The following is a 57,671-nucleotide window of genomic DNA, read 5'->3' as shown; positions in this document are numbered from 1 at the left end:
AGTCGTGTAGAGCAATGTTCAATGTGTTCAATGTTGTCAATTCCACCGACTAATGTGACGATTTTTTCAGCGGTGGTGGCATAGGCTGTCGCGTTATTATCTGCTGCTGTGTGGCTCATACGACGATTCCCCTGATCCAGAAATGAAAAAAGACCTGAAGCTTTTCCCATGGTGTTGAGTGGGAGAGCTTCAGGTCTTGCCTAGAAAACTAGTTACACGCCTGTGCTGCTGTTGTAAGTCCTCGCATGCGGGAAAGTCAAACAGATCGTGCAGCCTTGATGGGTAAGTGTGATGGCAATAGCAGAATGAAAGGTTTAGCCTGACGGGGACGATGAATCTCAGGCATGTTGCATAAAATATGGTGCTTCTTAACCGATTATAGAAAACAGAACGAGGTAAACTCACAGAGTGCAAATCGGTGGGTGAGAGACGAAAGGTGCGTATGATTTCTGTAACACGGGGAGGCTATCGTAGATATAATCAGTTTGCGCCGATAGCGGTTTTAAATACGTCACGAATTATATTAATTGATTGTTTTTATTTAAAAATATGCACCGTTAGGATTTATTGTTATGACTGATAATTTGCTTTCTCACCTTTCGGACGCATTACGTTCAGAGGCTTCCTTCGAGGGGCTGGTTCGCCAGTTATTGGTTATGTTGGAACTGGTCACCGACCTGGAGTCGACCTACCTGACGCAAGTAGATACCGAAGCCGGATTTCAAAGTATCCTGTTTGCTCACAACACCAAAACACTCAATATCCCTGAAGGTGTGTCGGTTCCGTGGCATGACACGCTGTGCAAACGTGCGCTTGACGAAGGACAGAGCTATACGCCTAATGTGGCCGAATGCTGGAGTGATTCGCAGGCGGCGAAGGAGCTGGGTATTATGACCTACGCTAGCACGCCAGTGCGCATGGATGATGGACAATTATACGGCACTCTCTGTGCAGCAAGTTCCGACCATAAGCCGCTGACAACCAAGGGTGAGCAGATCCTCAGTTTATTCGCGCAACTGATAGCTCAACAGGTGCAAAAAGAGTGGCTGGTGCAGCAATTGACGGCCGCAAATGCTGCGTTACATGAGTATTCTTACACCGATTCACTGACTGGGTTGCTTAATCGCCGAGGCGTATTTTACTCGCTGGAAGCGCTGTTTTCTCAGGCCGAGAATGACAATCAGCAGGTGCTGATTGTGTTCATTGACCTCGATGGTTTTAAAAAGATTAACGACCAGTTTGGCCACAAAGCGGGTGATATCTTCTTACAAGAGGTTGCTCAACGTTTGCTAATGTGAGGGAATCCGGGGGATGTCGTCGGGCGTCTTGGTGGCGATGAATTTGTTTTTGCCCGGATGGTAAACGTTGCGTCGGGAGAAGACTATCGCGTGGTTTCTTCCTTCAGTGACAGCATTACACCGGTATTGCAGGGGAATTACCCGCTCGGTTCGGTCAGTATCGAATACTTAGGCGCAAGCATGGGGATCGTTATGGCAGATCCTTCCGTTGATGAGCCTGACGGCGTAATCCGTCGAGCCGATGCCGCAATGTACGCCAATAAAGTCGCGCGGAAAAAAGATCAAACCAGCGCTTTTGACGTCATCGCAGCACAGTCATAAATGCCTATGCAGAGGTAGTCATCTGCTCATCAGGCATCTTTGGTTGCATCCAGAGTGAGCTTACCATCTTCTAAGTGAAGCTTGGTGGGGGAAAGGAGCTCAAATAGGCGGTTGAACGGATCGTCGTCTTTGCCTGATTCCCCAGTCATAAAGTTGAAGTCCATTTCTATCAGGTACTTCAGACGTGGTACATAGCCTTCCGGTGCCTGTGCTTGTTCGATTAATGGCAGGCTTTCATGATGAGATAACACCATTTTGAAAAATTCGGTTTGTTTAAACTCACCGCGATTCCACTCCAGCTTACTTTGGGCTATTGCCATCGTGCGCCAGACTTCTTCTTGATCGTAAGCTTCGCTCCAGGCTGCTCTTCGCTCATTCACGGTAAAAGTTCCGCTGTCGTCATAGGTAATCAGTGCCAATTGTTCACGAGACAGGCCCTTAAAGGGGTTGCTTCCTTGACGGTTATTATACGCCGTAGCTTGTTTCGCTCTGGCTAATCGCTCAGGGTCATCGCTATCAGGTATTTCCGCATCGTGCGCTTTTTTGTTATTAGCGTAATTCTCGCCGAGGATCTCATTATTCGCGCTTTTGGCTTTGGCTGCCAATGTACTGCGGTCACTAGTGGCATCTCTGGCTTCGGCTCTGACGGCGGCATCGCTAAGCTGTTTTGCCAGTGTGGTGATGCCGTTATATTTTTTATTTGAATAACCATCAGACCCTGTAGATGCTTGCTGTGTGCCTTCGGATACGTTTTCCTGCTTTTTTATCAAACGACTGTTATTAGTGGACTGCGTATCTGCCACCGTACTTTTTGCAAGGCCATTGAAGTTAATCATTCGTTCTTCTCACTCGTTGTGATGAAGGGATAAGTAACGACTAATGCAGCTTATCCCTATTCATAAAAAACGTCTGAGCGTTGCTCAGCTATTTTTTAGTACGGGTGTTATCTCATGGTGATTTCTACGTCTGAGTCGTGAGTATTAACGTTGGCATAAGTCACCCTCAGATCGCAGCGTGCACCGTTGCCAGGTGTGGTGCTCTTAGTCCATTGGGGGATTTTATTTCCCAACACATACTTCACAGTATATGTCATATCAAACTGGCAAACCTTGGTTCCAACCTTGTAGCGAACGTGCATCGAACCAACGTCACTGATTGGATTGGAGATCGTATATTGATTTGAATTCCCAGATTTGACGAATTCGCTTGGTGTAGGTGAAGCATTCGCCTGTGAGAAAACTTCTGCTGTTGTCGTTGGCGAAAAAACAGCGTCTGGAGCACTGGATGCACTAAGGTTCTTAAAGGTCACATTGAATTTCGGGCCCGCATTAGCAGCCGCTGATGCAAAAAGGGCGGCCATGAACAGTGAAGACAACAGAATATTGCTTGATTTCATTTGAAAAAACTCCATGTATTTTCATCTGCGACTACAGTCTTTTTATTCTTTCTCTCTTACTACGTGGAATACGACGCTGTGTGCTGTAGCCATAAACGCAGGCAGACCACGCGGTTTCATAACAAATCGGCATTATATAAAAAATGTTTAAGTATTTATGGTTATTTTAATAACGCCTTATAGGGTTTTAAAGTCTATTTTCTTTCCATTCTTAGTTTTTCAATGCTAATGATTAAGTTAATTGATAATTAGCGTAATAATTATTAATCTAAATGCCGCTATTCGTCGGGATGGTATAATTGTGTTATACGAATCGCTATAGACAGGTTTCTCTTACTGAATTAGGTAATCAGCTAATGCTAACGTGACTGCACTTTTCAGGTTAGTGAGCGACACAGACAAAAAGAGTCGTCATATTGATGGTTATGGTCGATAAGCCTACACTGCGGCGTGAATGACTGTGTTGAGTAATTGGAGAGTAGGGGGCAGGGGGCGCTTGTTCAGTCAAAAGACATCCAGCGCCTGTTTTTAATAAATAGGTATGGCTGTACTAACGATATATCTTAAATTATTCGAGTTGCGTGAAAGTCTGCGTATATACAGCCTGAATAATTATCGTGCTATGCCGCTTTACCAGCCGCAGACGTTAGTGTCTTCATCCGCATCGTAACCACGCACGATATTAACCAATTCTTTCACTGCGTCAGCGGAAACGGTTTTATCTTTCAACGCCGCAATTGCAGGGAAATCTTTGTCAACAGCTACGCCATTATTATTATTGGTTACCGTCAGCAAAAAACCTTTGTTATTGTCGTCGGTTAAAGACAGATTTTTGACTAATTCTTCAACCGCACTAGCAGCGAAATCGGGTACATAAAAAGCCATCGGTTTAAGATAAACTTTCTCTGCTTTTTCATTATTATCGCGGTTCAGCAGTGTTAATGAATATCCTTTATTTTCAGTTGTCATTCTTTTTACCTCAACCTTCTATCAGAATTTTTGGATCGACATAAAAATCTACGTTGAATAACGTATCATCAGATAACGCTTCAATTCTGTGCCACTTTTCTGGAGGGAATACGCCAAATTGTCCGGCTTCAATGGTCAGCGTTTCGACTGGCTCAGAACTCGTTTCATCGGTATAACCATAATAACGAATTGTCCCTTGCATCACGCACAAACGCGGGTAAACACCTTGCCGTGTTCCGGCATCTAAATGGCGCTGCCAGATAGACGCGGGTGCAGTCTCCTTTGTCCAAAACGGTGTTGTTCGGGTATGAACATAATTCGCTGGGATGACAATTCGTTCCATGTTTAAACCTCATCTTTTACCCAACCGCATTATGGATCGGGAAGTGAAAAACCATATGATGCATATCATATACCTCTTTCTGTGCTTGTGAATTATTTTTTGCTAGTTAAATTCTTACAATACCAAGCCACTCGTAAAAAGGTTGTATTGCCGATACTCAATTAGGGTTATTGTTAAGTGGAAATCAAAAGAGTAAAAATGAAAAAATATAACGCTAATCTCTTATGAGGTATGAACTCAAATGAAAAAGAATGTAAAACTCAGTTCATTTTATTACGGATTTCCGGTTTTTCTTGTTACGACAACGGATAATAGCAGCGGGAATATCAATATTTCCTCTGTATCATCGTCAATTTCTCTCGGTGATAAAATCATTATCGGCGTCACCAAAGGAAGTAAGACCTGTAGTAATTTATTATCCGGTTCTGATGTGGTTATTAATATTCCTGATTACAAACTTTGGGAGAAGGTTGAAGAACTGGGTAAATTGACCGGAAGCGATACGCTATCTGAAGGTCAGATAAAATGGGGCGTTCAGATATGCCACGATAAATTCTCCAAAGTCGGTCTTCATTCTGAAGCCTCGACCGATATTACACCGACTCGGGTGATTGAATGCCCTATTCAGGTAGAATGTAAGACTGTCAGCACCACAGACAAAGGGCGTTTTATTCTTGTCGAACTGGATATTGTTAATGTCTGGGTGGAGAGCGAGCTATTAGGATCAAATGATGTTATCGACTCGTCAAAATGGAAGCCTCTGATCTACAACTTCCGCGAATACGACACGACGGGTGACGCACTAGGGTTTAATTTTAAATACGGTCATTAATCTTATCGAGAGAGCGCTGCTGACATCATTTATCCCTGAGATAAGCATCGGATGGAACGCGACATTGTTCTGATAATTTGTCGATGTGCGCTGTACAAAAATCAATATAGGCTCTGGCCGTTGAAGAGATGTGCTGCTGCTTTTTGTATACCAGATGCAAAGACGAATAGGGCAACGGATGCTCCGGCAGCAGCTCAGTTAGCTCTCCTCTTTTGATATATTCAGCAGCAAAAAACACCGGTAGTTCAGTGATGAAATCCCCGACAAGGGCGCCAGCCCGTAAATGAAGATAATCATTTACTGTAAATATGGCTGGGACGTCATAAGCGTGATTGCCCAGCATCCAGACAGGGTGTGCGTCAATAACGGCTCCCCAGGCTGCACAGGGGAACTGCATCAGATCAGACGGTTCACGCAGAGGCAGTGACACCTTCAGTAACTCTGGGCTGGCAACAAGGATATGGCGAAAATCCATTAAATGTCGTGCAACAACGAAATCATCAGCGATGGTACCCACTCGTAATGCCACATCGACCCTGTCGGATATCAGATCCACTCTTCTCTCGGTGGAATACACGTTTATCGCAATGCGTGGGTATGTCTGCTGAAACTGCCTGATGATTTCCCACCAGGGCCCCATAGACTGGGGAAGCGTCAGTCGCAGTCGTCCGGTAATATGAGGATTACCTGACACCACAGACTGTTCCGCGTCGTTAAGGATATCCATCGCAGAGCTTGCGTGGTTAAGTAATCTTTTCCCGGCTTCCGTTACCTTTCAGCCTTTCGCTGTTCGTTCAAGCAGCAGCACCTTGAGCTCTTTTTCCAACCCCTGAATCCTGCGACTCAGCGTCGGCAGCGGGATGTTGTTCTCCCAGGCGGCGGCAGTCAGGCTGCCGCAACGGGCGGCCATCAAGAACATGTTAAGCGCATTCAGATCCACTATTTATTCCTCTCAAATATGGAATGCCTACTTTCATTTTCTGCTCTACATACTAAAGAACTAGCTCAGTAAAATGTATTTGTTTTCAGATAACAGGCCGTTAAAAGCCAGAAGAGGCAAAAATTATGCGTAAAACAGCATTGCAACACTTTGGGCGAGATTTCGATTTTCCTAATGCCATCCAGGGATTGCTAGCTAAGCTCTCAGATGTGGAAGGTTTGGAGATCGGTTCGTTCCAGACGAATGATGGTGTGTCACTGTCCTATTGGAAAGCAGGTAAGGGTACTCCGCTCGTTTTTATCCCAGAATGGTCGTCCAACGGCGCTGAATACATCAATCTCATTCATCTTCTGAAAGAGGATTATGAGGTGTATGTGGTTTCCAAAAAAATTGCACGGCCTACGCTGGTGGTGTCTGGCGAATACAGTAACTGGGTGGAAAGTCAGCGCTGGATAGCGGAAACCGTGCCTGATGGTCAGATGATTGTTTATAGTAAAAATGAAAACGGCGATCATTTCCTGCATCTAAAAGAACCGCTGAAATTCTCCGAGCAGCTTAAAACCTTCCTGCAGAAATAAATTCAGTCACACTGCGAATGGTCAGTTATTTTTCCTCGCCTCTGTCTGGAGGCTTCTCGCCGGTAAATTTGAGAAGAATTAATTATTTACCGGGAAATAGTGCCTCTTGACTGAGAATACGTGAGCGGCAAACTTTTAGGATCTCATCGGCGAGGGCCGAATCATCAGGGCAGGCACGAGACAGTACCAGAGCACCAACAAGGTGAGCAAGGGCGCTAATTCTTTCGGCGCGCACGTCGTCTCCCGACCCATTCTCGCTTTCTAATGTAGCCAGTTGATTCTCAATTCCAGCTGCGAAACTTTCCTTAATTGATGCTGACTGGCGTGCTGAATCAACACCAAGCGCTGACATCACGCAGCCATTTCCCATCGAATCACGATGCTTGCGAGAGAGATATTGCTCTATAAAACCAGCCATATCGATACCCACGGTATTTTCTATCGAATGCGAAAAACCGCAGCTCATCGCCTCCGACATCAAATCTGCCTTGGAGCTAAAGTGTTTGTAAAATCCGCCGTGTGTTAAACCTGCGGCTGACATGAGTTCAGCTATACCCACGCCGTCATACCCCCGCTCACGAAATAACACCGAGGCTGTCTCAACGATACGCATTCGATTTTCGCGAGCCTGCTCTTTCGAAACTTTCATCGTTTTATGGCCTTTTCTTAAAAATGTATGCCACAAGTATACATTGATGATGATCGTAATCAAACCGTTTGACTTTTTAGATTACGATCATCATCATTATGTCTAGCGTTTCACAAATCACTATCAAGGGAACAAGCATGACGAACCGACAATTATTCCAACCCTATAGTCTTGGGCCATTAACGCTCACCAACCGCATTGTGATGGCACCGTTAACACGCAATCGTGCCGGAAAAGGTCTGGTACCCAGCGAACTGACAGCAACGTATTACGCACAGCGTGCCACAGCCGGTCTGTTGATTACTGAAGCTACGCAGATCTCTACACAAGCGCAGGGCTATCAAGATACCCCGGGGATCTATACGCCAGCGCAAATTGCAGGATGGCGTAAAGTGACTGATGCGGTTCATGCAAAAGGCGGGCATATCTTCGTACAGCTATGGCACGTAGGGCGTATATCGCATGTCGACTTACAACCTAATGGCGCAGCGCCAGTTGCCCCTTCAGCCATTCGAGCCAAGACGAAAACGTTTGTGAACAATGGGTTCTCTGACGTCTCTGAGCCACGTGCGCTTGAGTTGCAGGAAATTCCGGGGATTATCGATGATTTCAGAAAAGCCGCTGCTAATGCCATTGCTGCTGGGTTTGATGGTGTTGAGATTCATGGTGCGAATGGTTACCTGCTGGAACAGTTCCTCAAAGATGGGGCTAATCAGCGTACTGATGAGTACGGCGGCTCTGTCGAGAATCGTGCGCGCCTGCTGTTAGAAGTCACGGCGGCCGTTAAAGAGGAGATTGGTGCAGATCGCACAGGTGTGCGCATTTCACCGGTTTCCCCTGCTAATGCGATTTCTTGCAGTGATCCGCAGCAACAATATAACTATGTCGCTGATCAACTCAATGCGTTAGGCATCGTGTATCTCCATGTCGTTGAAGGCGCTACGGGCGGCCCGCGTGATGCAGCACCGTTTGATTACGATTCTCTGCGTCGACGCTTTAAAAATACCTACATTGGCAATAACGGCTATGACCTGACGTTGGCTTCAACTCACCTCTCTGAAGGCAAAGCCGACCTGTTCGCGTTTGGTCGTTCGTTCATCTCCAATCCTGATCTGGTCGAAAGGCTGAAGACGGGCGCACCTCTGGCCTCACTCAATCCTGAAACACTTTATGGCGGTGGCGCCCAAGGGTACACAGATTACCCGTCGCTTGCCGAGGCCAGCAAGTAAATCTGTGAGTGTCACGGTTCTACATACATCGCACATTGCGAATTCTGTTTACACATTAATAAAGAAGATCAACTTATGACTAAAGCTTCAGTTCTCATTACAGGTGCATCCACGGGTATTGGTGCAGTTTACGCCGAACGTTTCGCCCGTCGGGGCCACGACCTTGTTCTGGTTGCTCGTGACAAAGCAAAGTTAGATACATTGGCCGATCGCTTGCGACAGGAAAATGGCATTTCTGTCGATGTCTTGCCTGCTGATCTCACGCAAACTAACGATTTAGCTTTGGTCGAAACCCGTCTGCGTGAAGACACGCAGATTGGTATTCTTATCAATAACGCGGGTATCGCGCAGTCCGGCAGTTTTACAGAGCAGACGCCTGAATCGATAGAAAGCCTTATCGCACTCAACGTCACCGCTCTGACGAGACTGGCCAGTGCCGTTGCGCCACGGTTTGTACAAGCAGGTGAAGGCTCGATCGTTAATATCAGTTCCGTCGTAGGCCTGGCCCCGGAATTTGCCATGACGGTTTACGGCGCAACCAAAGCCTTTGTTCTTTTCCTGTCTCAGGGAATGAATGTCGAGCTATCATCTAAGGGCGTTTATATCCAGGCGGTGCTCCCTGCTGGCACTTACACGGAAATTTGGGACCGTGCGGGTATCGATATCACTAACTCGCCAAAATTCATGGAAGTGGGTGAGTTAGTGGATGCCGCACTGGTTGGCTTTGATCGCCGTGAACTCGTCACTACCCCGCCGTTACATAATGCTGCACGCTGGGACACCCTCGATACTTCACGTCAGGTTCTGCTTTCAGACATCAAACAAGATGAAGCCGCAGAGCGATATAAAGCCCTTTAATCAATGAGTCGCACTCTGCAGGACGCGAATAACAGTCTTTGGCTGTTCTGCAGAGGAGTATGCCCCAAACCACTTATGAAGGTCTTATCTCAGCATGGCAAATAAACGTGTAGTGCTTGTTACGGGGCCTCATCGGGAATTGGCGAGGCATCGGCTAACAAATCAAGCGGCTCCGAGTTCACATCCTAAGTTGCGCTACACTGTGGGGACATTGGCAGGTTAGTTGAATTTTTTGCTTAGATTTGCGCCCGTAAAATTCCTCGACCAAGTTGTGCGTAATAGCCTTCAGCTTGATACGACAGGATAAATAAAAAATGAATAATAAGACGATGAAAGCCTTCACGTTTAAACGTTATGGTAAGCATTCTGAATTGGGATTCGATGACGTAGATTATCCTTCTCTCAACGCTGATGAAATCTTGGTTAACGTTTACGCTGTGGGGCTAAACCCTATCGACAATATGATCCCTACCGGAATATTTAAGTCAATTCTGCATTTTACGTTCCCTGCAACATTGGGCAGTGACCTGTCTGGTGTCGTCATCGCCGTAGGGAGTCGTGTGACTCGTTTCGCGCCAGGCGATGAAATTTTTGCCAGCATTTTCGATAGTGGAATGGGCTCTCTCGCCGAATTTGCCGTGGTACCTGAGAACGCGGCGGCCATGAAACCAGCAAACCTGGATTTTGTGCAGGCGGCTTCACTCCCGATGGTGAGCCTCACATCCTGGCAGGCACTGATCGAGCGTGCCAAACTCCGGCCTGGTCAGAAGGTTTTTATCCCCGCAGGTTCGGGGGGAATTGGCACTTTTGCGATCCAATTGGCGAAACACCTTGGTGCAACGGTGGGAACGACCACGAGTACAGGCAACGTCGAATGGGTAAGTCATCTTGGTCCAGATGACGTGGTTGATTATAAAAAGCAAGACTTCGAAAACGTGTTGAGTGGCTACGATATTGTACTTGGCACTCTCAGAGGTGATGCGATTGAAAAATCTATCAACACGCTTAAGCCAGGAGGAATAATTGTTTCTCTCATCGGGCCGTTAGATGTTGCATTCGCACGGGCTCGGCGGCTAAACGTCTTTCTAACTTTTGTTTTCTGGTTGATGAGCCGGAAGATTATGCGCCTTTCGAAAAAACGGGGCACTGCCTACACATTTCACTTCGTTCGACCTGATGGTGCTCAACTGACCCAAATTGGCAAACTCCTTGAAACGGAACAAATCAAGCCAGTGGTCGACAAGGTGTTTTCGTTTGCTGAAACAAAAGATGCACTTTCCTATCTTGCCCAAGGGCATACAAAGGGAAAAGTTGTCATCAAGATGCAGGGGTAACTTCTTTCCGTAACAACGAAGTAATCATGCTATGAATCTGAGACTCTTAAGGCGTTATTAGAAGGTTTTAAGTTGCGGATTTTCAAGTCGTTAAGAGACAGTTGGGGGTCACTCCGTCATCGAACCAACTTGACCCCAAATCTGACCACCTCATTCTCCTGATGCGGAGTGAAAACGGAATGTAGGCAGGGAACGCTTTGCACATGAATTTATTAAACAAAGTGCTAAAAAGCAAAAATCCCGCTTAAGTTGCCTTAAGCGGGATTTTCTAATTTGGCTCCTCTGACTGGACTCGAACCAGTGACATACGGATTAACAGTCCGCCGTTCTACCGACTGAACTACAGAGGAATCGTGTGAACGGGGCGCATAATAACGGCGTGTGCCGCGCATGTCAAAGGCGTAAACCACAAAATCGCACTGTTCGGTGAGAGAATGTTCAATCTGCCGATATTTTTGTCAAATACCGGCATTTTATCGTGTCCTGCTGCCGCTAAAGTGTATTCACCGATGTTTTCTGTTTATCAGAAAAGGCATATAACGGCCCTTTTCCTGACAGGGTAAAGAGGGATATCGCCGTAAAAGAAAGGGCAATACCGCCTAAAATCAGGTAAGTGCCATGAAAGCCGATGCTGTCATACATATTGCCAGCAAAGATAGACATGAAAATGATCGATACCTGTTTAAAGAAGCAGAAGCACACCAAATAAATCGTCGCGGAGAAGCGGACTTCAAAAACGGTGGTAATGTATTTGAAGCAGCCGACAATCAGGAAAGGAACTTCGAACATGTGTAGCGTTTTCAGCACAATGACTTCCAGCACAGAGTCGGCAAAAGCAGAGCCAATAATCCGCACGGACATAATTGTACCGGCAATGAGCAGGGCATTTTTACCACCGATACGGTTCACAATAAGCGGCGCAAAAAACATGATGGTGGCATTAAGCAATTCACCCAGTGTTGTAACGTAGCCAAATACTCTGGTGCCTTCTTGCCGGGTCTCGAAGAATGAGGTGAAGAAGTTGGCAAACTGCTGATCGAACACATCATAGGTGCAGGAAACGCCGACGACATAGAGGGTCAGGAACCAGATTTTGCGTTCTTTTAGCAGTTCGGCCGCCATTTTCAGGTTGAACGGTTTCTGGTTGGAGCCTACTTGATCGGCAACGATAGCGCTGGATGAGATTTCTGGTTTTGCCAGCAGCAACAGAATGGCGAGGATGACGGCACAGCCGGAGCCAAGCCAGAAAACAAACTGGTTATTGATGGTAAACATGATGCCGACAATAGAGGCGCAGAGCGCCCAACCGAGGCAGCCGAACAGACGTGCACGGCCAAATTCAAACTGACTGCGACGGCTGACTTTTTCGATATAGGCTTCAATGGCTGGTGCGCCGCCGTTGTTGATAAACCCGAGATAAATCCCGCCGACGATAGAACCTAAAACGATGTTGTATTTTAACAATGGGCCAAAAACATAGATAAAGAACGGAGCAAAAAACACGAGCATTATGGTGATAATCCATAGCAGGTGTTTTCTCAGACCTAATTTATCGGACAGCAAGCCAAATATAGGTTGGAATAGTAAGGCGAAAAAAGAAATACAGGCGAAAATGATGCCTGTGTCGCTTTTGCTTATTTGATTAATGTCATGAAGCCAAATAGGGAAGAAGGGAAAGTAAGCCCCCATGATAAAGAAATAGAAAAAGAAAAATAGGCCAAATATCCAGAAATTTTTATTGTGTAGGTAGTACATGTTGTCTTCTCCGATATGCATAATATCCGCAACGTTTATTTTGATGGCGGATATATACTTGCTGGATACAACTGAGATGGAAAACCGCGGTACACCCGCGCTCTTTCGTTGTTTTTTAATACTGTTTTTTCATATCAATAGGGTTAGTGGTGTTGAATAGTGACTCGATAGTGATAATGCGTTGCCGTGAGTAAATCATCACAATGAACGCTGGGGCTCCAGGAGTCATCACCACCAATTCCCATATGGAAGCCATCCAGATTGAGCCAAACGCCTTTTTCCTTTTCTAATAAATGATGGTGGGTACACGTCATCAACTGTGTTAGCCCGTAGCGGCTTAGCCCGAAGTGGAAATTTCCGGTGATAGCCCATTTACCATATGTCAGTGAACGCGTGTTGCAGCGCAACCCGTTCTCCGATGGGAAAATGTAGGGAGTGTGAAGGTCATCCAACGGCAGATTCCAATGCCCATGCTGTGCCGCAAGCTGTCGGTCGGGATAATTTTCGTGTGGTCCAAGCCCGACCCAACTGACCTGAGGCTCGACGTCAGCTAATTGGCAGCTCAAGCCGACTCTGGCCAGCGACGGAAGTACCGTACTGACATCAACGTCGACATCGACGGTCATCACGCCACCAGTATCAATCTGCCAGTGTTTTTTACTCCGTAGCAGAATCTGCCCCGCATGGCGGAATACATGATCGGTGACAATGTGGACGGCATCGGTGAGCTGGTCTGCCTGAATCGCGACACACTGCGTCTGCAATTGATAAAGCCCTGCCGATTTCCAGCGTTCGGCCCAGGCGCGTGGATCGATGCGGTCAACCTCACTGATACCGATGTCGTTATCCAGTGGAGCCCGAACGAATTGATCCTGCAAGGGAGTCAACAGTGCTGGAGTACCAGTTGTCCACCACTGCTCTAGCCAACCGCTCTGGCGGTTAAATCGCCAATGTTGTTCGCCCTGAACAACGTCAAAATAGGTATCTGATGTTTGCAGGACTGGTGGTTTTTTCTGCCCAGAGCATGATGCCTCGGGCATATGAAGCGGTGTAGGGAGTTGCCACTGATCCCAGGCACTGCGGTGGTTTGCTTCCGACCAGGCGGTTTCTCTGGGTTGCACGACTTCAACATTGAGCCAAAGCTCCCCTGTGCGATCGATGGTGGGAAGTGACTCCAGTAGCGTTAGTGTTTGAGTAGCTTGCGGGGCGAGCCTCAGCGGCAGTAAACCTTCTGCTAGGATCTTATCGTCTAGTGTAATGTGCCAATTCAACTGCTCGTTGTCCGTATGACGGAACAGGTATTCACTGGTAACGCGTAATTCACAGGGGGATTCAGCCTGCCAGACGAATTGAATATGCTGCTGTGCGCGTTGCGCTTCATACAGGCTGGGATGTGGAGTGCGATCGGGGAAAAGTAGGCCGTCCAGACAGAACTGGCGATCGTTCGGCATGTCGCCAAAATCTCCGCCGTACGCCCAGTAGGCATTGCCTTGTTCATCATGGTGGATCAATGCCTGATCGACCCAATCCCAGATGAATCCACCCTGTAACCGAGGATATTGCCGGAATGCTTTCCAGTAGCGGGCGAATCCCCCCAAACTGTTGCCCATCGCGTGCGAGTACTCACAGAGGATGAGTGGCCGATGTTCGCCCGGCATGCTGATCCATTTTGTGATCGACCATTTGGGTACGCTGGGGAAGGGCTGATCTTCATCAACACGGGCGTACATTGGGCACATAATGTCGGTCGCACGACTATTCGCACCGCCGCCTTCGTAATGCACGGGGCGGGTGGGGTCGTTGCGTTTGATCCACTGGTAAAGTGCATCATGGTTTGCGCCGTAACCGGATTCGTTCCCCAATGACCAGATAATGATGCAAGGGTGATTTCGATCGCGCTGCACCATCCTTGATACGCGTTCGCTGTAGGCTGGCAGCCACATGGGATCGTCTGACAGCCGATTCATCGGCTGCATACCGTGCGTCTCAATGTTCGCTTCATCCACCACATACAGGCCATAGCGATCGCACAGCCGATACCACAGCGGATGGTTGGGGTAATGGGAGCAGCGCACCGCGTTAAAATTATGCTGCTTCATCAGCATAATATCGCGCCGCATCGTGTCTTCATCCATCACCTGACCGTTTTGCGGGTGATGCTCATGGCGGTTAACGCCGCGGATTAGCAGCGGTTTGCCATTTAGCAGCAGCAGGCCGTTGCTAATTTCAACTTTTCTGAAGCCGACATCATAGGCTTCCGCTTCGAGCAGTTCGCCTTCCGCTGTTTCCAGTGCGATGACGGCACGATACAGATGCGGCAGCTCGGCGCTCCACAGATCGGGCCGCGGCACATCAAGACGAAGGGAGGCCCTGTCATGGTAGGTGCCACGTTCATCCACAATGTCGCCACCGAACGCCTGTCGTGTCTCGCCAATGAGGTTATTACCGCGCCAGAGTTGTGCATGTATGCGATGGTTTTTGGCTTCAGACTCGGAGAGTGTTGCCTTTACCTGAACATCCAGTGTGCCATGGCGGAAATCGGTGCTGAGCGGCGTAGTGAGTTGAACATCGCTAAGATGAACCGTCGATTTATGTAGAAGTGTGACGTCGCGGAAGATACCGCTCATACGCCACATATCCTGATCTTCCAGATAACTTCCGTCAGACCAGCGTAACACCATCACCGCCAGCCGGTTCTCTCCTGCTGTCAGATAGCGACCAATATCAAACTCCGCCGGTAGACGACTATCCTGCGAATAGCCGACCCAGTGACCGTTACACCAGAGGTAAAACGCGGAGTTGACGCCATCAAAAATAATCCGCGTTTGTCCGCTGCTGAGCCAGTCATGATTGACTTTAAAAGTGAGCGAGTAACAACCGGTGGGATTATCTTCTGGAACATAGGGTGGGTTAACGGGGATCGGGTATTTTACGTTGGTGTAAATCGGTGTGTCATAGCCCTGTAACTGCCAATTGGAAGGAACCGGAATGGCAGCAGAATCAGGTAAATTTTGCTGTAGCCAGCTTTCCGGTACGGCTTCGGGGCGAGTGAAATAACTAAACATCCACTCGCCATTCAAGCGGCGAAGACGCTGAGACGGCTCATCTTGATGCGCGGCAGCCACGCTTCGCCAACTGTTGAATGGAGGATGAGCAGGGAGCCTTTGATAGTTGGTACAAGCTGGATTTTCCCAATCACGTCGAGCAAGAATTTCTCGCAGCGTGGCGTGATGGCGTGTTGGATTCGGTAGAACGGTATCGCTCATGATGGCTTTACTCCTGAACGTCTTGAACCTGTCATTGTGGTTGGATGATTTAAATTGTTATCCGCTCACAATTTATATTTTCCATAACATATCGACTGGCCAAAGTGAGTAAAGAGGAATGTGGCAATAAAGTGGAAGCGATCACAAAGATCGTTTGCAAAACAAATGAGATAACATCGAATTTGGAAAGCGGTGCGCAATAAATCAACAAAGATGAAATGGTAACTTGTTGTTTATAAGATTATTTTGTTATGGTTTGGCCGCTGTGGTGATAACGGTGTTGTTGTGTAACGGGTTACAAACGCTGGAGCTGGCGTGTAATGTCCAACAGATTTTTGGTGAGTTCTTGCAGAGAGGCATGGGTTGATGAATGGATGGCGGTGCTATGGCGTACGATCAGTTCGGTGGGTAACAGTAGTGAAGTAGTTTGGGTAGGATCGCCCAGCGTAGCGAGCAAACGGGTGACGCCTTCTTTACCTAATAGCCTGAAATCCTGGCGAATGGTCGTCAGTGGCGGGGTGTAATAAGCGCTGTCCTGAGTATCGTCAAACCCGATCACCGACATCTGTTCCGGCACACGCAGGCCATATTCGTGCAGCGCGCGTAGAACGCCAAGCGCCATTTGATCGTTCGCGACAACAATGGCGGACACACGCAGGGATTGTCCCAGCAGAGCCAGTGTTTGGTGATAACCAGAAGCGGCGCTCCAGTCACCGTGCAATACAGAAGCGGGGGATAATTGCTGTTTTTCCAGCTCGGCTATCCAGCCTTCATAACGTAGGCGTGCGGAAATCGAGGTCATTGGCCCAGTCAACAGAGCGATATGTTGATGCCCCAGTTCCACCAGATGCGAGATAGCCAACCGCGCGCCGTGGTCAGGATCGAACATGAAATTGAGTATGTCGGTATGGGGATCGGCATCCATAAACAGCACGGGCGTATCAGCACAGGTTTGGCTAATGTGGGCGACTTCATCCGTTGATAGCGGAACATTCACGATGACGCCACTGACCCGCTGAGAAAGCAGATCGTTAACGGCGTTATTGCAGGTGTTGACATCCGAGCTGCTCAGCATGGACATCACGATGTTGATCCCCAACTGGTTGGCGGTGCTCTTAATCGCGGCGGCAATTTGTGAAGGAGCGTGCAGTGAAAGATCGGTGGTTACCAGCCCCAGCGTGGTGATGGTTTTCCCTGCTAGCTGTTGTGCGACGCGGTTAGGCGTGTAATTCAGCGCCGCCATCGCCTGTTCCACTTTACTGCGAGTACGAGATGAAACGTGAGGCGCTTGATTCAGCACTCGAGAAACCGTCTGATAGGAAACCCCTGCGTACTCGGCGACATCGTTTAATGTGATGGGTTTCTGTTTCATAGCGACTATTCCGTGCGTGAAAGGGCATTATCATAGCAAATCGCGTGGGGAATCCGTAACAGGTGTATGTGTTCTGGCGTAATTGAAGCGGGTTAACATGAACGTGTGCCAGAGCTGGCGTGTCAAAAGTAACACTGGGAGCAAATGCTCCCAGTGAGTGATGGATGGGTATCCGATATTTACTGTTCGGACAGGACAAACATGCCGTAAGGGTGAATTTGCAGATAGTAACTGTCGCCCGGATTCGGCTGAAGCTGAGTGGCGTTAACCTGCAACAGCATCGATTGGCCGTGCCAGTCCACCTGCACTTCATACTGCGGCCCCATATAGGCGACCTGCGTGATGGTGCAGCGCTGGCTTTCGTCACCCTGATGACTGAGCGTAATGGCTTCAGGGCGAATACCGACAGTCGATTCACTTAATCCGGCAGCAAACCCCTGTGGACGCGGAATGAGGTAGCCATAGATATTTACGCTGTCTGCCGTGAAGGTGGCAGGGAAGATATTAGCGTCCCCCATAAAGCTGGCCATGAAGCGTGAAGCGGGCTGGCGATAGAGTTCCTGCGGTGCACCCAACTGCATGATTTTGCCTTTGTTCATCACCAGAACCATGTCGGACACCGCAAAGGCTTCGCTCTGATCGTGCGTAACATACAGCGAGGTGATGTTGAACTGCTGCTGAAGCTCACGGATTTTCTCACGCATACTGCGGCGCAGGTTGGCGTCAAGGTTACTCAGTGGCTCATCGAACAGCAGTACTTTAGGTTTGAGGATCAGTGCACGCGCCAGAGCAACACGCTGTTGTTGTCCACCGGAAATCTGGTCGACGTAGCGATCTTCGAACCCTTCCAGATCGACCAGCGCTAGCGCTTCTTTCACGCGTTGATTGATTTCAGCCTTTGGTCGGCCGAGCATTTTTAGCCCGTAGCCGATGTTTTCGCCCAGCGACATATGCGGGAAGAGGGCGTAAGACTGGAACACCATACAGATATCACGCTGTTGAATCGAGCGCTCGGTGACGTCTTCGCCGTCGATGAAAATTTGGCCTTCTGTCGGTTTTTCCAATCCGGCAACCGCTCGGAGTACCGTGGTTTTACCGCAGCCTGATGGCCCTAGCAGCGTGACCATTTTTCCCTGTGGGATAGCCAGATTCAAATCATCAATGACGGTGTTGTTGCCGAAACGTTTAGTGATGTGCTTCAGTTCGACAAAGCTTTTTTCAGTATTCAAGGTAATCACTCCGCTTAGGCATTATTCTTGGCTTTCGTGCGGGAAATCCGCGCTTCACCGACCAGATAATCGAACAGGAAAATAATGGCCAGCATGACCACAATCAGGATGGAACCGTAGGCAATCGCCATACCGTATTCACCGTCTTCCACGCGGTTAAGAATGTAAGACGTGGCGACGCGAGTATCCGGTGTAACCAGAAAGATAATGGCGCTGACGGTGGTAATCGCACGTACGAAGCTGTAAATCAGTGCGGACAGAATGGCCGGACGTAGCAGCGGTAGCAGAATATAAAACACCGTGCGCATCGAACCCGCCCTCAGGCTGAGTGACGCTTCGTCCAGTGATTTATCCAACTGCCCCAGCCCAGCGATACCGGCGCGAATACCAACTGGCACGTTACGCATGACCATCGACATGATGACGATCACCGCGGTTCCTGTTAAGTAAACCGGCGCGCTGTTAAAGGCCAGGATGTAAGACACACCGGCAACGGTGCCCGGCACCGCAAAGCACAGCATGGTGGTGAACTCGATAGCCTTCTTGCCGTAGAACTGCTGGCGCACCACGATGTAGGCTATAAGCAACCCGAACAGTGCCGTAATCGGTGCGGCGATACCCGCGAACAACAGTGTATCCAGCAGGGAAGGCCAGGCGCCGTCGCTAAAGCCTTGCCCGAACAGCTTGCTGAAGTTTGCCAGCGTCAGGGTGTAGTCCACGCCCCAGTTAACGGTAAAGCTGCCGTAGAAAATGCTGCCGTACAGCAGGACGTTAAAGGCAATCCAAACATAAAGCAGGATGCTGACGATCCACACCAGCGAGACGGGCAGCGGCTGCACATCACCCCGAGAGGATTTGCCAGAAATCGTGACGTAGGAGCGTTTACCGATCCACAGATATTGCACGCAGAATACGGCCAGTGAGAACAGCAGCAGGACAACGCCGAGCGTACTGGCTGACTGGTAATCCAACTGTGCACCCGTGATATAGAAGTAAATCTGGGTAGCGAGTACGTCGAAGTTACCGCCTAGCACCAGAGGGTTACTGAAATCGGCCAGCGACTGGACAATTACGATCAGGAACGAGTTAGCCAGTGCCGGTTTCAGCAGGGGCAGGAAAACCCGCTGAAAGGTTTGATAGCGGTTGGCTCGCAGCGTATACGATGCTTCTTCCAGCGACGGATGAATCGTCTTCATCGCGCCTTCGAGAATCATAAACGACATCGGCGTGAAGGCGAGCACCTGCGCCAGCCAGATGCCGGTAAAACCATACAGCCAGTTGGTGTTCGTCAGACCAAACCAAGTCACCATCAGCTCGGTGATATAACCGGAGCGGCCCATCATCAGCGTCACGCCTAACCCGACGACAAACGGTGGCGTAACGATAGGCAGGATGGAGAAAATGCGGCCGATAATTGCGGAACGTCGTGCAATACGCGAGGTATAAATCGCTAGCACCATACCGAAGAAGGTGCAGCCGATACCGACGGCAACCGACAGCAGGAATGAATTCCAGATCACCCGTAAAATGTGGGCCTGACTTAGAATCTGCATAAACGACAGCGGCGCGAATTCACCGCTGTCATTGGTGAACATCGGGATGAAGATGGCGATACTTGGGTAAAGAATAAACACGCTAATCAGCGCAATGATGCTGATAAGTGAGCCGATGACGAAGCGATCGCCACCCAGCCAGTCAAGCCGCGAGAGCGCCAGCGTAATAATTGCACTCAGCGCAACAAACAGCCCAAGGGTGCCATAGCCCATGCCGCGGCCTTCAATGGTCGCACTGATGACCACAAAGAGGGCACAGAACAACGCATAAGCCGCATCAAAACGGTGGCGACCACGCTGTTCCCGGCTGGGCGTAAGCAGTGGACGCGCCAGTAATCCTAACGGGAGCAGAAACCAAAGCAGGCTGATATTCAGGCTCGACCAGCTGTAGGCCGCCAGCAGTTCATCGCGTGAGGCATCGAGCAGGCCATAATCCAGGCTCCACGCTGGTAGCAGCAAAAATGTCGCTGCAATCAGCGCCAGCCACAGGAAAACGGGATCCCGTTTAGGCGTCGGTGAGAGAGTTAGTGTGTGTGACATGATGGTTCCCTGGTGCGTGCAAGTTTTATCGAATTGTTTTATGAGATTGAATCGTCACAGGTATTGGTTGGTTAATAATATTGAGTAATGGTTAATCAGCGATGCTGAGAACACTGCGCTAAGCGAAACGCGCGTATCGCAGTGCTCCCGTTCTTTTTGCAATCAACAAAGATCAATCAAAGGCAATCAATCGAGATTATTGGCCCATTTTGACTTCGTTAACCCACTTGGAAATCAGCTCTTTACGCACGTCTGCCGCGCCGTATTTGTCCATGTCGTAGTTGATCAGTTTCAGGTCCTGCAACTTCAGCGACAGCGGGGACGCTTCGGCCGTAGTGTTAGTCAGAATCTGGTAGGACTGGCCTTTCTTCCAGGAGAGTTCTTGTGCTTCTTTTGACAGCGCCCAGTCAACGAACAGCTTGGCGTTATCCATATTGCGCGCGCCTTTCAGGATGCTGACGCCGCCAATTTCATAGCCGGTGCCTTCACACGGGGAGATCAGTGCCAGTGGTGCGCCTTTCTCTTTTTCCAGCGAGTAGTCGTGCAGGAAACCGATGCCGATAGCGGTTTCGCCACGCGCGGCGTTGCGTGCGGGGGCAATACCGGATTTGGTGTATTGCGATACGTTGGTGTTCAATTTCTTCAGGTAATCAAAGGCTTGATCCTGACCCCAAAGCTGGGAGAAGGTCGCCAGTGCGGTGTAGGCCGTACCGGAACTCTGTGGGTCAGCAATCTGAATTTCGCCTTTGTAGATAGGGTTGGTCAGATCTTTCCAGCACTGTGGCACTGGCAGATTTTTCTCTTTCAGGCGATCGGTGTTAACACCGAAGCCGAGAATGCCGACGTAAACCGCAGACGAGTAGTTTCCTTTACGTTTAGCGGGATCGCGGAACTGCGGCATGATCTGATCAAGGTTTTTAGACTGATAGGGTTCCAGCAGATCCATTTCGCCCGCTTGAGACTGCGGATCCAGCGTGCCGCCGTACCAGACGTCAGCCTGTGGGTTCTTCTTCTCAGCATCGACTTTCGCCAGCGTGCTGCCGGAACCGTTGCGGATAAAGGAGGTTTTAACGTTGTGTTTTTCACCAAAGGCCTTGGCTTCCTCCTCGCAGAAGGCGTTGGTGGCGCTACAGTAAATGACCAGGCGACCTTCAGCCCGAGCGGTAGTAGTGGTAACGGCAGCAACGGTCAGTCCAGCGGCGATGAGGGTCGTTAAGGTAGTCAGTTTCATGATGTTTTCCTTTGTATATACCCGTCATACTTCAAGTTGCATGTGCGTTGGCTGCGTTCACTCACCCGAATCACTTACTTGAGTAAGCTCATCGGGATTCCTTCGCTTGCCGCGTAACAAGGCTTATAAATAAGCCTTGCCCTTGGCGGGCCAACGCTTTGCGTTGTTCAAAACGCTAACGTTTTGTCCTGAAACTCGAATTATTTAGGGTATAGTTATCTGTTGTTATTGATATTTTGATGTCATCAAACGTTCCCGGCGGCTGACACCTGCCATCAGCAGCGGCATCAATAACAGTCCGATGCAGGCTGAGGCCAATGCCAGCAGAGTAAAAAATCCCGACCATCCATAGTGTTGCAGCACCTGTGCTAGCGGCCAGCCCGCCAGCGCCGCTCCCAGATAGGCAAACAACGCCAGAAAACCTGTCACCGTGCCTGCGGCATCCTTATGGCTGTATTCCGTCGCAGCCAGACCGATCAACATCTGTGGTCCAAAAACAAAAAAACCGATACTGAAGAAACAGGCTGCAAGCAGTGAATAGTGGTGAATTGGTGCCAGCCACAGCGCGGTCATGGTTAAAAATAGTCCGAGTGCAAACAGCAAAATCATCGGTGCGCGTTGACCTCGGAACAGCAGATCTGAACCCCAACCAGCAAACAGCGCTCCCAGTAATCCACCCAGTTCAAACAGCGACAGCGTGGCGTTCGCGCTGAGCAGGTTGAAACCGTGGCTCTCCGACAGCCAGATGTTTCCCCAGTCATTCAGTGCGATGCGAATCAGGTACACCAGAATGTAGGAAAACCCGAGCAGCCAAATGGTACGGTTACGCAAAATTGCATCGCGCAGAATCTGACGCATCGGCATCGGCGGACTCTGCTGCTCCTGACGAAGCTCTAGCGCGTCGCGTCGCCACTGACCGACGCTTGGCAACCCTTGCTGTTGCGGTTTGTCGCACAGCTGCCAACATAGCCACAGCCCGATCACAATCCCGATAATGCCCGGCACCAGCAGCGCCGCTTGCCAGCCCCATTCGGAGGCCAGATAGCCCGCGAGTAAGGGAACCGCCGCACCACCAATGTTGATCGACGTATTCCAACATCCCCACCAGAGGCCGCGCTCATTACGCGAATACCAACTGCTCAGCAGTCTGGCGCAAGGGGGCCAACCCCAGCCCTGAAAGAACCCGTTCAGCGCCCAGACAATCAACAAACCGGTGAGCGACTGGCAGTACATGAACAGAATGTTCAGCACGCCGGTAATCATCAGCCCGACACCCATAAACCAGCGCACCTGAGTGCGATCGCAGACGATGCCGGAAATAAACTTGGATGCGCCATAACAGAGGTAAAACAGCGTCCCCAGCAAACCGATATCGCCTTTGCTTAACCCTAATTCCAACTGCATCACCGGCATGACGAAGTTGATGCTTTTACGCGTCAGGTAAAACGTGGCGTACCCGATGACCATGGAAATCAACAACCGCGGTCGCCAGTAGCGATAGCGCTGACTGATTTGTGTTGGTGAAAGCTGTCCCTTGGGAAACATGGGTGCCTGCATGGGGTTCTCCGTCGCGTTGAGAGAAGAGTAGGGGGATGCGAATTAAAAAGGATGAGACAAGGTTTTAGATGGCTAGGAATAATTCCTAGCTAGTCGTCTTTTTGTTTAAATTTTGTGGGCAGGTTAACAATTATGTGCGTGCCACGCGGCGCAGCGGGTTCACCGCTGACGGCGGCTTTCACCAGCCAGTTTCCGCCCAGTGCCTGCACGCGTTCTTCAATGCCCCGCAGGCCGAAGCCGCCGCCTGTCGAATGTGTACTGCCTTTTTGTGCGATGCCTACGCCGTTATCAATGACGTCGAGCGTAATCAGGTCATCCTGCTGTCTGAGACGGACGGTAATCTGTGTGGCGCTGGCGTGTTTGTTGATGTTGTTGAGCAGTTCCTGCACCAGCCGATAAAGCGTGAAAATGACTACGTCATCATGAGGGGGCGTTGGGAGCTGATAATCCAACTGAAACTGGATGCCGCGAGCCGCAAAGGCGAACTCATCTGCCAGATGATGCAGCGCTTTATCCAGCACCATTTCATCCAGCACTGGCGGGTGCAGCTGGCGCAACAGCTGGCGTGTGGTGTGGTGGATTCGCCGCGACAGCTCGCTGATTTGTCCGGCGGCATGTTGCGCCGCATCGGCAGGCGCACTGTGTTTCACCAGCATGGCCTGAATTTGAATCGCGGTGATGTTTTGGCCGATATCATCGTGCAGCTCGCGCGCGATATCTTTGCGCACGGCCTCTTCGGTATGGATGATGCGTTCCATCAGCCGCCGCCGGGTTTTTAGCTCCTGTTCCAACTGCTGACGATAGCGCTGGAGCCGCTGTGCCAGCTGTTGCTGACGGCTGATGGCGATCCCCAACCCAATGCCGAGCAGCGCCTGCGTAGAGAGAAACAGCTCCAGCTCGCGCAGGTCATCAAACGCTCCGCTCACTTGGCGCGTGACGGCAATCATCAGGCTGCCGAGTACGGCGGACAGTACGCCGCCTTGCCAGCCGAATTTATACGCCATCACCACATTGGGCAGAAAAACGAAGATCAGCAGCAGGCGTTCCATCTCGGGTGTGAACGCCATTTGCAGGCAAACGCCGATAGAAAAAAACAGTGAGCACCAAATCAGCAGTGAAGTACGCAGTGGTGGATCGGGGATCTCCTGCGCCAGCAAGGTCTGCAAATGCTGCTGCTTGATGTATTCGTACAGCAGATAGATGAACGGAATCAGCAGGACGCCGCCGGTAAACGTGGCCAGCAGCGTTTGTGTTAACTGCGAATGTAACCAGGGCCCGATGGCGATGCCGTGAAGAAGGGTGTTAAGCGTCAACGCCGCCAGTAACAGCAGCAGTCGTTGCCAATAAAGTGTATAGCGATGCCAGATTTTATGCGTGATGACCGCGGGAATCAGGCTCAGAAAAGGGGAAAGCAGCAATAGCGAACGCGTCATCAACTGCTCGCTGATAAGCCAACTCTGGATAGCGATTTCCGAAAGTAGCAAGGTCGGCCAGTATTTGCGCGGCAGCAAAATCATCAACGCCAGCCGCAGCCCTTGCGGTAACAGCAGCGTCGCCTGCTGGCCGTTATTGCTCAGATAGAAACTGATGGTCCATAGCGCCAGCCAAATCAGGCTGTAGAAAAAGGCCAGAAACAGCGTCATACCGATGACGTGCAGGCGGCGCATGGTCTATTTCCCGGCCAGCAACTGGTGTTGCAGCGCAAAGTGCACCAGTTCTACCGTGGATTCACACTGTAATTTACTGAGAATATTGGCGCGGTGAACATGAACCGTCTTATGGCTGAGCTCAAGTTGTTCAGCGATGCTTTTGACGCTAATCCCGTTGACCAGCAGGCTGAATATTTCCCGCTCGCGTGGAGTCAGCGTCAGTAACTCCTTCGGTGGCTGCTGCTGATGACGAATGGCGTGCAGCGCGTCGGCGCAGAGGTAAAGGCCGCCGCTGCTGACCACGCGAACTGCCTGCACTAACTCTTCTGGGCCGCAGCGCTTCGTGAGGTAGCCGCCCGCGCCTGCATCCAACGCACTTTGTACAAATGCAGTGGTGTCATAGATGCTCAGAATAATGGCGCGAAAATTGGGGCGCTGTTGACGTAGGCGGGTTAATAACGACAGGCCGCTTTCATCCGGCATAGCGATATCAATCACGGCAACGTCAATCGGCTGTTTGAGCAAATGCGGCCACGCTTGCGCCGCCGAGGCATATTGTCCCACTACCTGAATGTCATTCTCTAATGTCAGAAGCTGTGCAAAGCCAGACCGTACAACGATGTGATCGTCAACCAAAGCCACATTAATCATGGTTTCGCCGTGTGAATCCAAAGTCATCAAAGTGTCATAATGCGGGGGAATGCAGAGGCGAGCAATAGTAGATAATTAAAATGGAATCGGCTTAACAGATATACCCGTCATACTTCAAGCTGCTTGTGCGTTGGCTGCTCTTACTCACCCCAGTCACTTACTTGTGTAAGCTCCTGGGGATTAATGAGTCTCATAAATGAGACTCACCCTTCGGGCCAGCGTTAGCGCTGTTCAAATCGGTCTAAAACCGATTTGTCGCTCGGTTGCCGCGTTACAAGGCTATAAATGAGCCTCGCCCTAAAGGGCCAACGCTCTGCGTTGTTCAAAACGCTAACGTTTTGTCACGCAACTCGAATTATTTAGGGTATATACAATTCTATTTATTGATCGAATGATGAAAGGCATATTGATAGAACGCGGAGTTATTTGACTCATTTTATCGAGAGACATACTGTTTTTCTCTTTAAATCCGTGTAGTTAGAAATCGATGTATTTAAGGTATCAGGTGAAACAGAATGATGAATAAATGGCGTATAACGCTGGTGGCGGGAATGGCCACAGCAGCAATGGCGTTGACCGCATGCGATAACGCAGGTAACTCTGCCAATCATATTAAAGTCGGTGTGATTAACGGCGCTGAGCAGGATGTCGCTGACGTCGCGAAGAAAGTAGCAAAAGAGAAATATAATCTGGATGTCGAGCTGGTTGGGTTTAGCGGTTCGCTATTGCCGAACGAGGCAACGGATAAAAGCGATCTGGATGCGAACGTATTTCAACATCGTCCTTTCCTGGAACAGCAAAATCGCGAACACGGTTATAAACTCGTGGCGGTAGGGAACACCTTCGTTTTCCCGATGGCAGGCTATTCTAAGAAGATCAAAAACATCAACGATCTGAAAGACGGCGATACCATCGCGATTCCTTTCGATCCTACTAATCTGGGGCGAGCGCTGTTATTACTGGAGAAAACCGGATTAATTACCCTGAAGCCGGACACGGGTTTATTGCCGACGGTACTGGATATCACGACCAATCCACACAACCTGCGTATTATGGAAGTGGAAGGTGCACAGTTGCCACGTTTGTTAGACGATCCGCAAGTGACGGTGGCGATCATCAGTACGACATATATTCAGCAAACGGGCTTAACACCAACCAAAGACGGTATTTTCATTGAAGGTAAAGAATCACCGTATGTGAATATCATTGTGACCCGTGAGGATAATAAAGAGGCGGAGAACGTGAAGAAATTCATTAAATCCTATCAGTCTGATGAAGTTGAGCAGGCTGCTGACCGTATTTTTAACGGTGGTGCAGTGAAAGGCTGGTAATATACATTTTGGTGCTGCCATTTTACTAAAAGATGGCAGCGCATTAATTAATAGTTGAATTATTCGCAAGGTTGTTTTTTTATTAAACTCAATTAATAAGCTTAATGAAATCCCTTATATACACTCTTTAATTGTCGGCGATGTGTTATTTATTATCGATTAAATAATGCATCGGAAGACACTACTATTCACTAATTGTAAAGAGGGATATTTATGGCTTATCCAACAACAAACCTTACTGGGATTATCGGTTTTGCAAAAGCAGCGAATGTTACCGGAGGGTCGGGCGGTAAAGTTGTTACGGTAAATTCTCTGGCCGATTTTAAGTCTGCCGTGAGCGGTTCCACAAAAACCATCGTGGTGCTTGGAGCATCACTAAAAGCATCAGCCTTGACCAAGGTCGTATTTGGCAGCAATAAAACCATTGTCGGTTCTTTCGGCGGGGCTAATGTACTGACTAATATTCACCTACGCGCTGAGAGCAATTCAGCTAACGTTATTTTCCAGAATCTGGTTTTTAAACATGATGTCTCTATCAAGGACAATGACGATATCCAGCTGTATCTGAACTACGGTAAGGGATATTGGGTGGACCACTGTTCATGGCCGGGGCATACGTGGAGTGATAGCGACGGCAGTCTCGATAAACTGATTTATATCGGTGAGAAAGCGGATTACGTCACGATCAGTAACTGCTTATTCTCAAACCATAAATATGGCTGTATTTTCGGCCATCCGGCAGATGATAATAATAGTGCATACAATGGCTACCCACGTTTGACCATCTGCCACAACTATTACGAAAATATTCAGGTTCGTGCGCCAGGCCTGATGCGTTATGGTTATTTCCACGTATTCAACAACTACGTCAATAAATTCAATCTGGCCTTTACGGTTGCGCAGAATGCCAATGTGCTTTCTGAACGCAACGTATTTGGCACCGGAGCTGAAAAGAAAGGCATGGTTGATGATAAAGGCAATGGTTCAACCTTTACGGATAATGGTAGTTCACCGGCAGCGGTGGCGAGCAAATCACCGGCGGCTAAATGGACGGCATCATCTAACTATTCATACAGTTTGATGACAACCGCGGCGGCTAAATCCTGGGTTGTTTCTAATTCTGGGGCGCAAAGCAGTGCGCTGAAATTTCCGTCATAATTATTAACCGTTTTTATTACGATCTTGTCTGCTTAATATTTTATTAGGGATTGAAACTCATTAAATATTGAGTATGTCGCAATATGCCACTCGGCGAACATGTTAATGTCGAGTGGCATATTTATTTAAATTATTTAATATAAAAGCTAAGGCTAATTAAGCGGCGATATTATTTTTCTGGTTGTGGGTGAAATACCACTCAACCGTTTTCTTGATTAACTCTTCCGTGGCATCGACATAGTGCTGTGGTGACGTTCTGACTTCCTGTTCTAGAATCAGTGGAAGCTCGGTGCAACCTAAAATGATTTTCTCGACGCCAGCCTGCAATAGGCGATCTTTTACCGGCGACAGCATGCTATAGGCTCCAGCAATATCACCGGATTTATAGGCATAGATACTTTCCATTACCTGGTGTTGGTCAGCATCATCCGGCGTGTAGCACTCAATATTATCGTTTGTCAGGTTGTCCTGATAAATTCTCGCTTTCACTGTCGCTGTCGTTGCTAATAAGCCGACTCGTGTGGTATTGGCATTCCTAATTGCCTGACAGGTCACATCAATAATGCTGATCATCTCCGCGCGGCACTGTTGTTTTAGTTCATTGAACCAATAATGTGCGGTATTACACGGAATAATGATGCACTCAGCGCCTGCATTTTCGAGAATTTTCATATATTGCAGCATTTTACCCAGCGGTGAAGCGCTGTGCTGAAGAATGCACTGTGTTCTGTCTGGGATATCAGGAATAGAAACCGCAATCATTGGAATGTGGTCTTGATCCCGATACGCTGGCGTGTTTTTGATCAATTTTTGCATCGCATCGACGGTGGCGCCCGGCCCCATACCACCTAGAATTCCCACGAGACTGTTCATGCTGTTAACCCTGTAGCATTATGAAATTAAAAGGATAATCGCATACTGCTGGGCAATGTGAATTGCTAAATTCCCATCTGCTATGTATGATTTGCATAACTATTGGCATCTCTATGCTTTTACTGGGTTTAACGGTGCGCGGTGGGAAGTATCTTTGTTGACGATGTAAAACACGGGTATAGGAAAAAACATGGCGCTGAGCGTGTTGAGTGAGGGGTGATGCTAAACAATATCGAAACCAAGTGGCTCTATGACTTTATCATGTTGGAAGAGCACCGGAGCTTTACGCTGGCTGCCGAGAAGCGGAATATCTCTCAATCCTCATTTAGCCGGCGCATTCAGGCGCTGGAAGCGGCGGTCGGGTTTGATATTTTCGACCGTAGCGCGCTGCCGCTGCAATTAACCGAACAGGGTCGCGTGTTCCACGCCTATATCCGCAATACGCTGGACGACTTGGAGTATCAGCTCAATAAGCTGCACGGTGGGGATAATTACAAGAATAAGATCACCATTGCGGCAGCGCATTCGCTGTCGGTATTTATCATGCCGGAGTTGTTAAAAGACGTGCCGGACCCGCAGGAAAAAATCTTCTATGTCGAATCGATCGATGTGGATGAAGCGGTACTGAATCTTAAAGAAGGGCGTAGCGACTTCATTTTCTCGTTTTACAATGAAGATCTGATGGGTGAACCCTTTATGCACGAGAAGATACTGGAATCTCGGCTTTATCCGGTCTGCGCGTGCGACAGTGCGGGGAAGCCGCTGTTTGATGTGAGTGCCTCATCGGTGCCGTTGCTCAACTATACCGAGACGAGCTATATGGGGCGTCAGGTCAGCCGTTACTTATCCAGCGTCGACAGCGATAAGTTCACCGTCAATTTTGTTTCTTCCATGAGCGACCTGCTCAAACGTATGACAAAGAAAGGGTATGGTATTGCCTGGCTGCCGGACTATTCGATTCAGGAAGAGCTGAAAAATAAAGAGCTGACGATCCTGAGCATGGAAAATGCCGTGATCCGCATGGGTGTGTATCTCTATCGCCTTGATGCACGACTGAATGTGGCTTCCGAGAAATTCTGGCGCTATATGAAAGGGTTGTCATCGACGTCCGGACTATAAACGTCGCGATAATGTCATTGTACGACGAGGGATAAAAAAATAGCGGCCCAAAAGGCCGCTATGATGAAACACTCATTCAGCATTAGCTATTTTGCGTGGCCTGCTGAGGTTCCTTATAGGCGACGACCTCATCGGTAACCTCTTCCTCATCATCGTGGATGTCTTTTTCCAGACTGGCCACAACGGCGGTAGAGATGCTGTTACCAATGACGTTAGTTGCAGTACGACCCATATCCAGGAACTGGTCGATACCGATGATCAGCAGAATACCGGCTTCCGGCAGGCTGAACATTGGCAGCGTTGCGGCGACCACGACGATAGAGGCACGTGCTACGCCCGCCATCCCTTTACTCGTGATCATCAGCGTCAGCAGGATCAGGATTTGCTGGGTGAGGCTTAGGTCGATGTTGTAAGCCTGTGCGATAAACAGAATCGCAAAGGACTGGTACATCATGGAACCATCAAGGTTGAACGAGTAACCCAGTGGCAGCACAAAACTGGTGACTTTTTTCGGTACGCCGAATTTGGTCAGTGCTTCCATGGTTTTCGGGTAAGCGGACTCGCTACTTGCGGTAGCAAAGGCCAGCATGGTCGGTTCACGAATCAGTTTCGCCAGCGTCATGATGGCTTTGCCCAGGAACAGGTAGCCAACCAGGAACAGAACGCCCCACAGCACGGCCAAGCCGAGATAGAACTCACCGATCAGTTTACCGAAGTCGTAAAGCAGTCCCAGGCCTTGTGTGGTAATCGCGGAAGCGATTGCGGCAAACACAGCAATAGGTGCCAGCGCCATCACGTAGTCGGTCACGCGGAACATCACTTTGGTCAGTTCTTCGATCATGGAAATGATCGTGGTCGCGTGTTTGTTTTTGCCTTTCACATAGGCAAGTGCGGAGCCGAAGAACAGAGAGAAAACCAGAATTTGCAGGATTTCATTGTTCGCCATCGCTTCTACGATACTTTTCGGGAAGATATGGCTGATGAAACTCTTAAGTGTAAACCCGTCTGTATTCAGGCCAGTCGCAACCTGCTGTACCGGGATTTCGAGATTCATGCCTGAACCAGGTTGGAACAGGTTCGCGAAGAGCATACCGATAAGCAGAGAAATAAATGATGCGCTGACAAACCAAATCATGGCTTTCATACCGATACGGCCAACGGCAGAGGAGTTTCCTCCCATGCTTGCCAGGCCAGAAACCAGCGTAGCGAAGACCAGTGGTGCGATGATCATTTTAATCAAGCGCAGGAAAATATCGGTAACCATGTTGAAATAAGATGCAACTTCTTTTGCTCGACTGCCATCAAGATACTGATGGCAGGCCCATCCGATTAATATCCCCAGGACGATAGCCAAGACTATCTGTACAAGTAACTTCTGCCTTTGCATATAAACCTCATGTTGATGAATTGATTCAGACAACACAATATTATTGCCGCGTGATGGTTGGTGCTTTCCCTGAATACACCAAGCCCTCACCCGAACCTGTTATTGGGGTGTTGTGTCTGCCCGCCGATATTACAACGATTCTTGCTTTTTACATTTTTTTTCTACGGATTGTTATGTAATTGTGATCTTTGTCATGCGAAAAATGCATGTCCGCACCGCTTGTAATGATAAATGGGGATGTGGTGCGCAGATCGCGTAAAGCGTGAGTTATTTATTAATTCATTATTAAACAATATCTTAGTTTGTTTTTTTGCGGTAAAGGCAGATGAGCTAAAGTGTTGAAGTAGTGTTGCTAATGATATGTGGCTATACATCAATAAAACAGATGGTGAATTACTTAAAGATTAAGTAAAAATAAAAGAACAATTAACGAAAACTTTATATACATGCCATTTTATGAAGAAAATAATTTTTTAATTATTTAAATCGTGACTTTGTTTTTTGTTTCCTAGGTTTTATTTTTTTGCTGTTGATGTGGAGTTTAATTATTGTTCTATGTGTTTCTGTTTGTAACTACCTGGGCGTTTAAGGTGTTTAAAATGGTGTTTTTTATTTTTTAAACATATGTTACTGATGATTTGAGACCTCGCTGTTGGTTATTTCACCGAAAGAGATCAATGCTCACTTTATCGTGGCATGCTTTTTCCAGGTGTTTTTTCATCCTATCTGCTGCACTTTCGATCTCTCCCCGTTGCAGGCAATCAAGAATGACCAGATGTTCGGCAATCTGTTCCAACCTCTTGGGGTTGAAGACGGGACTGCCTTGCCGATATTCCACCAGGCGCCGTAATTGATTGATTCGCTGTAGACTATGGTGGGCGAAGCGGTTGCCGCTACAGGCGAGCAGCGTTTCATGAAAGTGCGTATTGGCATCGAACATTTCATGGGGCGTGAGCGTCAGATAACCACCATTAAGAATATCTTCCTGCTGTTTACGGCAGGCGTGAAGCGTGTGCGGATCGATATGGAACTGCGGTGATAGCAGGCTGATTGGCTCAACCAGCAGGCGGAAGGTGAAACTTTCCTCATAGGCCGCGACGGAATCGATAATCGGCGTGGTTCGCCAGCCTTGACCAGTACGAAACTCTAGCCAACCTTCCTGTTGAATACGCGTCAGAACGTTACGCAGCACGGGGCGGGATACTTGACACTCTCGCATGAGATCCACTTCTGAAAATTGCTCGGGTAACCGCCGTGTGAGGCGCATATCGACAATCTTCTGGTAGAGCGGATCTTCGCTGCTGGCGGCTAATTCGGCGACTAATTGACCCAGTTCATGAGCATGGCGGTCGAGGTAAAACCCTCGGTTGCGATGGTAATGCAGCATACCTCTTGCTGTCAGATATAGTAGCGCAGCCTTGACCGGTGTGCGTGATGCGTTCAGCTCCTGCGCCAGCGATGATTCGATCAGGTGAGCGCCGAGTGGCAGTTGCTCACGGCGAATATAGGCGACAATCTGCCTGACAATCCTTGTCTGTAGGGGAGTTAAAGCCATCGCTATCCTGCTATGTCGTTTAGGGTGTTACGGAGATATCGTTGTGCTCTTGCCAGTAAGGATCGCCTGCTAGCTGAGTGTGCTCCGGCCAGACCGGAGCAATCCTGACTCACTGGTGATAGAACGGAAACGCACCGAAGACAATACCACCGACCAACAGCGACAGACTGACAAAAATCGCCCATTTGATTGCAAAGCGTTGGTGATCGCCGATGTCCACTTTTGCCAGACTGACCAACAGATAGAGCGACGGCACCAGCGGGCTGAGCAGGTGGAACGGCTGGCCGACTATCGAGGCACGGGCGATCTCTTCTGGCGTAATACCGTAGTTGATCGCTGTCTGGGCGATAACCGGTAAGATTCCGAAATAGAACGCATCGTTGGACATCAAAAAAGTAAAGGGCAGGCTAATGAGCGCCGTGAATACGGCAAGGTACGGCCCGAAACTCTCTGGTATTACCTGTAATAGGCTTTTCGCCATCGCATCGACCATTCCTGTACCGGACAAAATTCCGGTGAAAATCCCAGCGGCGAAAATCAGTGATGTCACCGCCAGCACGTTAGCCGCGTGTGAACCGATTCGCGCTTTTTGTTCTTCCAGCTTCGGGTAGTTGAGCATGACGGCGATGGCGAAGCCGGCCATAAACAGCACCTGAATGGGTAGAAGGCCAATCACCAGAAACACCAAAAGTAGGGTGGTGAGAATAAAATTGGGCCAGAACATTTTAGGCCGGCGATTAGCATCGCTTTCTTCGTCACTGCCATTACCCAGATTGATCGAGACATTCTGGAAATTGCTGATATCAATGATCCCCAAGCGTTTACGCTCCTGTAGCCCCAGAAAAACGGCGACGCCGACCAGCGTCAGGCTGGCTAAAATAATCGCGGGCAGCATGGGAAGGAATACGTCCAGCGCATCCACGCGCAATGCGGCAGCGGCGCGCGCCGTGGGGCCGCCCCATGGAGAAAGGTTCATTACCCCGCTGGCAATGTTAACCAGACAGGTTAATCCCAGCACGTTCATGCCCAACCGTTGATAGAGCGGCAAAAAGGCGGCAATTGCGATCATATAGGTAGTGGTACTGTCACCGTCCAGCGCGACCATCAGCGTTAATACGGCGGTACCAACCAAGACTTTTAGCGGATCGCCTTTAACCAAACGGAGAATGAAGCGCACTAGCGGATCGAACAGCCCTGCATCGATCATTATGCCGAAGTAGAGAATAGAAAACGTCAGCATAACGCCAGTGGGTGCCAGTGTTTTGATGCCGTCCAGCATCATCGCGCCCAGCCCTTGATAGAAACCTGCGGCTAGCGCAAACAGCGTAGGGACAAGAATCAGCGCGATAAGCGCAGACATTCGCTTGGTCATGATCAGGTACATAAAGCAGATGACCATAGAGAAACCGAGAATAGTGAGCACAATATGTCTCCTGTTTTTTATTATTTCCCAAATAATTTACTGCCTTTCTCTATGGCAAATTAAAGGTGCAAAAAGCCATGCGATTTTTTATATACCCCAAATAATTCGAGTCGCAGGAACGCGGCCAACGTACATATAGCTTGAAGTATTACGGGTATAACCGCATATCGAAAGGTATAAGGTCTGGCTATTTCCCAACGTCAGAGACGTTCAGGAGAATACGAATGAAAGGAGAGGGTTAACTTCCGGGGTCGATACGAATAATCAATGACAGATAATGAGGGCGCGATAAGGTAACGGTAATCGGTAACATAAATGACCTCTATGCGAGCAATAATAATATTCCTTTTATCCCTGTCAGCTGCCATTTAACCGATTGTTTGGTCATGACTTTACGCGTAATGCGGATGGTTTGAACATCACGGCTAACAGGGGCTCTTTTTGTTAAAAACAAATTAAAGCATTGTAAAATGAAACGCAAATTGCGCTAAATTGGAATAAAAAACAATTGAACGATGAGAAGGTCAGCGATAACCAACATAATTTTAAAAGATAAACAGAGATGTGAAAGTTTAATTTCTGCGTAGAAAATTATTAGCAATTGACGGAAATTCATCCGGTTTCATTAATAAATATTTACAAGATGAGATAGGAGAATAAAAACATTATCGGAGAGGAGAGTTAAACGCTGTCTAAACCGGCGTGTATTTTCTGAATAACAGATACTTTCTAAATAACAGGTATTTTCTAAACCCCATGATTTCCTAAGCCGCCACGTAAAGATTCGCGACGGCTTAGGCAAGAGGAATTAGCTGACGTTTTCTGCGGTGGTACGCAGGCGATCTTTCAACTGACTGTATTCCTGCTGTACATAGTTCTCCGCTGCTTGCTGATCGTCAATGGCTTCCAGCTTAACGGCACAGTGTTTGTATTCCGGTGTTTTGGATACCGGATCGAGATGATCCAGCGTCAGCTCATTGCAGGCACCGATCCACCACTGGTAGGTCATGTAAACGGCGCCTTTATTGATACGCTCGCTGACGGCAACGCGAGAAATAACCTTGCCGCGCCGCGATGAGATCCAAACCAGTTGCTGATCGTCTATGCCTAAACGTTCAGCGTCATGCGGGCTGACCTGTACGTAGCCGGGTTCATCGGCCAGTGTTTGCAGGGCGGTGCAGTTGCCTGTCATGGAACGGCAGGAGTAATGGCCGACTTCGCGCACGGTGCACAATACCAGCGGGTAATCTTCATCCACCAGCTCCATCGGCGGTCGCCATTCGGCGGTTAGCAGCAGACCTTTCCCGCTAGGGCGATCGAAGTGGTTGCCTGCATATAGCCACGGGGTGCCGGGGCTGTCTTCTGTCGGACACGGCCACGGCACATAGCCCAGTCCGGCCATTTTCTCGTAGGTCGCGCCGTAATACAGCGGGCAGAGTTGTCGCAGTTCGTCCCAGATTTCCTGCGTATTGTTGTAGTGCATCGGGTAACCGAGAGCCGTCGCCATCAGGCTGATGATTTCCCAGTCGGGTTTGACATCGCCCTGCGGTTCTACGGCTTTATAAAAACGTTGGAATCCTCGGTCAGCAGCGGTATAGACCCCTTCGTGCTCGCCCCAGGATGTTGCCGGTAAAATGACATCGGCAATCGCGGCAGTTTTGGTCATGAAGATGTCTTGTACGATCAGTAACTCCAGCTCGTTGAACGCATCGCGCAGCATCGACAGATCTGGCTCGGTTTGCAGTGGATCTTCGCCCATTACGTAATTGGCTCTGATTTTCCCTTCTTTTATTTTATGTGGAAGGTCGGTCAGCGAGTAGCCAATTTTGTCAGACAGCTCAGGCACGCCCCAGGCATCGGCAAATTTCGTCAGCGTCGCCTTATCCGTGACGTTTTGATAACCGGGGAACATATTGGGCAGCGCGCCCATATCGCAGGCACCCTGTACATTGTTTTGCCCACGCACCGGCCCGACGCCAACGTTCGGACGCCCCAAATTCCCCGTTAGCAGTGCTAAACCGGACAATCCTTTGACCACATCAACGCCTTGACCCCACTGCGTCACGCCCATTCCCCATAGAATGGTGGCGGACGGTGCGGCGGCATATATCCGCATCGCGTCTCGAATCAATTTTGGTGATAAACCGGTAATGTCGGCGACATACTCGGGCGTGTATTTTGCGACGGTCTGACTGAATTCCTCAAAGCCTTCGGTATGGCGGGCGACATAAGCTTTATCGTAGCGACCTTCGTTAATCAGCACGTTAGCAAACGCGTTGACCAGCGCCATGTTGGAGCCGTTTTTCAACGGTAGCCACAGATCGGCGATACGTGCGGTTTCAATATGGCGTGGATCGCACACGATGATTTTTGCCCCGCGTGCTTTGGCCTTCAGGATCCGGCGTGCCACGATAGGATGAGAGTCCGCGGCGTTATAGCCAAAAATCAGGATGCAGTCGGTCTTTTCGATTTCACAGATGGAATTACTCATTGCGCCGTTGCCCAGTGTGACTTGTAATCCGGCAACCGAAGGGCCGTGGCAGAGTCGGGCGCAGCAGTCGACGTTATTATTGCCGGTTACCGCTCGGGCAAATTTCTGCATCACGTAGTTGGTTTCATTGCCGGGGCCGCGAGACGATCCCGTATGCATAATCGACTCGGCACCGTACTTCTCTTTGATGGCTTTCAGTCGAGAGCTGGCGAAACCGATGGCTTCATCCCAGGAGACTGCTTCAAAGGGCGCACCTCTCTGACGGCGGATCAGCGGTTGTTTCAATCGAGGTGTGAGAATCTTGGTGTCGTTGAGAAAATCCCAGCCGTAGTAGCCTTTCAGGCACAGCTCACCTTCGTTGGTGACGCCATTTGCCCCTTCCGCACCAACCACTTTGCCGTTCTCTACCAGCAGGTTAATTTTGCAGCCTGACCCGCAATACGGGCAGACGGTAAGCACTTTCTGCATGATTTTTCTCCAAAGCCGAGTTTGGGATCGTAAGAACTGCATTCTTGTAGCGGCGCATTGATGCAGTTGTTTAACCTTCGATAATCGCCGATAAAGAAAATTAATTTACTGATCGTGGTCATGCTCAACGCGTGACAAATTGTCCTAACGCCTTGAGCGTCACGACCTTTTTCCATAGGACATTTGTCTGGAAAATAACGTGATAGCGTATTCATCCTCTTTATCCGTTAATGCCTATACTGTTTTTGACGATACTAACTCTATGTGCCACCGACTAGGCTGATGCATTCATGCCTATCGGCTGTTTAAAACAACGGAAACTGGCCTCTCAAGGAAGATAACGCATTCTGTTCGTTAATTTTTTGAGCTCGACTTCCCATCTAATGGGTAATTAATCAGGGAATTCCAGAACGTCTGTCAGATCGCGCGGGATAAAGGGCGTGATGCGACGGACGGCACCGTCATGAGCAAAAAAGTAAATACTTTCCCGACAGCGAGTGCGGGCGGGAAATATTTTTTAACGTCGCGGAGTGCATTATGGAATTTCTAAGAAATGTCAGCATAAAAATGATGGTGCTGGTCATAGTGGCTTCCCTGCTAGTGGCGTGGGGAGTAGCATCAGGATTCAGTCTTTACTCACTTTATCAGGTCACCAATTTGCTTGATAAAAGTGAGACTCAGCGAAAAACGTATTCCCATCTGGTCTATGGAACCGATCAATATTTTCGGGCCGTCACTCGCATGGAAAGAACGATGGACTATTTGCAGCGTAACGAACCAGAAAACGCCAGAAAGACGTTGGAAATGGCACAGGTTGCGCTAAAAAATACCAAGGATTCGCTAGAGAAATTCCAGGCCGCGGAGCACGTTGGCGTTGAGTCAGCGACGGTGGATGCGGTAAATAAAACATGGACTACCCTGATTGCTACCGCGATCGATCCGATGAATGCGGCGCTACAACGTAATGATTATGAAGGATTTCGACAGATATTCCGTTCTGTTTACCCACCGATTAGTCTGACGTTTGGCGAAGACATCAAACGCTATTCGGACAATATTACCGCTTCCTCGTTGATTCCAAGTGTGAATGAACACAATAACCAAAATCGTAATTCGTTGATTGCCGTGATGGTTATTGGCCTCATTGTGCTGATTTTCACGGAATACTATCTAAGGAACTATCTGGTTATCCCGATTTCAGTGCTTAAATCCCATCTGGCACAGCTAACGGCAGGCCGCTTAGGCTGTGAGCTGGCGGAGTTTGGCAAAAACTGTGCGGGGAGGTTGATTCCCGATATCAAGCGGTTGCAGAAAAGCTTGCGTGATACGGTGACCGTCATCCGGCAGAGCACATCAGAAATCAACAACGGGACGTCCAGCATTAAGGATGGCAACGATAATCTCTCGAGCCGCACGGAACAGCAGGCGGCGGCATTGCAGGAGACGGCTGCCAGTATGGAAGAGATTAGCGCCACGGTGCGGCAGACTACCGATCATGTGCATCAGGTACGCCAACTGGCAAAAGATGCTGCTGAGATGGCGCAAAAAGGCGGAAATATCAGCACCAACGTGATGGCAACGATGGATGGCATCAGTGCCAGTTCGCGGCAGATTTCCGATATCACCTCGGTGATTAACAGCATTGCGTTCCAGACCAATATTCTGGCGCTGAATGCGGCTGTTGAGGCCGCGCGTGCGGGGGAACAAGGACGAGGATTTGCCGTGGTGGCTGGTGAGGTTCGTACGTTGGCGCAACGTAGTGCACAGGCGGCGAAAGAGATCGAGGCGCTGATTGCAGAATCCGTTTCACGGGTTGAAACCGGTGCAGGGCAGGTAAAGCAATCCGGCGAGGCGATGACTGCAATTATTGCGTCCATCGCGCATGTGAACGATCTGATTGGTGAGATTGCGGCGGCAACGGATGAGCAAACGCGCGGTATTACGCAGATTAGTCAGGCGGTGCACGAAATGGATAGCGTCACACAGCAGAACGCGACATTGGTGATGCAATCGGCAGAAGCCGCCGCTCGTCTGGATGAACAAACCAGTGAACTGTCTGCCGTAGTGGACGTATTCAATCTGGATTCGGATAGCGATTTGCAAATCGCATTCTCTCGTCCGGCTCTCGCTGCTCCTGTTCATCGCGCTGTCGGGCGGAGCACTACACCACTGTTGTCAGCACATGGCCGTCACGGTGATGGATGGGAAAAGTTCTGATCCGTAGTGGGTTGAATGCGCGACAGAAGTTGAACGCATACAAAGGTTGGGTATGAGATAGCCAACGAGGCTGATAACAAACAGGGCGGAAAGGAGTCTGCCAGTTTCGTTGGTATCTGGTGAGAGAGTGAAAGTTATTGGGCTGTCGGCCAAAAATAGTGGCGAAAAGCGTTAACAGAAACCTGCCTAATGCCTTGGATTACAGAGGAAAAATGGCATTTTATTCTGTAAATCTGACTGTGGTAGTGTAAAGAAATGCTATTTTAAGACGGTAGTCTCTGGAGATAGAGCCATTTATTTTAAATTTAGGCATGATTATTGCTTTGTTTTGACGGTGGTATTTTGCCGTTTTTGCGATCAAAAACCGTATTTTCCCAAGGGTATAGGAAGGTGATGGGATTTTTTGACGTTAAATAAATGATTGAAACTATTTGTTACATACTAAAGTCATTCTTGCTTATCTTTTCGTGACGTAAATCAAGACAGATGACGACTTCAAAGTGATAATAAGAATAAATATCATTTGTGCTTCACCACACGCTTATGTCTATCTGGCAAAAAACGCTTCTGTTGTTGTGTTGGTTGTTGAGCTGTTCAGTGGCAGTTGCCGCGACCGATTACGCCACATTCATTCAAGATATCGAAACCAGGCTGGATAAAACGGCTCAGCTCTATGAGCAGCAAAAGCCGGATGACGCCCGCACTGAAGTTCAGATGGCCTATTTTGAGGTATTTGAAAACCTCGAAGGCCCTATCCGCATCAATATCTCCGCGCAAAAAAGCTATCAGCTAGAAGCGACCTTTGGTGAAATTCGCCGCATGATTGGCGAAGGAAAACCGCAGGCTGACGTGCAGGCAAAAATCTCATGGCTGAAGGGTGAACTGGATGCTGTTTTGCCCGTGCTGTCGGAAGGGCACAAGCTGGTTGCGCAGGAGCAGCACGGTGCCTACGACAATGCTGAGATCGCGCCGTACTGGCAACAGAGTTTTAAAATCATCGATGACCAGCTCGCGCTGGCCGTGACGGAATATCAGGCCGGCGATTACAAAAAGGCCAGCCAGAGCGTGCAGCAGGCGCACTATCAGGGGTTTAAAAACTCCGAGATGGAAATGTCTGTCCGGCAGAATCGCTCGGCGCAGCAGGCTGCTTCCATTAATCAACAATTCTCTGCATTGATTACGTTAGCCAGCCAACCCGAGCAACTGACAGACGTTGCCTATCGGGTCACCACGCTGTTGCAAGATATCGAGGATGTCTTACCGGGGTTGCCGACAACGCGCGATAGCCAGCAGGCAACGGCGACACCTGCCGCGAATGCCGATACTGATGCCGTGCCGGATGCGAACTGGGCGAAAGTCTCCGAGGATATCAATCAGGCCATTGCCGCCGCTATCGCACAATATCGCGAGGGTCAGATTAAACCCGCCATCATGGCGGTGCAGGACACCTACTTTGATCTGTTTGAAGCGACGGGCATGGAGAACAAAGTCGGTTCTCGTGATGCGGCGTTCAAATCGACGCTGGAAGGGTATTTCACCCGTCTGGTGAGCATGATGAATGCCAAACAGCCTGTGGAGCAGTTGCAAGGACAGGCCGACGCGTTGCAGCAGGAACTGGCGAAGGCGGTCGCCATGCTAGGCGACGGCGGTGAAACGCACTGGAGCCTGTTGATATACAGCCTGATGATTATTGTGCGTGAAGGGCTGGAGGCCTTGCTGATTGTGGCGGCGATCGTGGCCTATCTGGTGAAAAACAATCAGCAGGACAAGCTGTCGCTGATTCGCCAGTCGGTTTACGTCGCATTGCTGTGTAGCGTGATTACCGCGGTCATTTTCCAACTTGTGTTCACCAATTCGGGTGCCAGCCGTGAGTTGCTGGAAGGCATTACGATGCTGATCGCCGTGGTGATGCTGTTCTTCATGAGCTACTGGCTGTTGTCCAAAGTGGAAGCGCGGCACTGGAAGGCTTATCTGGAAGGCAAACTGTCCCATTCGCTGAGCAGCGGTTCCATGATCGGTCTGTGGCTAACCAGTTTTCTGGCCGTGTACCGCGAAGGTGCGGAGACGGTGTTGTTCTACTACGCGCTGGTGGGTGATGCCAACAATATGGCGGGGCACCTCTCCATTCTGGCTGGGTTTGCCATCGGCTGTGTGATCTTACTGATCGCTTACTTTGTGATGCGCTACACCATCGTCAAATTACCGCTTAAGCCGTTCTTCATGTTTACCGGCTGCTTTATGTACCTGATGGCGTTTGTGTTCGCAGGTAAAGGCGTACTGGAACTGATCGAAGGCAAACTGTTTGAACCGACGTTGTTGACTAGCGTGCCGGAAATCAGCTGGCTGGGTATTTATCCTTATGTGGAAACGCTGATCCCACAAGTTGTGCTGGTTGCCGCAGCGTTACTCGCCCTGTGGGTGATGCGGCGCAGAGCGTCAGCCGTCTGATAAAGAATGAATTCGACATTAATTTAATACTGAAAGCAATAAGAGCAGAAAATAACCATAACAACCCCAATCGCCTGGCGACACAAGTGTGAGGGGAGACGACTGAGATGAGGATGGGTTTGATGAATATGCAAAAAAGTCTGATTGCGGGTGCCGTTATTGCCGGTATTTTCACCGCGCCGGCTGCGCTGGCGTTTAAAGAATATCCAGCAGGTGAGCCTGTTTCCCTGAACGAAATGGAAATTGCGGCCGTTTATCTGCAACCTATCGACATGGAACCGCGTGGGATGGGGCTGCCTGCTGCTAAAGCGGACATCCATTTGGAAGCGGATATTCATGCTGCTGAAGGCAACAAGAACGGTTTCGGTGCCGGTGAGTGGATGCCGTTCCTGACGATTGCTTACACCCTGACCAACACGGATACCGGTGCGAAGCAGGAAGGAACCTTTATGCCGATGGTTGCCAGCGATGGCCCACACTACGGCGCGAACATCAAAATGATGGGCGTGGGCAACTATAAAGTGACTTACCACATCGATCCGCCGTCAAAAGCCGGTATGCACCGTCACACCGATGGTGAAACGGGCGTAGGCCGCTGGTGGAAACCGTTTGATGTCAGCTTTGACTTCAAATACGTCGGCATAGAATAAGGTCTTCTGTCCGCGATGCACTGTCGCGGTCATGTTCACGTCTCTGCGGGTACATTATTGCTGCCCGCAGAGGCGGTGATTTTCTGGTTAGTGTACTGATGCCGTCAGACAGCATGCTTAACCAACGCACCTGCAACTTGAACGCGGTTTGCAGCGGCGAGGCCCATGTGTGGGCCGAGTAACAAAGCCAACACACCTGCAACTTGAAAGGTGACGGGTATATATGAGTTATTTCTTTATCACGACACTCCAATCCTTCCTGCCGATTGCACTCTTGCTGGGGCTGAACTGGAGTCATCGTTCTACACCGACGATCGGGCCGCTGGCCTGGGTCACGCTACTGGCGCTGTGTGCCGGTACATTTATTGGTGTTCACTTTCCTAACGGGCAAGCGTTTCTGCTTGGGTTTACGGCACTTCAAGCGCTTGCTTTGATCCTGTTTCTTGCCTGTCAGTGCTTTTCCCATCCGCGTCTCGGCTATGTGTGGCAGGCGCTGTTAGTGGCCGGTGCTGCGGTGCATTGGGGCAACGATCCCAATCTGACCGCGTTGACGACCACGCATGTCGTGAATACCGATCTGCTGTTGAATTTCAGCGCCGTGATAGTGGCATTTGGCTGGCTAGTGTTTTGTGCCGCGCTGTGCGGCATGATTGTGCGCCGCATTCGTTTACTGCGTTGGCCGCTGCTGGCTTTGCTGGTTGTGCTTCTGCTGTTGCCCATAAGCGGCAATCTGCTGCTGTTATTGATGAAACTCCAGGCGCTAGGGTTAACCAAACCGCGCCTGAGCTATGTGGCGCACGTCACCAATAGCGCCTATTTATTGAATTACCTCAGTGCGTTGGTTATGGCGGTTTTAGCCGCCAGTTTGGTCTGGCCGCTATTGCATGCGCGCCGTGAGATGCAGGCCACGCATGAGGCGATTGAAAAACGCAAAGCGACAGCAGGCTATCGTAATGTGCGCCGTACGCTGCTGGCGACGGTAGCGGCGCTGCTGGTTGTCGTCTTCGCTCAGCTCTATTGGGACAAGGTGGCGTCGCAGCCGCCTCGCTTGTCGGAAGCCCAGCCGGTAACGCTGGCGGCCGATGGCAAAGTGCATATTCCGATTGAGCAGGTACGCGATGGCAAGCTGCATCGCTTCGTCTGGATTGCCGATGATGGCAAGGCCGTGCGCTTTTTCATCATTAACCGCTATCCCGACCGTCTGCGTCTGGGCGTGGTGTTTGATGCCTGTCTGCTGTGCGGCGATCAGGGCTACGTGATGGAGGGCAATCAGGTGATTTGTGTCGCCTGCGGCGTGCATATTTTCATTCCTTCTATCGGGAAAGCGGGCGGCTGCAATCCGGTGCCGATTGAAGGATGGAGCAACGACGATAATGAACTGGTGATTGGACGCGCTTCGCTGGCGGCTGGCACTAACTACTTCTCGACGGTGGTATCGATGGACGTGATCGATCCGGTTGATGGTTCCAAGCTGACCAACGTGAACGCAGAGCATAAATATCGCTACGGCGGTAAAACCTACTTCTTCTCGTCGGAAGCGAACTATAACCGCTTCCGCGAAAGTCCCGCGAAATTTGCCACGGCCAAAGCGGCGGCTGGCGAACCGGCGGAGGAGGAATAATCATGCTGTGGCGACTGTTACGTCAGTCCTGGCGCAGAAATATTCGGCGCAAATCGCTGGCGGTGTTGACCGTATTTTTGGCGGCGGGGCTGATCTCCGCGCTGCTGGCAGTGTCCATCGATATCGGTGACAAGATGGCGCGTGAGCTGAAGTCCTACGGCGCGAATATTTTGATTGAACCCGCGGGTCAGGCGGCGCTGCCCACGCTGTTCGGCGAGCGCAGTAATCCGCTGGAAGGGCAGGATTTTCTTGATGAAGCCGAGCTGCCGAACATCAAAGATATCTTCTGGCGCAATAATATTGTTGGTTTCGCGCCGCTGCTAAGCGGTGATGTTGAGATCAATGGTCAGCCCGTTGCCGTATTGGGTACGTTCTTTTCTCAGCCTGTCGCCGTACCGGATGAAGAAGACTATCGCACAGGGCAAATGACCGTTAGCCCATACTGGCAGGTGGTAGGGCAGTGGCCGCAGGAACCGGTGACAGCGGAAAATGTGGCGCAAGTGCTGGTGGGGAAACAGCTGGCAACGCAAACGGGCTGGAAAGTGGGGGATAAACTCGCGCTGCACGGATCGAAAGGGGATGCGACGGTAGAAATTAGCGGCATTCTGAGCAGCGGCGGCGATGAAGAAAGTCGACTGGTGATGCCGCTGGCAACAGTGCAATCGCTGCTAGGACTGGCGGGTAAAATTCAGGCCATCCGCGTGTCGGCGTTAACCGTGCCAGAAAATGAACTGTCGCGGCGGGCGCGTGAGAATCTGGAAGCGCTCAACGCCGAAGAATATGACCTCTGGTACTGCACCGCGTATGTGTCTTCGATTGCGCACCAGTTGGAAGAAGCTATTTCCGGTTCGGTCGTGCGCCCCATTTGGCAGGTGGCTGCGTCGGAAGGCGTGGTGATCGACAAGATTCAACTGCTATTGGCGGTGGTGACTTTTGCGGCGCTGGTGGCTTCTGCGATGGGGATTGCCTCGCTGATGACCAGCACCATCATGGAACGCGCCAAAGAAATCGGGCTGATGAAAGCGCTGGGTGCACGCCAGTGGCAAATCATGCTGCTGTTTTATCTGGAAGCGGCACTGAGCGGGTTGGCGGGCGGCATCGCAGGCTGTGTCGCAGGCTGGGGGCTGGCGAAAGCGATTGGCCTGATGCTGTTTGGCGTACCCTTGAGCTTTGCGTGGATCGTTATCCCGTGCGTGCTGGTGATCTCGATGTTGATCGCTATTATCGGAACGTGGTTCCCAGCACGGAAAATTGCCAAACTCTATCCGGTGGAGGTGCTGTATGGGCGCTAATAGCTGGATGAACAGTATGTTCTGGCGTTTGGTTTTTCGCGCGCTGCGGTTGCGTATGCAGCGCGTCAGCGTGGTGTTTGCCGCACTGACGGTAGGGGCGGCGATTGTGACAGCGATGTCCGCCGTCTATTTTGATATCAATGCCAAGATGAGCCAGGAACTGCGTACCTTTGGCGCGAATTTCTACATTGGCCCAGCGCGTGGCAATACGATCCCACAAAGCACATTTCAGCCGATTATCGACAACGCACCAGCTGGGTTAATCAATGCATCCAGTCCTTATCTGTATGGCATGGCGCGTACGGAGCTGGAGAAAGTGGTGCTGATGGGCGTGTGGTTCGAATCGCTACGCCAACTGGCACCGTACTGGCAGGTCACGGGCAACTGGATTGGCGTCAGCTTCGACGATCGTAATGCCATGATCGGGGTAAAACTAGCGGAGCGGTTGAACGTCAAAGTCGGCGACAGCATTACGCTGGTGGACGATGGCGAGAAGCAGCGCTTGCAGATTAAAGGCATTGTGGAATCCGGCGATGCGACAGACAACATGCTGATCGTGAATCTGGATCTGGCGCAAAAGTGGCTGGATAAAGAAGGCGCGATCAGCAATGCGCTGCTCAGCGTCAGCAACGATCTGGGTCAGGTCGATCGCTTTGCTGCCCAACTCCAGCAGCAGTATCCACAATTGGAGATCCGCCCGATTCTGAAAGTATCGGCGTCGGAAGGTCAGGTGCTGAATAAAATCAAAGGGCTGATGGGGCTGGTATCGGCGGTGATCCTCGTTTTGTCTTCACTGTGTGTGAACACCACGCTGATGGCGATTGTTGGCGAACGCGCGCGCGAGTTTGCGCTACAAAAAGCGCTGGGTGCGAGTGGACGAGACATCATCCGGCAGATGCTGGCTGAAACCGGCATTATCGCGCTGGCGGCCGTGGTGTGCGGTTCGCTGCTGGGTTATCTGCTGGCACAAGTGCTGGGGATGGCGGTATTCAACGCGACTATTTCGCTGCGTTTGCCGGTGTTCCCGCTCACGCTGGGGCTGTCTCTGCTGGTCGCGGCGGTTGCGGCAGTGGTTCCTACCCGGCGGGCGATTTACGTCGAACCGGCCAAAGTTTTGAAAGGAGAGTAGTGCGATGTCTGTAGAGGTAAACGCGCAGGAAAAGGCGCAGGCAACGGAAGCGGTGATTGAAACTCGCCAGCTCTATAAACGCTTTGGTCAGGTTACCGCGCTGGAAGATATCAATATCCGCATCGCACGCGGTGAGTTTGTCGCCATCATGGGCGCGTCCGGTTCCGGTAAAACTACGCTAATGAACATTCTTACCTGTCTGGATACGGTAAGCGAAGGGCAGGTGCTGTTGGACGGTGTCGATGCGGCGGCGCTGGATGAGGAAGGGCGACGTCAGTTCCGTGCCGATAAAATTGGGCTGGTATTTCAACAGTTCCACCTGATTCCGTTTCTAACCGCGCTGGAAAACGTGATGCTGGCGCAGCATTACCACAGCGTGGTGGATGAAGCCGCAGCACAGCGCGTGCTTGAGCAGGTTGGGCTGGCGCATCGTATGGATCACTTACCGAGCCAACTTTCTGGCGGTGAACAGCAGCGCGTCTGCATCGCTCGCGCATTGGTCAATGAGCCTCCGGTGATTTTCGCCGATGAACCGACGGGAAATCTGGACGAAGAGAATGAACGGCGGGTGTTGGATCTGCTGAAAGATCTGCATCGGCAGGGGCGTACCATTGTGATGGTGACGCACAATCCTGAATTGGGGCGGTTTGCTGACCGCATTATCCGTTTGCAACACGGTAAGTATTTTGGTGAAGAGGTCAATCATCATGAAATGGCGTAACGGTATTACCGCGCTTTGCCTGCTGGGCGCTATCGCGCTGAGCGGCTGTAAGGAAGAGCAGGTTAGCGTCGGGGCACAAGCACCTGCGCTGGCAGCCTACGATCTGGCTGGCCAGCAGGTGGATCTGTCGCGCTGGCAGGGGAAAAGCGTGTACCTGAATTTCTGGTCGTCGGGCTGCGGCGGCTGCATGATCGAAATGGGCGCGCTGGAGAAGCTAAGCAAGGACTATGGCGATAAAGTGGTCGTTGTGGCGGTTAACACCGATCCGGATAGCGTAGATATCACCTCGATGCTGGCACACCATAGTGTGACGTATCCGGTGGTGCGCGATCAGTTGGGGATTACCAAAGAGCGCTATCAGGTCAGCGGTACGCCGACCTCATTTATCATTGATGCTAATGGTAAGGTGACCGATCAGCATCAGGGCGCAAGGGATGAAGCGCAACTGACTGAACTGTTTCAGAAGCTGGCAAGCCGGACATAACGGACGACTTGCCTTATTTCCTCACTCGCTTTCACTCGGCTCGTGAAACCGGCACCTGAACTTCTACCACCGTTGATTTTTTCACAACGACAGGTTCCGGTTTCACCCGTATGGCGCAGATTACACCGATAATCAGGCAGGCGATGCCGCAGAGCGTCAACAGCGGCGGCCAGGATTGCCGAATCATAAAGGCATAGGCCAGCCCCGCCAGCGTTTCAAATACAATCAACGGCCCTACCAGTACCGTCGGCAGGCGTTGGCTTGCCTCGTTCCAAAATAGCGTGCCGATCCATGAACAAAACAGACCAATCGCAATCATCAGTGGGATGAAAACCTCAGGCCGTGGGCCGAACGGTTGCGTAAACGTCGCATCCGTCAGCGCCAGATGACCACACACCAGAATATAACCCACCAGTGCCAGCGGTAGCGTGACCAGACCTTGTGCGGTGGCCCAGGTAAGCGGCGTATTGCTTTTGTGGTCGCGCAGCCAGCGTGCATTGCGCAGCGGATACCAGGTCCAGCAAATGACCGCGCAAAATGCCATCGCAATGCCGCTGGTGTAACGCCATACATCGAATGTGTCCGTATTGCCTTTCAGCTCGGCAATATTGACGCAGATCAGTCCGGCGGCAATCAACAGCAGCGAAGGGAGAAGTCGACGCCAGGCCACACGGCCGTCATGCTTGCTGTACAGCACATTGGCGGTCACGGAAATCACGACGGGCAGCGTGCCGATAATCATCGTTGATATCGGCGCGCCGGTGCGTTGAATCGCGCTGGCGAGCAGAAAGTAGTACAGCAGGTTGCCGATAACGGTGAGCTTCGTGGCTTCCAGCCAGTCGCTGCGGGTAAGTTTGCGCAGGCGGCGGCGATCGAGCCAGGCCAGCGGCAGGGCAATCAACCCAAAAGCCAGATAGCGTCCAGTGGACTGCAATGCGGCAGAATAGTCCGGTACGAGCAGCGGCCCAACGAAAATCAATCCCCACATCAGCCCAGCGGCAAGCGCAAATAAAACACCAATCAGCATGATAAACCTGCTTGTTCACAATATTTCATCGCGCCAGTCTAGGGAGAGTCGGCGACTAATTATTGTAGGATATTGCTGTTTGTCATCGTGGCGCTGAAAGTATTCACGCTAAAAAGGCTAGCGTAGAACCGGATAAACCTGCTTTTGATAGCGAATAGGCGTGACGCCATAGCGCTGAGCGAAAGTGCGCGTCAGGTGCGCCTGATCGGTTAACCCAACGGCGACGGCAACATGGGCGGCCGCCATACCCCGTGTCAGCATCTGCTTGGCCTCATACAGCCGAATCGCCATCAGCATCTGGTGCGGCGTCACGTGAAACTGGGCTTTGAACTGGCGTAGAAAATGATACGGACTGAGGGAAACCAGTGCCGCCAGCTCTTTTAAGGTAATGGTGTGGGCGAAATTCTCCCGCAGATAAGCTTTCACCACATCAAAGCGATGGAACGGTTCAATAACCTGACGTTGTGCAATGTGCGCGTGGGGCCGGAAAAGCGCAATCAGCGACAGCAGCAGGCTTTCACTCGCTAATGGATCGGTCGTCTGCCACAGCGTAGCCAACGTCATAGCCAGTTTACGTGCGGTCGCAGGATCGTGACGCACGACGTCGGTAAACCACCAGCCTTTCTCACCGGAGACGCTTTCCAGCACATCGGGCGGGATGTAGATCATGCGATAGCGCCAGCCGTCTTCCGTGGCGGATTCCCCGGTGTGCAGTTCGTCGGGATTCATCAAGACTAACGAATCGACAGGCGCAATATGTTTGGCACCGCGGTAGCGGAATCGCTCTGCGCCATCGTCAATGGTACCGATGCCAAACGCCTCATGCGTGTGTGGCTCAAAGGCATAGCGGCAGATATGCGCGTGATAAAGCTCTATGCCGGGCAGCGTCGGCAAGTGCCGAAATTGGGCATAGTCTCTTTCATCGGTAAAGTGTTCCGGTACGCCCTGCATGCTGCCACCTTGTCTTTGATTCTGACCGCCATCATAGCAGTGATAGCACTTCAGCTTGAAGTCGTGCGTCCTATTTAGCCTGAGCAGAAACACTGGAAAAAGGGAATAAAAGCACCGAGATAAATAGATCAGAAAAGCATAAATCATAGCGAAATGGTTGATTGACTCTGTGTGAGACATAAAACTGCTTTTATCTAACATTTTGATTTTACTATTTATGTCTATTCATTGTTAGATAATCTATCGCGGCAGACATACCGTTAGTATAAAAAAATATAATCAACTCCATTTGCTTATTTGTTCTGCCTCTCATTACTTGGATCAATGTTGCTATCTGTAATAAAGAACAAGGGAGTGAAAGGTGAACTTTCAGCAACTGAAGATTATTCGTGAATCAGCACGGTGCAACTATAACCTGACCGAGGTAGCGAATACGCTGTTTACCTCTCAATCCGGCGTGAGTCGCCATATCCGCGAACTGGAAGAAGAGTTGGGGATTGAAATTTTTATCCGTCGCGGTAAGCGCTTGTTAGGGATGACCGAGCCGGGAAAAGAACTGCTGGTGGTGGCAGAGCGCATTCTGAATGACGCCAGCAACATTCGCCGGTTGGCGAATGTCTTCACCAATAACGACACCGGGCAACTGGTGATCGCGACCACGCATACGCAGGCGCGTTACAGCCTGCCGCCAGTGATTAAAGCCTTCCGATCGTTGTACCCACAGGTGCGTTTGGTGCTGAATCAGGGCACGCCGGATGAAATCGTGGCGATGCTTCATTCTGGCGAAGCCGATATCGGTATTGCCAGTGAGCAATTGATTAACGATCCCTCGTTGGCAGCATTCTCCTATTATCGCTGGCACCATTCGGTCATTGTGCCAGAGCACCATCCGCTGACGCAGGAGCCAGTTATTACGCTGGAAATGCTCAATGCGGAACCACTGATTACCTATCGTCAGGGGATTACGGGACGTTCGCGCTTGGATCGGGCGTTTCAGGCTGTGGGCATGTCGCCGGATATTACGCTGAGTGCGCAGGATTCGGATGTGATTAAAACTTATGTTGAGCTGGGGCTTGGCGTTGGGATTGTCGCCGATATGTCATACGACCCCGTGCGTGATAAAGGTCTGGTACGGCTGAATGCCGAGCACCTGTTTGAAGCTAACACGGTCTGGCTGGGGCTCAAAAAGGGACAATTACAGCGTAATTATGCCTGGAAATTTATTCAGCTGTGCAATACAGAGCTGTCGCTGGATGACATTAAGGACAAGGTATTCTCTGATAACGACGAAGCGGTGATTGATTACCAAATCTGAGTGATTGCACACTTTCCTAACCTGATGCCCAGCCAGCGTTTTTTCTGACTGGGCAGACGTTTTCCTTTCTACTTCGCTGCAATTTCTTGTTCCTCAACGTCCGCCATTTTTTGTACTCGATTCAGCATAAATATGATTTATCGTGCCGATAATCTGCTTGATCTGATAGTGGTGGAATAGTAGCATTCCTATCATAACAATAGCTTATGTATTTATTTTTGTTAAGCGATACAAATAGTTGTGCATTTTTATTGAATAATTATGTTAACGACTTTTGTGTCACAGTAGAAAAATAACGCTAGCAACCAATCAGATATTCTTACTAGTCACTCACCTCCACGTTGATTTTTTCGGTTCGTATTGCGCCGGAGTCGCGCTAGCGCCATGTCAGTAATGGCGGGGAGTTTAAAACGGAAAATGACGATGAAAACACAAAAAATCAGCCTAGCCTGGCAAATCCTTATTGCGTTAGTTCTTGGTATTGCTCTCGGTGCCGTACTGCATGAACAGCAGGAAAGCCGTCAGTGGCTCATCAGCAATATTCTTAGCCCAGCGGGTGATATCTTTATCCGCCTGATTAAAATGATTGTTGTCCCCATTGTTATCGCCACGCTGGTTGTTGGGATTGCGGGTGTCGGGGATGCCAAAAAGCTTGGGCGTATCGGCTTCAAAACCATCCTCTATTTTGAAATCATCACGACGGTAGCGATTATCCTTGGTATTACGCTGGCCAATGTCTTCAAGCCGGGGCTCGGCATCGATATGTCGACGCTGACGGCCGTTGATATCTCGCAGTATCAAAAGACCACCGAGCAGGTGCAGAGCGGCTCGCACAGTCTGGTGGGGACGGTGCTGTCGCTGATTCCGCCGAATATCTTCGCGGCGATGGCACACGGTGAAATGCTGCCGATCATTTTCTTCTCGGTGCTGTTTGGTCTGGGGCTATCTTCGTTGCCTAAAGAACATCGTGATCCGCTGCTGAGCGTCTTTCGCGGCGTATCGGAAACGATGTTCAAAGTGACGCACATGATCATGCGCTACGCGCCGGTTGGGGTGTTTGCGTTGATTTCCGTCACGGTTGCCAACTTTGGTTTTGCTTCGCTGTGGCCGTTGGCTAAGCTGGTGATGCTGGTTTACGCGGCAATCTTCTTCTTTGCGCTGGTGGTGCTCGGTGCGGTCGCACGGCTGTGTAAACTGCGAATCACGATGCTGATTCGAATTCTGAAAGATGAGCTGATTCTGGCGTACTCCACCGCCAGTTCAGAAACCGTGCTGCCGCGTATCATCGAAAAAATGGAAGCCTATGGTGCACCGAAGTCGATTACCAGCTTCGTGGTGCCGACCGGTTACTCCTTTAACCTCGATGGCTCTACGCTGTACCAAAGCATTGCCGCAATCTTCATCGCGCAGCTGTACGGCATCGAACTGTCGATTGGGCAGGAAATCGTGCTGGTGTTGACGCTGATGCTAACCTCCAAAGGTATTGCAGGCGTACCGGGCGTGTCGTTTGTTGTACTGCTTGCCACGCTGGGCAGCGTCGGCATTCCGCTGGAAGGTCTGGCGTTTATTGCGGGCGTAGACCGTATCCTCGATATGGCACGTACCGCGCTGAACGTGGTGGGAAATGCGCTGGCGGTGCTGGTGATTGCCAAGTGGGAACACCAGTTCGATGAGAAGAAAGCGCAGGCGTACGAGCGTGAAATCAAAGGTATCAGTACCCAGCCCGCCGAGCAGGGGTAATACCGTCACATTCCAAATTGCATGTACAACGGGCGCATCGAATAATCGATGCGCCCGTTTCTATTGAGTACCAACGTAATAGTAGAATACTGAGAAAACTATTCTATGTACTATATTAAGTAGTTAGCTGTTGAATAATAGGAAATTGATTTCTGAATGCGTGAGGGATTATGGGGAATGGAAATAATATTTACCGGTGGTTTGCTGGTCAAACTATTGAAGGAGCAAAGGGGATCAAGAGCAAACCCCAGTCTTACTTTAGGGGTGATCCTGTTTATCTTCCCCCCAAAAAAAGTGAATGGACTGCTCTGGTTGAACAATGTAAGCCGGAGGTAAATCCAATAGCAAATGGTGTATTTATTTGGACTGAAATCAAGGGCGCCGGACATGTTTTTGTTTCAGTTCATGAGAATAATGATGCTCATGTGTATACCTATGGTCGATTTGGCCGGCGATGGTTCGGGGCTCTTTTAGGTGATGGAATTCTTAATTTTTTGAAATATGAAGATGCGAGAATGTATTACAGGAATGAATTATATAAAATGGAAGCTAAGGTATTTCGCATTGATGACGCAGATCTATTTATCACGAGAAAATACTTTGAACGGTTGTGGGAAAATGGCGCTCCTTCCATCCAAACTCCAGACATGCGTGATGCGACTCAAAGACGTGGGAAAACTGTTGATCAGTATGATGTGACAGGTAAAAACTGTACCACTCACACCATGGATGGAATTAAGTTTGCTGGATCGAGCGTGTTCAGTGCAGGGTACAACACAAACTCTCAAATGCGCGTTGATCTGGAAGAGAGTTTCGCCGTACCTGTATCTTTGCAGCGATATTTAATGGGGAAAAGTGCCGGAGCATCAATGCAGGTTGCAGACGTGACTGGCGAGTTCAAAAAGCAATACCCCAACATAGATAACTTTATGCCAACAGAAGAGACGCTAAGGTCAAGGGGAGAGTCAGCTGTTACGGAAGTGGCTTCAGCTTTAGGATATGGCTCATCTTATTCTGGTGGCTCAGTGGGCGGTTTATTAGGTGGTTTTAGCGATGCTAACAAATAAAAGAAAAACTATCGTTAGATGGTCAGGGATTCTGTTCGTCTCATGTTGCTATTTTATCGTACTTCATTTTGCCAAAAGATCGTTTTTTAGTTTCCTTGAGAAGGAATCAAGGCGAGTTTCAGATGCTATGACGATGAGTGAATACAGTAATGCGATCAATATAGTGCAAGCTAAGGCTGGTGTAATCGATGAGGTTGGTTTTTTTGGCTTTTTCATCTGCATCTTGTTAATTATTTTTATCTTCAAAAAAATAAGGTGATTTACATGAGGGAGAATAGGGGAATGTACTTTTTGAGATGGGGAAGTATTCTATTTATACTGTTTTGCTACTTGGTATGGTTGTTTATATCATTACAGCCTATGTCTGTTTTTATGGAGAATGAAACCCTACAGCTTTCTAATTCCGTTTCAGCAGAGCGTTATTCATCCTCTCTCCGCCAGATCAAGGATGCAACAGAGAATGCTTTTAATGGATATGTGTATGGTTTTTTAGTCTGTGTGCCAGTGGTATTGCTCCTTTTCAAAAAGGTTCGTTAGTTTGCCCTTAGCGGGATGACATGCCATGGCTGATGGTTTTTTCCCAACAATGCCTGATTGCTTCATTATTGGGAAAAAAGCGTTATCTGCCGTCATGCCGCGTGGCTGTTGAACGTGTTCTCTTCCAGCGTTTGCGTACGCCATAGCGCCTGTTGAATCCGTTCGGCATCCGTTGCGAACGGCAGACGGGCAGCAATTTTGGGGGCGATTTTCACGTTCTGCGCGATGCTTTCAACCAGCAATGGACGTTCGTTCAGACCAAGGGCGCTTAGCGTGATCGGACTACCGTAGCGGCGCAACTGGGCGAACAGTTCTTCGCGGTCAGCGTCGTTATCGTGTTCCAGAAAAGCCTGTGTAGCCAGACCAAAACCCACTTTCTCTCCGTGCAGCCAGTCATGCAGTTCCGGCAGGCGAGTCATGCTGTTGTGAATCGCATGCGCGACGCCGATGCGTGGCACCTCATCTTTCATGCTATTCGCCACGCCAGCCAGTGCAATAACGGCATCGATCACACGGCGCAGGGCAGGGGTGACCAACCCTTGTTCATTATCCGCTATGGCCTGCTCGCCGTACGTATTAAACGTTTCTACGGCCAGCTTTGCCGCCTGCGCTTTGAGCGCTAACGCCAGTCCATCATCGCCGTGGCGCAAATACGGTTGAAATTCGTACCACTTTGCCAGTGCATCCACGATACCGGCTTTGAGGTAACGTGAAGGGCTGTGGGCGATGATTTCACTGTCTACCAGCACCCACACCGGTAAACGCGTCAGTGGAAAGGGGCCGTTGTGCGCACCGCTATCGCTGTAAATCACGCTGATCGGTGACCAGGCGGCGCAGGTTGCGGCAATGGTGGGGACGGCGATGACGGGGATCTGCCCCAGAATATCGCCGACAGCCTTGGCGACATCGAGCACACGCCCGCCTCCGATGCCTAAAATCAGTTCCGCATTGAATGCGCGCGCCTGTGCAGTTAGCGTCTCGATCGCGGGTTTGGTGCAATCGCCCGGCAAGAATTCGACCTGATAGCGTAAGCCGTGTTCATTGAGGCTGCGTTCGACGGCGTCAGACGTCGTTTTCCATGCCTGCGGGCTGGTAATAATCAGTATTGTGCTGGCGTAAGGCGCCGCATAGTCGCCGACAGAACGAATGACACCATCACGATTCAGATAGGTTTGTGGCGCTTGTATTGCAATCATGTTCGCGATCTCTCATCTCTGTGGGAAAAGACAAATCAGTTGTAACAGCGATATCGAACGCCGCAAAAGAATAATTCTGGCTATGAATGGGTAGATTTCGCATAACCAAAATGACGTTTAGCGCTGCATTCCCCAGCGTTTCACCGTGACCTTTTCGATAGTAGAAAATACCAGTCCTTCAACCAGCAGCCCAATGATGATGACGGAAGCCAGCCCGGCAAAAACACGGTCGGTGTAAAGCTCGTTACGGTTCTGGAAGATGTACCAACCCAAACCGCCATTGCCGCTGGATGCACCGAACACCAGCTCAGCGGCGATCAGGGTGCGCCAGGCAAACGCCCAGCCGATCTTCAGGCCAGAAATAATCGACGGCAGCGCAGCAGGGATCAAGATCGCACTAATGTAGCGAAAGCCGGTCAGGCCGTAGTTGCGACCCGCCATACGCAGCGTTTCCGAAACACCGAGAAAACCGGAATAGGTGTTCAGTGCCATCGGCCACATCACGGAGTGGACGAGCACGAATACCAGACTCTTTTCTCCTAGCCCAAACCACAGCAGCGCTAACGGCAGTAACGCAATCGCGGGCAGTGGGTTGAACATGGAGGTCAAGGTGCCTAAGAGATCGCGCCCGAAACGGGTGGACACCGCCAGTGCACTGAGTGCCAGCGCGAGCAGGCTGCCGATGATATAGCCTTTCAGCAATGTGCCGAGAGAAACCACCATCTTATGCGGCAGTTCACCGCTGGCGACATCGTCGCGAAAGGCCTGAAACGTTTGCAGGAAGCTGGGCAGCATCAGGTCGTTATTTTGCCAACGTGCGCCTATTTCCCACAGCAATAGCAGACCAGCCAGCAGCACCAGCTTGCGAATCCAGGTCTGATTCCACAGACGGGTTGCCAGCGGCAGAGGTTGGGCGAGGGTAAAATCTTTCAGCGGTGCCAGTTCACGCTGATACTCGGGCCGCACGGGGGGCTGGATGCTCATAAGTTTTACCTTGCGTGGATGTGACGGGTGACGGCGCGTCGACATCGGTTGGAAAAAGAAGATGGTGAATGCGCTGTGCCGTGCTCTGAAAAGCTTCGCTGCCCTGATCGTTTAGCGCGAACTGATGGCAGTTGATTTCCGCCCGCACGCGACCCGGATGTGGTGAAAGCAGTAAAACTCGGCTGCCGACGATCAGCGCTTCCTCAATCGAGTGGGTGACGAACAATAGCGTGAAGCGTACTTCTTCCCACAACGCCAGCAATTCTTCCTGCATTTTGCGGCGGGTTAGGGCATCCAGTGCGGCGAATGGCTCATCCATAAGCAGCACTTTCGGCTGCATGGTCAGCGCCCGCGCGATGGCAACACGTTGTTTCATCCCACCGGATAAGGTATGCGGATAGGCATCGGCAAACTTCGCTAGACCGACCTTATCGAGAAAATAACGGGCGCGCTCTTCTGCTTCGGCTCGCGTTGCCTGACGGCTGGCAACCAGCGGAAACAGCGTATTTTCCAGCACGGTTTTCCACGGTGGTAGCTGGTCAAATTCCTGAAAGACCATAATGCGATCTGGGCCTGGACGTGTGACACGCTGCCCGTCCAGGCGGATTTCACCGTCTACCGGGGACAAAAAGCCGCCGATAGATTTGAGCAGGCTGGATTTGCCGCAGCCGGAAGGCCCTAATAACACAAACCGTTCGGCGGGAAAGACGTCAAAACTGACATCATGGGTGGCGCGTACCAGACTGCGCCGCGTGCGGTATTCCAGCCCGACGCCGTCTACCTGCAACAACGGCTGGCAAACAGTGTCGTGAGAATCGAGTGTCATGCTTGTTCTCCTGCGTAGCGACGATGGTTCTCGTCGAATGAACCTGGCTCTGACCGTTTAGCTACCCGGCTGGTCGTGGATTTCAGCAAAGAAATAGTCCTTCCAGGAGGT

Annotated in this window: 46 protein-coding genes, 1 tRNA gene and 1 pseudogene (1 of these 48 running past the window's edge); 20 read left to right on the top strand and 28 right to left on the bottom strand. The window is 50.1% G+C overall.

Annotation, left to right across the window (positions count from 1 at the left end; all coding sequences use genetic code 11):
- On the bottom strand, positions 1 to 119 hold the 5' end (the start) of the coding sequence (locus A0G03_RS17700) for a beta-glucoside-specific PTS transporter subunit IIABC (protein WP_048259413.1). 1,753 nt of this gene lie to the left of the window's left edge; the window shows 119 of its 1,872 coding nt (coding positions 1-119); it begins with the start codon at positions 117 to 119; the stop codon falls past the left edge of the window.
- A 453-nt stretch (positions 120 to 572) separates the two neighbouring features.
- On the opposite strand from A0G03_RS17700, the pseudogene A0G03_RS17695 reads away from it, so the two are divergent.
- A pseudogene (locus A0G03_RS17695) lies at positions 573 to 1,619 on the top strand (sensor domain-containing diguanylate cyclase).
- 29 nt (positions 1,620 to 1,648) lie between these two features.
- Here the strand turns inward: A0G03_RS17695 and A0G03_RS17690 are convergent.
- The 4 genes from A0G03_RS17690 to A0G03_RS17675 all read right to left on the bottom strand — a co-directional run bounded on the left by A0G03_RS17690 (position 1,649) and on the right by A0G03_RS17675 (position 4,327).
- The gene (locus A0G03_RS17690; RefSeq protein WP_048259414.1) at positions 1,649 to 2,455 is read right to left on the bottom strand and encodes a hypothetical protein; all 807 of its coding nucleotides are present in this window, start codon (positions 2,453 to 2,455) and stop codon (positions 1,649 to 1,651) included.
- A 107-nt stretch (positions 2,456 to 2,562) separates the two neighbouring features.
- On the bottom strand, positions 2,563 to 3,015 hold the full coding sequence (locus A0G03_RS17685; protein WP_048259465.1) for a hypothetical protein: 453 nt from the start codon (positions 3,013 to 3,015) through the stop codon (positions 2,563 to 2,565).
- A gap of 630 nt (positions 3,016 to 3,645) precedes the next feature.
- A complete protein-coding gene (locus A0G03_RS17680) occupies positions 3,646 to 3,984 on the bottom strand; it encodes a DUF1869 domain-containing protein (RefSeq protein ID WP_048259415.1) in 339 nt (112 codons plus the stop codon).
- A gap of 10 nt (positions 3,985 to 3,994) precedes the next feature.
- Complete coding sequence (locus A0G03_RS17675; protein ID WP_048259416.1) at positions 3,995 to 4,327, bottom strand: TehB family protein; 333 nt, start codon at positions 4,325 to 4,327, stop codon at positions 3,995 to 3,997.
- 241 nt (positions 4,328 to 4,568) lie between these two features.
- On the opposite strand from A0G03_RS17675, the gene A0G03_RS17670 reads away from it, so the two are divergent.
- A complete protein-coding gene (locus A0G03_RS17670; RefSeq protein ID WP_048259417.1) occupies positions 4,569 to 5,159 on the top strand; it encodes a flavin reductase family protein in 591 nt (196 codons plus the stop codon).
- Positions 5,160 to 5,184: 25 nt separating this feature from the next.
- Here the strand turns inward: A0G03_RS17670 and A0G03_RS17665 are convergent, their stop codons facing one another.
- Positions 5,185 to 5,886 (bottom strand): substrate binding domain-containing protein, encoded by a 702-nt coding sequence (locus A0G03_RS17665; protein ID WP_223250584.1) that lies wholly within the window; start codon positions 5,884 to 5,886, stop codon positions 5,185 to 5,187.
- 48 nt (positions 5,887 to 5,934) lie between these two features.
- Positions 5,935 to 6,099: a LysR family transcriptional regulator gene (locus A0G03_RS22020; RefSeq protein WP_223250585.1), complete on the bottom strand. Its 165-nt coding sequence runs from the start codon at positions 6,097 to 6,099 to the stop codon at positions 5,935 to 5,937.
- A 125-nt stretch (positions 6,100 to 6,224) separates the two neighbouring features.
- Between A0G03_RS22020 and A0G03_RS17660 the strand changes: the two genes are divergently transcribed.
- On the top strand, positions 6,225 to 6,677 hold the full coding sequence (locus tag A0G03_RS17660) for an alpha/beta fold hydrolase (RefSeq protein WP_048259418.1): 453 nt from the start codon (positions 6,225 to 6,227) through the stop codon (positions 6,675 to 6,677).
- Between the two features lie 82 nt (positions 6,678 to 6,759).
- Here the strand turns inward: A0G03_RS17660 and A0G03_RS17655 are convergent, their stop codons facing one another.
- A complete protein-coding gene (locus A0G03_RS17655; protein WP_048259419.1) occupies positions 6,760 to 7,326 on the bottom strand; it encodes a TetR/AcrR family transcriptional regulator in 567 nt (188 codons plus the stop codon).
- A 137-nt stretch (positions 7,327 to 7,463) separates the two neighbouring features.
- Here A0G03_RS17655 and A0G03_RS17650 point away from each other — a divergent pair, with 137 nt between their 5' ends.
- From A0G03_RS17650 to A0G03_RS17635, 3 genes are all read left to right on the top strand, one after another.
- Complete coding sequence (locus A0G03_RS17650) at positions 7,464 to 8,555, top strand: alkene reductase (protein ID WP_048259420.1); 1,092 nt, start codon at positions 7,464 to 7,466, stop codon at positions 8,553 to 8,555.
- A 75-nt stretch (positions 8,556 to 8,630) separates the two neighbouring features.
- Positions 8,631 to 9,413, top strand: coding sequence for an SDR family NAD(P)-dependent oxidoreductase (locus tag A0G03_RS17645; RefSeq protein ID WP_048259421.1), 783 nt, complete (start codon positions 8,631 to 8,633; stop codon positions 9,411 to 9,413).
- 314 nt (positions 9,414 to 9,727) lie between these two features.
- The gene (locus A0G03_RS17635) at positions 9,728 to 10,747 is read left to right on the top strand and encodes an NADP-dependent oxidoreductase (protein ID WP_048259422.1); all 1,020 of its coding nucleotides are present in this window, start codon (positions 9,728 to 9,730) and stop codon (positions 10,745 to 10,747) included.
- 274 nt (positions 10,748 to 11,021) lie between these two features.
- On the opposite strand, the gene A0G03_RS17630 is transcribed toward A0G03_RS17635, so the two are convergent.
- From A0G03_RS17630 to A0G03_RS17585, 10 genes are all read right to left on the bottom strand, one after another.
- A tRNA-Asn gene (locus tag A0G03_RS17630) sits at positions 11,022 to 11,097 on the bottom strand.
- A 142-nt stretch (positions 11,098 to 11,239) separates the two neighbouring features.
- Entirely contained in the window at positions 11,240 to 12,502 is a 1,263-nt protein-coding gene (locus tag A0G03_RS17625; RefSeq protein ID WP_048259423.1) for an MFS transporter, read from the bottom strand.
- A gap of 143 nt (positions 12,503 to 12,645) precedes the next feature.
- On the bottom strand, positions 12,646 to 15,768 hold the full coding sequence (locus tag A0G03_RS17620) for a beta-galactosidase (protein WP_048259424.1): 3,123 nt from the start codon (positions 15,766 to 15,768) through the stop codon (positions 12,646 to 12,648).
- Between the two features lie 295 nt (positions 15,769 to 16,063).
- A complete protein-coding gene (locus A0G03_RS17615) occupies positions 16,064 to 17,140 on the bottom strand; it encodes a LacI family DNA-binding transcriptional regulator (RefSeq protein ID WP_048259425.1) in 1,077 nt (358 codons plus the stop codon).
- A 179-nt stretch (positions 17,141 to 17,319) separates the two neighbouring features.
- Entirely contained in the window at positions 17,320 to 18,378 is a 1,059-nt protein-coding gene (fbpC, locus tag A0G03_RS17610; protein ID WP_189315252.1) for a ferric ABC transporter ATP-binding protein, read from the bottom strand.
- A gap of 5 nt (positions 18,379 to 18,383) precedes the next feature.
- Positions 18,384 to 20,462, bottom strand: a complete 2,079-nt coding sequence (locus A0G03_RS17605) for an ABC transporter permease (RefSeq protein WP_048259427.1) — start codon at positions 20,460 to 20,462, stop codon at positions 18,384 to 18,386.
- 196 nt (positions 20,463 to 20,658) lie between these two features.
- Complete coding sequence (locus A0G03_RS17600) at positions 20,659 to 21,693, bottom strand: ABC transporter substrate-binding protein (protein WP_011093077.1); 1,035 nt, start codon at positions 21,691 to 21,693, stop codon at positions 20,659 to 20,661.
- 225 nt (positions 21,694 to 21,918) lie between these two features.
- Positions 21,919 to 23,250 (bottom strand): MFS transporter family glucose-6-phosphate receptor UhpC, encoded by a 1,332-nt coding sequence (gene uhpC / locus A0G03_RS17595; RefSeq protein WP_048259428.1) that lies wholly within the window; start codon positions 23,248 to 23,250, stop codon positions 21,919 to 21,921.
- A gap of 89 nt (positions 23,251 to 23,339) precedes the next feature.
- Positions 23,340 to 24,917: an MASE1 domain-containing sensor histidine kinase gene (locus A0G03_RS17590; protein WP_048259429.1), complete on the bottom strand. Its 1,578-nt coding sequence runs from the start codon at positions 24,915 to 24,917 to the stop codon at positions 23,340 to 23,342.
- A 3-nt stretch (positions 24,918 to 24,920) separates the two neighbouring features.
- The gene (locus tag A0G03_RS17585; protein ID WP_048259466.1) at positions 24,921 to 25,550 is read right to left on the bottom strand and encodes a response regulator transcription factor; all 630 of its coding nucleotides are present in this window, start codon (positions 25,548 to 25,550) and stop codon (positions 24,921 to 24,923) included.
- A gap of 515 nt (positions 25,551 to 26,065) precedes the next feature.
- On the opposite strand from A0G03_RS17585, the gene A0G03_RS17580 reads away from it, so the two are divergent.
- Both A0G03_RS17580 and A0G03_RS17575 read left to right on the top strand, forming a co-directional pair.
- Positions 26,066 to 26,881 carry a MetQ/NlpA family lipoprotein gene (locus A0G03_RS17580; protein WP_048259430.1) on the top strand — a complete coding sequence of 272 codons (816 nt, stop codon included), beginning with the start codon at positions 26,066 to 26,068 and terminating at the stop codon, positions 26,879 to 26,881.
- Between the two features lie 213 nt (positions 26,882 to 27,094).
- Positions 27,095 to 28,039: a polysaccharide lyase gene (locus tag A0G03_RS17575; RefSeq protein WP_048259431.1), complete on the top strand. Its 945-nt coding sequence runs from the start codon at positions 27,095 to 27,097 to the stop codon at positions 28,037 to 28,039.
- A 156-nt stretch (positions 28,040 to 28,195) separates the two neighbouring features.
- Here A0G03_RS17575 and cuyB read toward each other — a convergent pair whose 3' ends face one another.
- Positions 28,196 to 28,912, bottom strand: a complete 717-nt coding sequence (cuyB, locus tag A0G03_RS17570; protein WP_048259432.1) for a cysteate racemase — start codon at positions 28,910 to 28,912, stop codon at positions 28,196 to 28,198.
- Between the two features lie 219 nt (positions 28,913 to 29,131).
- On the opposite strand from cuyB, the gene hypT reads away from it, so the two are divergent.
- A complete protein-coding gene (gene hypT, locus A0G03_RS17565; protein WP_048259433.1) occupies positions 29,132 to 30,031 on the top strand; it encodes a hypochlorite stress DNA-binding transcriptional regulator HypT in 900 nt (299 codons plus the stop codon).
- Positions 30,032 to 30,113: 82 nt separating this feature from the next.
- On the opposite strand, the gene A0G03_RS17560 is transcribed toward hypT, so the two are convergent.
- The 4 genes from A0G03_RS17560 to fdhF all read right to left on the bottom strand — a co-directional run bounded on the left by A0G03_RS17560 (position 30,114) and on the right by fdhF (position 37,355).
- The gene (locus tag A0G03_RS17560) at positions 30,114 to 31,418 is read right to left on the bottom strand and encodes a dicarboxylate/amino acid:cation symporter (RefSeq protein WP_048259434.1); all 1,305 of its coding nucleotides are present in this window, start codon (positions 31,416 to 31,418) and stop codon (positions 30,114 to 30,116) included.
- A 661-nt stretch (positions 31,419 to 32,079) separates the two neighbouring features.
- Positions 32,080 to 32,973, bottom strand: coding sequence for a GntR family transcriptional regulator (locus A0G03_RS17555; protein ID WP_048259435.1), 894 nt, complete (start codon positions 32,971 to 32,973; stop codon positions 32,080 to 32,082).
- 109 nt (positions 32,974 to 33,082) lie between these two features.
- Positions 33,083 to 34,396 (bottom strand): CitMHS family transporter, encoded by a 1,314-nt coding sequence (locus A0G03_RS17550; RefSeq protein ID WP_048259436.1) that lies wholly within the window; start codon positions 34,394 to 34,396, stop codon positions 33,083 to 33,085.
- Positions 34,397 to 35,204: 808 nt separating this feature from the next.
- A complete protein-coding gene (gene fdhF, locus A0G03_RS17545) occupies positions 35,205 to 37,355 on the bottom strand; it encodes a formate dehydrogenase subunit alpha (protein ID WP_048259437.1) in 2,151 nt (716 codons plus the stop codon).
- A 537-nt stretch (positions 37,356 to 37,892) separates the two neighbouring features.
- Between fdhF and A0G03_RS17540 the strand changes: the two genes are divergently transcribed.
- The 8 genes from A0G03_RS17540 to A0G03_RS17505 all read left to right on the top strand — a co-directional run bounded on the left by A0G03_RS17540 (position 37,893) and on the right by A0G03_RS17505 (position 47,917).
- Positions 37,893 to 39,572, top strand: a complete 1,680-nt coding sequence (locus tag A0G03_RS17540; RefSeq protein ID WP_048259438.1) for a methyl-accepting chemotaxis protein — start codon at positions 37,893 to 37,895, stop codon at positions 39,570 to 39,572.
- A 543-nt stretch (positions 39,573 to 40,115) separates the two neighbouring features.
- Positions 40,116 to 42,020, top strand: coding sequence for an FTR1 family iron permease (locus A0G03_RS17535; protein WP_048259439.1), 1,905 nt, complete (start codon positions 40,116 to 40,118; stop codon positions 42,018 to 42,020).
- Positions 42,021 to 42,142: 122 nt separating this feature from the next.
- Positions 42,143 to 42,670 carry an iron transporter gene (locus A0G03_RS17530; RefSeq protein WP_048259467.1) on the top strand — a complete coding sequence of 176 codons (528 nt, stop codon included), beginning with the start codon at positions 42,143 to 42,145 and terminating at the stop codon, positions 42,668 to 42,670.
- A gap of 223 nt (positions 42,671 to 42,893) precedes the next feature.
- A complete protein-coding gene (locus A0G03_RS17525) occupies positions 42,894 to 44,291 on the top strand; it encodes a Fe-S-containing protein (RefSeq protein WP_048259440.1) in 1,398 nt (465 codons plus the stop codon).
- 2 nt (positions 44,292 to 44,293) lie between these two features.
- On the top strand, positions 44,294 to 45,583 hold the full coding sequence (locus A0G03_RS17520) for an ABC transporter permease (protein ID WP_048259441.1): 1,290 nt from the start codon (positions 44,294 to 44,296) through the stop codon (positions 45,581 to 45,583).
- Positions 45,573 to 46,712 carry an ABC transporter permease gene (locus tag A0G03_RS17515; protein ID WP_048259442.1) on the top strand — a complete coding sequence of 380 codons (1,140 nt, stop codon included), beginning with the start codon at positions 45,573 to 45,575 and terminating at the stop codon, positions 46,710 to 46,712. Before A0G03_RS17520 ends, A0G03_RS17515 begins: the two co-directional genes overlap by 11 nt.
- A gap of 4 nt (positions 46,713 to 46,716) precedes the next feature.
- Positions 46,717 to 47,433 (top strand): ABC transporter ATP-binding protein, encoded by a 717-nt coding sequence (locus A0G03_RS17510; protein ID WP_048259443.1) that lies wholly within the window; start codon positions 46,717 to 46,719, stop codon positions 47,431 to 47,433.
- On the top strand, positions 47,420 to 47,917 hold the full coding sequence (locus tag A0G03_RS17505; protein ID WP_048259444.1) for a TlpA family protein disulfide reductase: 498 nt from the start codon (positions 47,420 to 47,422) through the stop codon (positions 47,915 to 47,917). The genes A0G03_RS17510 and A0G03_RS17505 overlap by 14 nt, the downstream gene beginning before the upstream one ends.
- A 31-nt stretch (positions 47,918 to 47,948) precedes the next feature.
- On the opposite strand, the gene A0G03_RS17500 is transcribed toward A0G03_RS17505, so the two are convergent.
- Both A0G03_RS17500 and A0G03_RS17495 read right to left on the bottom strand, forming a co-directional pair.
- Entirely contained in the window at positions 47,949 to 48,944 is a 996-nt protein-coding gene (locus A0G03_RS17500; RefSeq protein ID WP_048259445.1) for a DMT family transporter, read from the bottom strand.
- Between the two features lie 117 nt (positions 48,945 to 49,061).
- Positions 49,062 to 49,895: an AraC family transcriptional regulator gene (locus A0G03_RS17495; protein ID WP_048259446.1), complete on the bottom strand. Its 834-nt coding sequence runs from the start codon at positions 49,893 to 49,895 to the stop codon at positions 49,062 to 49,064.
- Between the two features lie 361 nt (positions 49,896 to 50,256).
- Here A0G03_RS17495 and cbl point away from each other — a divergent pair, with 361 nt between their 5' ends.
- The 3 genes from cbl to A0G03_RS17480 all read left to right on the top strand — a co-directional run bounded on the left by cbl (position 50,257) and on the right by A0G03_RS17480 (position 54,017).
- A complete protein-coding gene (cbl, locus tag A0G03_RS17490) occupies positions 50,257 to 51,210 on the top strand; it encodes an HTH-type transcriptional regulator Cbl (protein ID WP_048259447.1) in 954 nt (317 codons plus the stop codon).
- A gap of 423 nt (positions 51,211 to 51,633) precedes the next feature.
- Positions 51,634 to 52,950, top strand: a complete 1,317-nt coding sequence (gene gltP / locus A0G03_RS17485) for a glutamate/aspartate:proton symporter GltP (RefSeq protein WP_048259448.1) — start codon at positions 51,634 to 51,636, stop codon at positions 52,948 to 52,950.
- A 170-nt stretch (positions 52,951 to 53,120) separates the two neighbouring features.
- Complete coding sequence (locus A0G03_RS17480) at positions 53,121 to 54,017, top strand: hypothetical protein (protein WP_048259449.1); 897 nt, start codon at positions 53,121 to 53,123, stop codon at positions 54,015 to 54,017.
- A gap of 629 nt (positions 54,018 to 54,646) precedes the next feature.
- On the opposite strand, the gene A0G03_RS17475 is transcribed toward A0G03_RS17480, so the two are convergent.
- The 3 genes from A0G03_RS17475 to A0G03_RS17465 form a co-directional block, all read right to left on the bottom strand.
- The gene (locus tag A0G03_RS17475) at positions 54,647 to 55,750 is read right to left on the bottom strand and encodes an iron-containing alcohol dehydrogenase family protein (RefSeq protein WP_048259451.1); all 1,104 of its coding nucleotides are present in this window, start codon (positions 55,748 to 55,750) and stop codon (positions 54,647 to 54,649) included.
- Positions 55,751 to 55,867: 117 nt separating this feature from the next.
- A complete protein-coding gene (locus tag A0G03_RS17470; protein WP_048259452.1) occupies positions 55,868 to 56,734 on the bottom strand; it encodes an ABC transporter permease in 867 nt (288 codons plus the stop codon).
- Positions 56,694 to 57,560 carry an ABC transporter ATP-binding protein gene (locus A0G03_RS17465; RefSeq protein WP_048259453.1) on the bottom strand — a complete coding sequence of 289 codons (867 nt, stop codon included), beginning with the start codon at positions 57,558 to 57,560 and terminating at the stop codon, positions 56,694 to 56,696. Before A0G03_RS17465 ends, A0G03_RS17470 begins: the two co-directional genes overlap by 41 nt.
- Positions 57,561 to 57,671 lie beyond the last annotated feature (111 nt).

The sequence above is a fragment of the Pectobacterium peruviense genome (assembly GCF_002847345.1).
Taxonomy (GTDB): domain Bacteria; phylum Pseudomonadota; class Gammaproteobacteria; order Enterobacterales; family Enterobacteriaceae; genus Pectobacterium; species Pectobacterium peruviense.
This window is presented reverse-complemented; position numbering and strand designations above follow the sequence as displayed.

What these genes read in the sequence shown, in the direction of transcription:
- A0G03_RS17615 (WP_048259425.1), bottom strand. Translation starts at nt 17,140, where the DNA reads ATGAAACAGAAACCCATCACATTAAACGATGTCGCCGAGTACGCAGGG.
- A0G03_RS17635 (WP_048259422.1), top strand. Translation starts at nt 9,728, where the DNA reads ATGAATAATAAGACGATGAAAGCCTTCACGTTTAAACGTTATGGTAAG.
- A0G03_RS17470 (WP_048259452.1), bottom strand. Translation starts at nt 56,734, where the DNA reads ATGAGCATCCAGCCCCCCGTGCGGCCCGAGTATCAGCGTGAACTGGCA.
- A0G03_RS17475 (WP_048259451.1), bottom strand. Translation starts at nt 55,750, where the DNA reads ATGATTGCAATACAAGCGCCACAAACCTATCTGAATCGTGATGGTGTC.
- hypT (WP_048259433.1), top strand. Translation starts at nt 29,132, where the DNA reads ATGCTAAACAATATCGAAACCAAGTGGCTCTATGACTTTATCATGTTG.
- A0G03_RS17670 (WP_048259417.1), top strand. Translation starts at nt 4,569, where the DNA reads ATGAAAAAGAATGTAAAACTCAGTTCATTTTATTACGGATTTCCGGTT.
- A0G03_RS17590 (WP_048259429.1), bottom strand. Translation starts at nt 24,917, where the DNA reads ATGCGCCGCCTGCACGTCATCGGTATGACGCTGTTTCTGGCCTTTTTC.
- A0G03_RS17645 (WP_048259421.1), top strand. Translation starts at nt 8,631, where the DNA reads ATGACTAAAGCTTCAGTTCTCATTACAGGTGCATCCACGGGTATTGGT.
- A0G03_RS17495 (WP_048259446.1), bottom strand. Translation starts at nt 49,895, where the DNA reads ATGCAGGGCGTACCGGAACACTTTACCGATGAAAGAGACTATGCCCAA.
- A0G03_RS17620 (WP_048259424.1), bottom strand. Translation starts at nt 15,768, where the DNA reads ATGAGCGATACCGTTCTACCGAATCCAACACGCCATCACGCCACGCTG.
- A0G03_RS17575 (WP_048259431.1), top strand. Translation starts at nt 27,095, where the DNA reads ATGGCTTATCCAACAACAAACCTTACTGGGATTATCGGTTTTGCAAAA.
- A0G03_RS17510 (WP_048259443.1), top strand. Translation starts at nt 46,717, where the DNA reads ATGTCTGTAGAGGTAAACGCGCAGGAAAAGGCGCAGGCAACGGAAGCG.
- A0G03_RS17680 (WP_048259415.1), bottom strand. Translation starts at nt 3,984, where the DNA reads ATGACAACTGAAAATAAAGGATATTCATTAACACTGCTGAACCGCGAT.
- gltP (WP_048259448.1), top strand. Translation starts at nt 51,634, where the DNA reads ATGAAAACACAAAAAATCAGCCTAGCCTGGCAAATCCTTATTGCGTTA.
- fdhF (WP_048259437.1), bottom strand. Translation starts at nt 37,355, where the DNA reads ATGCAGAAAGTGCTTACCGTCTGCCCGTATTGCGGGTCAGGCTGCAAA.
- A0G03_RS17525 (WP_048259440.1), top strand. Translation starts at nt 42,894, where the DNA reads ATGAGTTATTTCTTTATCACGACACTCCAATCCTTCCTGCCGATTGCA.
- A0G03_RS17580 (WP_048259430.1), top strand. Translation starts at nt 26,066, where the DNA reads ATGATGAATAAATGGCGTATAACGCTGGTGGCGGGAATGGCCACAGCA.
- A0G03_RS17665 (WP_223250584.1), bottom strand. Translation starts at nt 5,886, where the DNA reads ATGGATATCCTTAACGACGCGGAACAGTCTGTGGTGTCAGGTAATCCT.
- A0G03_RS17650 (WP_048259420.1), top strand. Translation starts at nt 7,464, where the DNA reads ATGACGAACCGACAATTATTCCAACCCTATAGTCTTGGGCCATTAACG.
- A0G03_RS17655 (WP_048259419.1), bottom strand. Translation starts at nt 7,326, where the DNA reads ATGAAAGTTTCGAAAGAGCAGGCTCGCGAAAATCGAATGCGTATCGTT.
- A0G03_RS17520 (WP_048259441.1), top strand. Translation starts at nt 44,294, where the DNA reads ATGCTGTGGCGACTGTTACGTCAGTCCTGGCGCAGAAATATTCGGCGC.
- A0G03_RS17505 (WP_048259444.1), top strand. Translation starts at nt 47,420, where the DNA reads ATGAAATGGCGTAACGGTATTACCGCGCTTTGCCTGCTGGGCGCTATC.
- A0G03_RS17465 (WP_048259453.1), bottom strand. Translation starts at nt 57,560, where the DNA reads ATGACACTCGATTCTCACGACACTGTTTGCCAGCCGTTGTTGCAGGTA.
- A0G03_RS17480 (WP_048259449.1), top strand. Translation starts at nt 53,121, where the DNA reads ATGGGGAATGGAAATAATATTTACCGGTGGTTTGCTGGTCAAACTATT.
- A0G03_RS17560 (WP_048259434.1), bottom strand. Translation starts at nt 31,418, where the DNA reads ATGCAAAGGCAGAAGTTACTTGTACAGATAGTCTTGGCTATCGTCCTG.
- A0G03_RS17660 (WP_048259418.1), top strand. Translation starts at nt 6,225, where the DNA reads ATGCGTAAAACAGCATTGCAACACTTTGGGCGAGATTTCGATTTTCCT.
- A0G03_RS17500 (WP_048259445.1), bottom strand. Translation starts at nt 48,944, where the DNA reads ATGCTGATTGGTGTTTTATTTGCGCTTGCCGCTGGGCTGATGTGGGGA.
- A0G03_RS17675 (WP_048259416.1), bottom strand. Translation starts at nt 4,327, where the DNA reads ATGGAACGAATTGTCATCCCAGCGAATTATGTTCATACCCGAACAACA.
- A0G03_RS17530 (WP_048259467.1), top strand. Translation starts at nt 42,143, where the DNA reads ATGAATATGCAAAAAAGTCTGATTGCGGGTGCCGTTATTGCCGGTATT.
- A0G03_RS17600 (WP_011093077.1), bottom strand. Translation starts at nt 21,693, where the DNA reads ATGAAACTGACTACCTTAACGACCCTCATCGCCGCTGGACTGACCGTT.
- A0G03_RS17685 (WP_048259465.1), bottom strand. Translation starts at nt 3,015, where the DNA reads ATGAAATCAAGCAATATTCTGTTGTCTTCACTGTTCATGGCCGCCCTT.
- A0G03_RS17540 (WP_048259438.1), top strand. Translation starts at nt 37,893, where the DNA reads ATGGAATTTCTAAGAAATGTCAGCATAAAAATGATGGTGCTGGTCATA.
- A0G03_RS17515 (WP_048259442.1), top strand. Translation starts at nt 45,573, where the DNA reads ATGGGCGCTAATAGCTGGATGAACAGTATGTTCTGGCGTTTGGTTTTT.
- A0G03_RS17535 (WP_048259439.1), top strand. Translation starts at nt 40,116, where the DNA reads ATGTCTATCTGGCAAAAAACGCTTCTGTTGTTGTGTTGGTTGTTGAGC.
- A0G03_RS17605 (WP_048259427.1), bottom strand. Translation starts at nt 20,462, where the DNA reads ATGTCACACACACTAACTCTCTCACCGACGCCTAAACGGGATCCCGTT.
- A0G03_RS17585 (WP_048259466.1), bottom strand. Translation starts at nt 25,550, where the DNA reads ATGATTAATGTGGCTTTGGTTGACGATCACATCGTTGTACGGTCTGGC.
- cuyB (WP_048259432.1), bottom strand. Translation starts at nt 28,912, where the DNA reads ATGAACAGTCTCGTGGGAATTCTAGGTGGTATGGGGCCGGGCGCCACC.
- uhpC (WP_048259428.1), bottom strand. Translation starts at nt 23,250, where the DNA reads ATGCAGGCACCCATGTTTCCCAAGGGACAGCTTTCACCAACACAAATC.
- A0G03_RS17690 (WP_048259414.1), bottom strand. Translation starts at nt 2,455, where the DNA reads ATGATTAACTTCAATGGCCTTGCAAAAAGTACGGTGGCAGATACGCAG.
- A0G03_RS17625 (WP_048259423.1), bottom strand. Translation starts at nt 12,502, where the DNA reads ATGTACTACCTACACAATAAAAATTTCTGGATATTTGGCCTATTTTTC.
- A0G03_RS17555 (WP_048259435.1), bottom strand. Translation starts at nt 32,973, where the DNA reads ATGGCTTTAACTCCCCTACAGACAAGGATTGTCAGGCAGATTGTCGCC.